The sequence below is a fragment of the Aerococcus sp. UBA6277 genome (assembly GCF_002440555.1).
Lineage (GTDB): Bacteria > Bacillota > Bacilli > Lactobacillales > Aerococcaceae > Aerococcus.
In genome coordinates, this window is the sequence record NZ_DJUR01000008.1 from 1 (window position 1) to 57,671 (window position 57,671).

The following is a 57,671-nucleotide window of genomic DNA, read 5'->3' on the forward strand; positions in this document are numbered from 1 at the left end:
AGTCCTATTTGACGAAGAGCCTCTTTTATATAAGGAGGTGGTGGTTTTGGATATGTTGGATGTTTCCATGCAACTGATTGGTAATGTTGGCTTTCCCATATTCGTGTCGATTTACTTGATGACGCGAACAGAGAAAAAGCTGGATGACCTAATCGCAGCCGTAGAGAAACTAGCACAATAGAAAAAGGCGTCTAGCCCATTCAATTTCGAATGGGGCTAGACACCTTTTTTAATGCATGTTACTCACTTAAATCCGGATTAATATCTAACAGAATTTCGTCAACTGCATTCGTTTCGTCAGCATCAACTACTTTAATATCATCAACAAGGCCCTCATTTGCATAAGGCGAGTCTTTTTGCCCGTCCCAAGCAGCCTTATGAATTTCAACAGCCACTTTTTCTGGAATAGATAATGCTTGAATATCCGCAATCTTTGCTTCGCGAACAGCTTTCATCGTTTTAAAGTGACGCAAGACCTTGGTCCGCGTCTTAGGACCCACGCCGTCAATACCGTCTAATTTAGAAGTAAAGGATTGTTTACTTCTTGTCTTACGGTGGAAGGTAATAGCAAACCGGTGGACCTCATCTTGAATTCGTTGTAAGAGATGGAAGGCCTGTGACCGAGGATCAAGAGGGATAATCGTTAGCGGGTCACCAAAAATTAGGTTGGCCGTCCTATGCTTATCATCCTTAACCATACCAGCCACTGGAATGTCTAACCCAAGCTCATCTTCCAAGACTTCCCTGGCAGCATTCACTTCAATTGCACCACCATCCATCAAGATTAAATCAGGGAAATCCCCACCTTCTTTCAGGAGTCGACCATACCGGCGACGGATAACTTCTTGGGTTGTCGCAAACTCATTAGATCCATCAACCGTTTTGATCTTGTACTTCCGGTACATAGATTTATTCGGACGCCCGTCCTCATAGGCCACCATCGCCGATACCGGGTTTGTCCCTTGGATATTTGAATGGTCAAAGCTTTCAATGACTTTCAAGTAAGGCAGGTTCAATGCTTCAGACAATTGGTCGACAGCACCAGTCGTTTTTTGTTCCTTCATAGCCAACAATCTAAATTTATCTAGATGGGCAATCTTGGCATTTCGTTCCGCCATCTGCAGCATCTTGTGCTTGTCGCCTCGTTTAGGTGTCGATACCTTCACCTCAACCGTATCCGCAATCAAGTCATTGTCCAAGTTACCCGGCACCAAAATTTCTTTAGGCTTCGTATGATTGGCTTCTTGGTAGAATTGGACGATGTAGGAAGTCAACTCCTCTTCAGGGTCAGAATACACTGGGAAAAGGGCCGAGTCTCGCTTAATAATAGAAAACTGCCGTAACAAGAATACCTGGATGGAAATCCAGCCTTTGTCAAAGTAAAAGGCGAAGACATCACGGTCGTTGTATTGCTTAGACATGATATTTTGCGGTTCGACAGTTTGTTCAATATAGTTGATTTGATCACGGTACTCAGCAGCCCGTTCAAACTGCAAGTCTTCAGAAGCAGCGGTCATTTTCTCTTTCAAATCATCTTTAATATTCTTCACATCACCATTTAGGAAACGGCGAATCCGTGCTTTCTGAGCCTCATATTCTTCAACCGGCACTTCATGGTCGCAAGGGCCAATACATTGTCCAAGGTGGTAATAGAAACATGCACGCTTCTCATTCTTCCCGCACTTACGCAAAGGATAAGTCTTCTGCAGCAAATCGAGGGTACCGGATGCCGCATAAATGTTCGGATAGGGACCAAAGTACTCGCCACCATCATCTTCCACCACAGACGTAATAATCATCTGCGGATCGCGCTCCTTGGTAATCTTGATATAAGGATACATAGTCCCATGCTTCAAGCGAATATTAAAGTGAGGCTGGTGTTTCTTAATCAGATTAATCTCCAGCAGCAAACTCTCTTTATCTGTTTGCGTGACAATATAGTCAAAATGGTCAATCTCACTCACAAGCTGAGCCGTCTTACCAGTATGGGTCGACTTGAAATAAGAACGGACACGATTTTTTAAATTCTTCGCCTTACCAATATAAATAATCTGGTCATCAGCATTCTTCATAATGTAGCAACCAGGCAAAGTTGGTACAAGGGTTAACAAATTCTCAATTAACTCACTAGCCATCCTTGGCCTCCTTTCGTCAATAATAGCGGCCCTAGCATTAGACCACAAAGTTTCGTAATTTAAATTTCAGGATAAGTATTTTTTCCTATTCAATCCAAAATTATACCACGCAGCAATGGTTTTTGGCAGTAATTTGAATGCTGGGGTGGAATAGTAGCTTAGAGTGGGTATATTTCACCTTTGTGTTATAAGGATTGGGCTTGATATGGTAAAATATACAACAAAGCTAGCAAGTACAGGGTGGCCCTTTTTCAAGAGGGCTACTTGTAGATAAAGTAAATTTCCTAGGCTGGGTGAGATTTGAGTTTGGGAAATAAAAACCAAGGAGGAATTATTATGGCAAAAAAATCAGCTTTCAACACTTTATTAGGCTTGGGTACCTTAGCGTTAGGTGCTGCTTATGTTAGGTGGCAAAATTATACTGTTGGAACGACAGATTACTTTGTCGAGAATCCTCGTTTCAAGGACAGTTTGAATGGCTTTACCATTGCCCACCTGTCTGACTTACACCTACCTGATCAAAATGTAGACTTGAATGATATTTTAGATCATGTCTATGAAATGCAACCGAATATCATTGCGATTACAGGAGATATTATCCAAACGGATGCGTCTAATATAGACGAAGCGACGCTGTTTACTTTCTTTAAAGCTTTAACAGATATCGCGCCAACTTTTGCGACTTTTGGTAACCATGACGCGGCGTCCTTACAATACAATCTTTTAATTCGGACTATGGGGGCAGCAGGAATTGTTCACTTAAATGACCGAGCCATTACCTATACTTATAAGGGTCAACCGCTGACCTTGATAGGCTTAGATGATAAAATGAACAAGTACTTCCTAACTGGGGATGCCTTGAGAACAGTGGATTTAACAGCTGAGCAAATGGCTCAACCCAAAATTCTATTGGCCCACCATCCTGAAGCCTTCTTGCGTTATCATGAAAATATCAATAAATCACCTGATTTGGTTTTATCAGGTCATGCCCATGGTGGTCAAATTCGTGTACCAGGAATCGGTGGTTTATTCGCGCCTAACCAAGGGAAATTACCCAAGTATACAGCAGGTGTTTTCTACTTACCAGGTAACCCTGACAAACAAATGGTGGTTTCACGAGGGATTGGGGCATCAAGCTTCCCAATTCGTTTAAACAACCGTCCAGAAGTGATTGCAGTCCATTTAACAACGGATATTGACCGGGCTGTTGACGGGTTGACTAAATCCATTGATTACATCACTGAGCAAGAGGGTGGGATAACCTTTCAGCAATTAGAATCCCAATACCTAGCCCGCAAAAAAGAACGTGCGCAAGCGCAAGGATACTTTTCGGTGAATCCGGAGGCTACTAGTAGCCCAGAAATTATTGAGGCCATTGATGAAGAAACAAACGCTGCTGCTTATACATTGCTACCAAATGAGGGTGAAGAAGACATGACAGATCCAAGAGAAAATCCTTTTGTAGACAACGATGACTTTGATGATGACGTAGTAGACCGCACAAGTATTGATGCACCAAAATACGAGGCTGACGAAGACAAAGTACCGCATAACCCAAGTATGAAGTCGTCTTATATCTTGTTGGACCCAGAGACAAATGAAAAAACAGTCGTAGATAAAAACGTAAATGCAGAGAAAATTTTCTCTGATAATTTAAATGAAGATGTATTTATTGTGAGGGACCCTAAGAAAAAGTAGGGGTTACATACTTACAAGAGAGGGCCTAACCATGGCCCTTGTCTTTTGTACAGGGTCTCAAAGCAATCGCAATTGTTAAATCAAATCAATAGATAAAGAAATAGAGGACAAAAATGACGGAAAATGATACACAAATGACTGATTTTGTAAGCCAATTACCTAATGGGCTTCAAGACAAATGGCAGTCAGCTGGCTTTGGCCAAGCAACTGACATCCAAACTGAGACCTTCCAACCCATGTATGATGCCCAAAGTGTGATTGCATCAGCACCAACAGGTTCAGGGAAAACCTTGGCTTATTTACTACCGGTCTTAAGCAGAATGTTGGCTGAAAGAGAGGCGTCTGAAGGTCAATACAATGGGGGCTTGAAACTGATTGTTTTAGTACCTTCACAAGAATTGGCTTCCCAAGTGGGGGACGTGGTCCAATCCTGGGCACGCGCTGTTGACTTTAAAGCTATGAAAATTATTGGTGGTGCCAATGTGAAACGACAAATCGAAAAGATTCGGGAAAGACCGGATATTATTGTCGGTACTTCAGGCCGGATGATTGAGTTGATTGATCAACGTAAATTGAAGGTTCATGAAGTGGATACCATTATTATTGATGAGGCAGATGCCTTGTTAGATGAAGAACATATCGGCCAAACCAAGCAATTAGTTAAAAAATTACCAGGTAGAGTACAAGTGGCTTTATTTTCAGCCACAGTGCCTGATACATTAGCTGGCTTAGCGAGTGATTTGTTGTCTGAACCAGTGGTTGAATTAGCGGCTGAAAAAATCGGTTCTGCCTTTGAAAAGCAAAGACAAGATGGCTATATCACTGTTCCTGTTCGTAAACGTGACGATATGTTACGGCGACTTGCCCAAGTTGAAGGGATGCAGGCTTTAGTCTTTGTTCGTACGGTAGCTGAAATTGAACAGTTGCAACAAAAATTACAGTTCAACCATATTCAAACGGCTTACTTGCATTCAAAGATGGCGGCGCAAAACCGTCAGCAAGCTATTGCCAAGTTCACAAAGGGTGTATACACTTATCTATTTACAACGGATGTGGCGGCTCGTGGTTTGGATATTGAAGACCTACCTCTGGTGATTCAGTATGATTTACCAGCGACGCCTGAACAATATACCCACCGGGCTGGGCGGACTGGCCGCATGGGGAAAGCTGGACTGGTCTTGACTTTCGTTAATGATCGTTCGCTTAGACATTTGAAGAAGCAGGTTGGTGAGGATATTCAGCTGACACCATTCTATACTTATGGGGGTCAATTGACGGACCAGGTACCGAGTGCGGGCCAGAACGACGAAGATCACCCCCTTTTACAGGAAGAAAAAGAGGAGGCGACTGTTAAGGCAAAAGCGCGGGTGAAAAAACCGAAACAAGCGAATAAAGCGACACCGGCTAAGGCGCGGAAGAAAAACCGTAAGCGGGATAATAAGAATAAAGGGGCTAGACGGCACAAGGGTTAATCTGGACTGGTCGAAAGCCTTGGAATTCGATACAATGAAGTAGTAATAATCGGTTATATATTGAATAGTAAATGAATGATTTTAGAGGAGTGAATGTACATAATGAGCAACCGTTATGCAGTAATTCTAGCAGCAGGTAAAGGGACTCGTATGAAGTCTAAATTGTATAAGGTGTTACACCCAGTTGCGGGTAAACCTATGGTAGACCACGTTTTGACTAGTGTGAATGATGCTGGGATTGATGAAGTGGTGACGATTGTTGGTCATGGTGCGGAAGCGGTCCAAGAGTTATTGGGCGACCGTACGGCTTATACAACGCAAACGGAGCAGTTGGGTACTGGTCATGCGGTACAACAAGCGGCGAGTGAATTGGCTGATAAAGAAGGTACGACTTTAGTCATTTGTGGTGATACGCCTTTATTTACAGCGGATACGATTGCGCGTTTGTTAGATGTGCATGAGAAAGCTGGCTTTAAAGCGACAATTTTAACTGCGCCTGCTGATGATCCGACTGGGTACGGTCGTATTGTCCGTGATAAAGAGGGACAAGTGGTGAAAATTGTTGAGCAAAAAGATGCTAATAATGCTGAAAAATTAATTACTGAAATTAACACAGGAACATATGTTTTTGATAATGCTTTATTATTCGACGCTTTAAATAAAGTCGGTAATGACAATGCGCAAGGTGAATACTACTTGCCAGATGTGATTGAAATCTTGAAGGAAGCTGGCGAGGCTGTTGGGGCCTTCCAAATGGATAACCTAGATGAGTCACTTGGGGTAAATGACCGTGTGGCTTTAGCGCAAGCTAACAAAACCATGTTTAAACGTATTAACGAATACCATATGCGCAATGGGGTAACGATTGTAGACCCGGATGCGGTTTATATCGAAGCGGGCGTTGAAATTGGCGCGGATACAGTGATTCAACCAAATGTATATCTTAAAGGGGACACTGTGATTGGTGAAGATTGCCATATTTACGAAGGGACAACAATCCGTGATTCTAAGATTGGTGACCGTGTGAAAGTCCGTGCTTCTGAAATTGAAGAAAGCCAAGTGAAGGATGGCGTGGATATTGGGCCAAATGCTCACTTACGTCCGGCATCTGTTATTGATGAAAATGCCCATATCGGAAACTTTGTGGAAATTAAAAAAGCACATATTGGTGCGGGCACTAAGGTCGGTCATTTAACTTATATTGGTGACGCAACTTTAGGCAAAAATATCAATGTTTCTTGTGGTGTGATTTTTGCAAACTACGACGGTGTCAACAAACACCATTCAACAATCGGGGACAACTCATTTATCGGATCTGACGTGACGATCATTTCACCTGTAAATGTTGAAGCCAATGCCTTCTTAGCAGCTGGTTCAACGATTACCAAAGATGTCCCAAGCAAGGCTTTAGGGATTGCCCGTTCACGTCAAGAAAATAAAGATGGTTTTTGGGATAGATTACCAATTGGTAAAAAAGACTAAGGTTGCAAACACTTTAACCAAATTCACATTTTTCGATTCGCTATTTAGCTAACAATCATCGTTCTTCTATGGTAGAATAGTTACGATAAGAGTGTCTGAGCATTCAGTATTGTGGAGGGAAAAAAATGTCAGAATCTATAGTCGATCATGGACTAAAAATCTTTTCATTGAGTTCAAACAAAGAACTTGCTGAAAAAATTGCAACTTCAATGGGCGTAGAGTTAGGTCATATGTCGGTATCACACTTTAGTGATGGTGAAATTAAAATTGCAATTGAGGAATCAATTCGTGGGGATAATGTTTATATTATCCAATCAACATCTGATCCAGTAAATGATAACTTGATGGAATTGTTAATCATGATTGATGCTTGTCGTCGAGCAAGCGCCAAAGCAATTAACGTAGTTATTCCTTACTTTGGTTACGCACGCCAAGACCGTAAGGCGCAGCCACGTGAACCAATCACAGCTAAGTTAGTAGCGCGTATGATGGAAAATGCTGGTGCAACCCGTATTCTTGCGTTAGACTTACATGCTGCACAAATTCAAGGTTTCTTTGAAGCACCTGTTGATCACCTTTACGGTGCGCCATTACTAGCTGAATACTTCTTAACCAATGAAAGATACACTGATTCAGACATCGTTGTTGTTTCACCTGACCATGGTGGGGTTACACGTGCACGTAAACTAGCTGAATTCTTAAAAGCACCGATTGCCATTATCGATAAGCGTCGACCTAAAGCAAACGTTGCTGAAGTGATGAATATTGTTGGGGACGTTGCCAACCGTCACGCCATCATCATCGATGACATGATTGACACAGCGGGTACCATTACCCTTGCAGCATCAGCAATCAAAGACGCGGGCGCATTATCTGTTGTGGCTTGTTGTACGCACCCAGTTTTATCTGGTCCAGCTATCCAACGCTTGGAAGATTCAGTATTAGATGAAGTTGTCGTTTCCGATTCAATCTACTTAACAGATGAAAAACGTATCGACAAAATCAAACAAGTAACAGTATCTGAATTAATCGCGGAAGCCATTGTACGTATCCACGAAAATCGTTCAGTATCACCATTATTCAACGAAAAATTCGAAGGCATGCACCACGTCATTGAATAAGCCCTTTGATGAATGAGTGATAGATAAATTGAAAAGAGCGGTCCTACCATTGCTGGCGGGACTGCTCTTTTATTGTCTTGGCAATTCCCGCACCTAGAAATCTTGGAGCGGTATGCTACAATGGTTTTATTGTAAATTATTCAGGTGCGGGAAAAGTCGTAGTCCCTTGTATTCACGCCAAGCCTTTGTCAAAAACATTATATATTGGAGGAAATTTATGTTTGGTAACTTTATGATCGGGTTTAATGCAGTCATGCCGATGTTAATCTATATGCTTTTTGGTCAGTTTTTTGCTCAAGCAGGGATGATTAAGCAAGAATCCTTCCAAGACTTTAATAAAGCCTTATTTAAAATTTTGCTACCAATCAACTTATTCACAAATATTTATAAGTCTGATTTCAAGCAATCATTCAATGGCTATGCCTTGACCTATATCCTTGTCATCGCTTTGACCCTATACTTTATTCTAGCCTTTATTATCCCAAGGGTATCCGGTGACAGGACTCGTTATGGGGTGATGCTACAGGGGTCAGTCAGAGCTAACGCCATCCTATTTGGTTTACCCTTAGGGACATCTCTATTGGGTGAAGAAAATATGGGTATGGTAACTATTACTTTAGCCATCATCGTGCCCTTTTGGAATATCATGTCGGTTATTGGTTTTTCCTTGTATTCAGAAGATAAAGTCTCTTTTAAACAGATGGGTAAAAGTATTATCACTAACCCAATGGTGATTGCCACGTTTATTGGTTTGATTGTTGTTTTACTGGGTCTACAATTTCCAGAAGCCATCAATACTTCTTTAACCAATATTAACCGTATGGTATCACCGCTTGCCTTAATGGTCATGGGTGGGACTTTCTCTTTTGCTAAATTGAAAGATGTCGATTTTGCCTTAATCTTTACGGTAACCAATAAATTGATTATTATTCCTCTAATTGGACTTACCCTCGGTGCTATTCTAGGATTTAGAGGGGATGCAATCATCTCTATTCTGATTGCCTTCGCTGGGCCAACGGCTGTATCGTCTTATGCTCAAGCCGTTGCGGCGGACGGAGACGGGGACTTAGCCAACCAAACAGTGGTGTTTACGACCATTTTTTCTATGATTACCTTGGTATTCTTGATTACATTGATGAAAACATTCGGTTTATTCTAATAAAACAGAAAGTAAAACCCCCTAAGTCGCGGAACTTAGGGGGTTTTATTATTAATACGCTTCTTGTAGTAGATTGAATTGGGCAATTAAAGGTCTAATTTTGCCCAAGCTGTTTCTAAGGTGTCGCGTAATTTAGTTGCTGACAAGTCCATTTGTTGTTGCTCGTGGTCGTTTAAGTCAGCTTCGATAACATTACGGATACCTTCACGGTTGATGATAGCTGGGGCACCAATGTAAACATCATTTTGTTTGTATTGGCCATCTAAGTAAACAGATACAGGTAGGATAGCATTTTCGTCATGTAAGATTGCTTTTAAGATGCGGACTAAAGATACACCAATTCCGTAGTAAGTTGCACCTTTTTTCTCGATAATCTTATACGCCTTATCACGTACGTTGTAGAATAAGTTCACTAAAGCTTCTTCGTCGATTGTTGAGGTTTGTGATAGCCATTCATAAATTGATTGGCCACCGATATTTGCGTGTGACCATACAGGGAACTCGGTGTCACCGTGTTCACCCATGATGTAGGCGTGGACGTTTCGTGCGTCAACATCTAATGTAGTAGCTAATTCTTGACGGAAACGGGCTGAGTCTAATGACGTACCAGAACCGATGACGCGGTTAGTAGGTAGGCCAGAGAATTTCCAAGTTGCGTAAGTTAAGATGTCTACTGGATTAGTAGCTACTAAGAAGATACCGTCAAAGCCTGAAGCCATAATTTGATCAACCATGCTCTTGAAGATACGCAAGTTTTTATCCACTAAGTCTAAACGTGTTTCACCAGGTTTTTGTGCAGCGCCGGCAGTAATCACGACAACATCAGCGTCAGCACAATCATCGTAAGTCGCCTTGTAGATTTTCTTAGGAGATGTGTAAGCTAGGGCGTCGATAAGGTCTAATACATCACCTTCAACGCGGTCTTCAGCTAAATCGATAATTCCTAATTCTCTACCAACACCTTGAATAACAGAAGCATATGCAAATGCAGATCCTACAGCACCATCACCAATTAAAATAACTTTTTGACCATTTTTTGACATAATAGATTCTCCTTAACTTTTTGTCTCTTATAGTGTACAAAGCAAACCATATGGTAAATGTTCCATTAACCCGTGCAAAGCTAGTGAACAATCAGTTTAAAAATTAGCTTGTTGATTAGTTAGTGAAATATTTAACATAATAATACCATTCTGTTTAAAAAAATCAATAGTTTTTTGCCATTATTTTTCAAGTTCTATACAATACATTGAATTTTATAACAGTTGTAAACGGATACAAACGCTTGTTATCAATGGTTTTTAAAAAATATTAAAAACTGTTACTTTTGTTGTTGAAATCTGTACTAATGAAAACGAGTAAATTCGGCATAACTTTGTGAAAAGTTACTTAAATACTTTGCGAACGAAACAATATTGTGTCGAATTATAGGCGATTTCTTGCAAAAAGGGGACGGTGATGATGGAGGCTGACCACTTTTGATTAGTCCTCCACCCCTATTATGGCAAAAATGTATCCGCTTTCCAACTGAGACCTATTCAGACCACAAAAATTGTCCACTATAACACGTGAACAAATTGAACTAGGGGTCAATATGCACAAGGGCCAGGCTTTTGCTTTTTAAGTCGAGGGGCTCTTTGTGGTATAATATATTTATCGAATATACAGGCGCTGTACGGGCTAACTCGCTAGGGGCGAGTGAACGTCCGTACAGGTTTTTGCGTATTAATAAGGATTTAGGCTACGAATTTAAAGTCTATTATCGAGATGAAGGCGGTTAATCCGCCAAAAGCTAGAAAATACGTATTCAAAAAAATTTAAATCAAGTATCTGAACAAATAAGCGACATAACAACAAGGAGACTTCAAGAATGAAATTAATCGTCGGATTGGGTAATCCAGGTAAAAAATATGAGGGCACACGCCACAATATCGGTTTTATTGTCTTAGATGAATGGGCTCACCAACATAATGAGACCTTCAACAAAACAGGCTTTAAAGGGGAATACTTTGAAACTTTTGTTAATGGAGAAAAAGTGATTTTCTTAAAACCAACTACCTTTATGAATAATTCTGGGGAAGCGGTTGGTGCTATGGCCAACTATTATTCAATTCCAGTAGAAGATATTTTAGTGGTTTATGATGATTTAGATATGGATCCAGGCCGGATTCGTTTACGTCAAAAGGGGTCTGCTGGTGGACATAACGGGGTAAAATCATTGATTGCCCACCTTGGCACAGACAAAATTCGCCGCATTAAATTAGGTATCGGCCATCCGGGTAAAGACGGGACCGTTGTCAACCACGTCCTATCTAGATTTCCAAAAGAAGACCATACGCCAATGCTTGCAGCTACGCGTGCAGCGGTTGAAGCCATTGACTACTGGTTGGCGGGTCATTCTTTTGAGGAAACCATGACCAACTACAACAATTAGCCGAGAAAAGGAGGGAGACCGCTTGGATTTACAAACATTTTTCTTGCAGGAATCTCAAAATGAGTCATTTAAACAACAAGCCAAATCAGGTCAGTCAGTCCTTTATCTAGGCCTTCAAGGGGCAAGTCGGGCTTATATGGCTAAGACCTTACTTAATTTGGCCAGTGAACAAAAGGTCGTCATCGTAACCAATAATCTATTGCAGGCAGACCACTTTTATAATGACCTGCAAGGTGACTTTTCTGATGACCAATTGCATCTTTTTAATGTACCAGAATCTGTGGCAGCTGACTGGGCAATTGCCAGTCCAGAAGCCTTGGCCGACCGGTTGACTGTTTTAAATTGGGCACGCGACCCGAAAACAACCGGTGTTTTAATCACACCTATGTTTGGGCTGAAGCGCCTGCTGACCCCAACTGAAATTTGGGATAATACGCGTTTATTAGTCAAGTTAGGGGACGAGTTAGAACCAGCTACCCTAGTTCAACGTCTGTTAAACCAGGGGTACCAACGAGCTGAAATTGTCATGACCCCAGGTGAAATGAGTCAGCGCGGCGATATCGTAGACTTTTATCCTATAAATGCCGAATATCCGATTCGAGTGTCTTTAGCTTTTGATGAGGTGGAGCGGGTCTCAACTTTTGATCCAAATACTCAAAAATCACTACAAGACCAACCAAATATCAATATCCAACCATCGCAAGAATTCATTGTCTTGCCTCAACAATTACAGGCCCAAGCTGATGCTTTCCAAAAATTGATGGCCAAGTCGTTGGCTAAGATTAAAGACGACGTGGTTAAAGATTTAGCGACTGCCGTTGTTAACGATGAAGTCCTCGCCTGGAAAAATGGTGAAACCACGGAAAACTCAAAATACTTCCACCGGTATATTTACCCAGAAACGACAACACTTCTTGATTACATTGGCGACCAGGCTTTCTTAATTTTGGACGACTATGCGCGTTTAATTCAAGAAGAGGCAACTTGGACTAGCAATACCGAAATGTACTTACAAACCATGGTTGAAATGGGACAGCTACCGGCTCAAGTCCAAGTATATGTAGACTTTAAAGAAGCTATTCAAGCTTTTAAAGGTCGTAAATTTTATTTTTCAGTTTGGCAGCAAGGACTAGGATCACTGAAATTCGACGGCCTTTACCAGTACCAAACAAGAATGATTACTCAGTTTTATGACCAAATGGACGCCCTGAAAATTGAGCTAGATGCTTGGATTCGTACAGGTCGAACAGTGGTTGTTATGTTAAAAGACAAGGATCGGGTGAAAGAAGTCCAAGCCATTTTGCGGGAAATAGACGTGATGGCTGAAGCAACGGACGAAGGAAATATCTTCGCCAACAAAGTTAATTTAATTGCAGGTGGACTATCTGGATCGATTGAATTTGTCCAAGAGCGCTTAGTCTTACTGGCTGAAGCGGATATCTTCCATACCCAGAAGAAACGACGTAAGGCTAAGAAACCACTGATTTCAAATGCGGAACGAATCAAAAACTACCAACAGTTAGAAGTTGGGGACTATGTGGTTCATGTTAACCACGGGATTGGTCGGTATACTGGGATTGAAACGATCGAGTTTGCTGGCACCCACCAAGACTACTTGACCATTGTCTTCGCCGATCAGGCAGCTATTCATGTGCCAATTGACCAGATCGATTTGGTTCAAAAATATGTGTCTGCTGAGGGGCGTGAGCCAAAATTAAATAAAATGGGCGGTAGCGAATGGGCGAAAACCAAGCAGAAGGTGTCCAGCAAGATTGAAGATATTGCGGATGAACTGATTGACTTATACGCCTCTCGTGAAGCCCAGAAAGGTTTCGCTTTTAGTCCAGATACTGCTGAACAGGCCGAATTTGAAAATGCCTTCCCGTATACAGAAACTGATGATCAAGTCCGGTCGATTGCTGAAATTAAGAAGGATATGGAAGAAGAGAAACCGATGGATCGATTACTTGTTGGAGATGTCGGTTTCGGGAAAACGGAAGTCGCTATGCGAGCTGTCTTTAAAGCCTTAATGGAAGGTAAACAAGTTGCTTTCTTAGTGCCAACGACTGTTTTAGCCCAACAACACTACGAAACCTTCACTGAACGGTTCGCAGACTGGCCTTTTGAAATTGGCTTGTTATCTAGATTTAGAAGCAAGGCCCAACAAAATGAAACCATTGCGGGCTTGAAAAAAGGGCAAGTGGATATTGTGATTGGTACCCACCGCGTCCTATCTAAAGATGTTGAATTCCTCGATTTAGGGCTGTTAGTGGTTGATGAGGAGCAACGGTTTGGGGTGAAGGCCAAGGAAAAATTGAAGGCCTTGAAAGCAAATGTGGATGTCTTGACCCTGACGGCGACACCGATTCCTCGTACCTTAAACATGTCTATGCTAGGGGTTCGGGACTTATCCGTTATTGAAACACCACCAGCTAACCGGTATCCCGTCCAGACTTTTGTAATGGAACAAAATTACGGGGCTGTCAAAGATGCCATTGAACGAGAAATTGCTCGAGATGGTCAAGTTTTCTATCTCTTTAATAACGTGGGCCAAATAGAAGAAAAAGCAGCCTTTATCAATGAGTTGGTCCCTGAAGCGAGGGTGGCCATTGCACACGGTCAAATGACTGTTGTCCAACTGGAAAATGTCATGATGGACTTTGTTCTTGGTGAGTTTGATGTATTAGTTACGACTACCATTATTGAAACAGGGGTCGACATTCCTAATGCCAACACCTTGCTGGTTGAAGGGGCCGATCGGATGGGTCTATCTACCCTTTATCAATTACGGGGTCGGGTTGGACGGTCAACTCGAATTGCCTATGCCTATTTCATGTACCGACCAGACAAGATGTTGTCTGAGGTATCTGAAAAACGCTTGATGGCCTTACGTGATTTCACGGAACTAGGGTCTGGTTTCAAGATTGCCATGCGTGACTTGTCCATTCGTGGGGCAGGTAACTTACTTGGAAAACAGCAACACGGATTTGTTAACTCAGTCGGTTTCGATCTCTATTCGCAAATGCTTCGTGAAGCAGTCCAACGTAAACGGGGCATTTTACCGGCTAAGAAAACTGAGCCAGTGGAAATATCACTATCTATTGATGCTTATATTCCACAGACCTATATCCAGGATGAGCGGCAAAAAGTGGAGATTTATAAACGGGTGCAAGCCATGACCAGTGTCGATGAAATGTGGGACTTGGATGATGAGTTGATGGATCGATATGGTGAACCACCAATTGAAACGCAACTTTTACTGCAAGTAGGTGCGATTAAAGCGGCGGCCGATAAGATTGGTGTGACAAGTATTAAACGCATTGCTGCCAACAACACCATAGAAGTCCTTTTCCACGAAAATCTTGAACAAAAAATTATGACTCAAGCTATCTTCAAGGCTTTAGAGGACAATCCTTTCCGCTTAGCGATTAAGCAAGTTGGCGCTGCCTTAATGATTAGCCTAGGTTTAAACAAGTTGTCTACTGAAGAATGGTTGGATTACTTACTGCAATTTACAACCAAGTTAGCTGATGACGAAAACGTGGTCCAAATGAAGGCGGACCAATTGGCCAAGGAAAAAGCTGACTACGAGAAAGCACAAGCCCTAAAAGCTGAACAAGAGGAGGCGGCGAGTAAAGCTGCTGTAGACGCTCAAGTGAAGGCTGCTGAAAATGAAGCGAATCAAACTAATTTAGGTCAAGAAAATGACCAAGCAGGTGACTAGAAGGTGAAAAATGACGATTCAAAGGCAAGCTCAACAGGCCAAGTGGCCATGCAAGGGGCTGTTGTTCTAACGCTCGCGGCCTTAGTAGCTAAAGTATTGTCTGCTATTTACCGGGTCCCTTTACAGAATATGGTCGGTAACGAAGGTTTCTATGTATACCAACAGGTCTACCCAATTTACGGAATAGGGATGACCTTCGCTTTAAATGGTTTACCATCCTTTATGGGGAAGCAGGTCGCACTACAAAATAACAACCGGCAAAGTAAATATTTGTTGAAGAGATACGCAGTCATTGTATCGGTCTTTGCGCTCGCTTGTTTTGCCTTAATTTATTTTGGGGCTGGTTGGATTGCGGCGATGATGGGTGACGGTTTACTGGCGCCTGTTATCAAAAGCGTGTCTTTTATGTTCCTCTTGATGCCAGGTTTACTCTTGTCCAGAGGTTTTATGCAGGGGCGTAATCTTATGACCCCAACCGCTATTTCGCAAGTTGCCGAGCAATTTGTCCGGGTGGCAGTTATTTTAACTGTCGCCTTCACCTTTAGCCGGATGCAGGGGACTGGCGCGAATCCTGATGTCTACCAGATGGGTTTTTGGACTATGCAATCAGCGTGGATTGCTGCCGCAGCCGCTTCTGTCGTCATGGCGTATTACTTATTAAATTACCGCGAGAAGGCCATGTATCAAGACTTCCTAGCCGGCCATTATGGGTTGGGTCAAACGAGTGAGACTGGTGATGATACAGGCTTATCTTGGACTAAGTTAACCAAAGAATTTGTCACAGAAGGCTTTGTGATCTGTTTCTTCTCAGCCTTATTGGTCTTTTATCAGCTAATTGACGCCTTTACCGTTTACGACCAATTGGTAGATAATGGAATTGCGACGGCGGTAGCCAAGGATATGAAGGGCATTTACGACCGCGGCCAGCCCATCGTCCAACTGGGTATGGTTGTGGCCACATCGCTTGCCACTTCATTCTTACCCACCCTTGCTTTAGTGAAAAAGGGTGACAGAAAGCAAGCTGACGAATTTGAAATCGTCAGTAGACAATACCTACGGGTGACACTCTTTTTCGCCACCCTCATTACAGGCGGTTTGATATCGATCATGCCCCAATTAAACCATTTCCTATTTGCTAGTTCTGCTGGCTCCGAGGTCTTAATGGTTTATGTAATGATGGTCATTTTCGCCAGTCTCATATTAGGGCAAAATAATATTCTCCAAGCCCAAGGACATTGGTATAAAGCAGGTATTGCCTTTGTGGTCGGCATGCTGGTTAAAGGGATGTCTACAGCGAGTTTAGTTGGTTTCCTAGATACGGCAGGTGCCGCCTGGGCGACTAATTTAGCTTTAGTGGCTATGAGTATTTACCTAGATTGGACCTTGCCTAAGGAAGTGCGTGTGTTGAAATGGAGGCGAGTAGCCTTTAAAGCAGGATTACTAGCTGTTTTAATGGTTGCGGTGAACTTTACCTTAGCTTATTTATGGCACCGAGTATTAGGGATAGCGCCGGAACGGTTGATGGAGGCCTTGTTGATGGGGGTTCAAATTCTTGTAGGTGTTTTGTTGATGGTGGTTTACTTACGGAAAGACCCGATATTAAGCCAAGTCGAATGGGAAACCTTGCCAAAAGGCGAGTTGATATGGCGGCTATTGCAAAGACAAAGCGTAGTGAAGTAGTGCACATTCCGGATATGGGAAAGGCGTCTCAAATACGGGGATGTTGTTTCCAATAAGGGTGTAATCATTTCGCCTAGAGAATCGGTAAAGTTTGTAAGGGTATTAATCCGTGAGCAAACAAGCAAATTCTTAGCTTATTGGTAAAGGCTAGGACCAAATCATGGTATACTAGCATTAAGATAATGATGAAAAAAGTTTTTTGTAGATTAATTTAGAGAAAAGTAAAAGAAACTAGCCAAATTTTCAAAAAAATATGTATAAAATAAAGGAGCAAGATTTTTGCGATTAGATAAATTTTTAAAAGTATCCAGAATTATTAAAAGAAGAAGTGTAGCTAAAGAGGTTGCGGACAAAGGTCGGATTACCATTAATGGTCGTCCAGCTAAGTCAGGTACAGATGTGAAAATCGGTGATGAATTGGTGATTACATTTGGAAATAAAGACCTGACTGTTCGCGTTGAAAACTTGAAGGAAACGACACGTAAAGATGAAGCCGAAAATATGTTTACCATAGTTGACGAAAGTTACCACGAGGATCAGGAAAAAGGTAGTCTCTAGTCTTGATTTATGATGGCGCTAGCTTTGAATTATTGTTATACTATTTTAAGTATATGATTGACGGATTCAAAACCACCATAGAAAGGGGTTTTTGCTATGCGGCCAGAAGATCATCCCGACCGTGAAAGCAAAAAAGTGACATCATTAGAAGAACACCGTAAAGCAAAAACCAAGAAGTGGTCACGAAAGCCAAAGACTACAGCTGATTGGATTACCCGACTTGTCGTTGGTATCTTCGCTGTTGTGACTTTGGGTTGTGTGTCGACTGCTTATGCAGCACACAAGGACCAAGAAGGTGTCGAAGAACAAATCGCTTTAACTGAAGATGAGATTGCTGGTGAACAAAAGGCAATTGATAGCTTAAGCCAACAAGCGACCTTGCTAAAAGATGATGAATACGTGGCTAAATTAGCGCGGTCACGTTACTACTTAAGTAAAGATGGGGAAATTATCTTCAGTGTACCTGAAGATAACGCCTCTAAACAAGCTGAGATATTAAATAAGGCTTATTTACAAAATCAAGAAAATAATGATGAATAAATTGTGCTGAAAAGGTAAACTAGAAATAGCTTTACTCGTCCGGTTAAAAATCCATTTACCGGATGCAGGAATTTCAAGGAGGATATTTGGGATACATGGCAATTGAAGTAGGAAATAAAGTTACCGGAAAAGTTACAGGGATTACAAAATTTGGTGCATTTGTTGATTTAGGAGAAGGCAAGAATGGTTTAGTCCACATCTCTGAAGTGGCTGAAGGCTACGTAAAAGATATCAACGATGTCTTATCTGTTGGAGATGAAGTAACTGTTTTAGTGACCAATGTAGCTGATGACGGTAAGATTGCATTGTCAATCCGTCGTTTAAACGCAGATGGCGCAAGCAAACCAGCGTCTTCTAATCGCGGAAACAACGATGGTGGCGGTCGCCGCGACCGTAGCAACCAAAACTTCCGTAAAGATGATAACCGCGACAATCGTGGTGGCTATCAAGGTAAACCAAAATCAAACAACCATTCAGGTGGTCGTTCAAACTTTGGTGGTGGGCATTCATTCAAGTCGAACGCTGGTAACAAAGCGGGAACTAATGACTTCGATAGCATGATGTCATCATTCTTAAAAGACTCTGATGACCGTTTAACTTCTTTAAAACGTAATACAGAAGGTAAACGTGGTGGCCGAGGTGGCCGTCGTTCTTAATAAGAAATGAGGGGTGTGTGACCACAAGGTACATAAACCCAAAACGAAGCGTAGACACATGTTGAGAGGTCTGTGGCAATTTGTCGCAGACCTCTTTGATGTTTAACGGTGATTAGGATAAATAGGGACACTTAATAAAGTACTCAGAGCATTTTTGCGTAAGCAAAAACTTAGGAAAGGAGCGGTATGTGATGGGAAAAAATGTATTAAAGATCGTAGAAGACTGGCTTGTGGCGACGAAAGACAAGTTGAAGTCGCAACTACCTACAGAATACGTGCCGATTGATGGGCACCCCCCCTTTCTATTGGCTGTGTCTGGTGGCGTCGATTCAATGGTTTTATTAGATTTATTCTATCGCTTAAGTCAAAGATCCTTAGTCACTTTTTCAGTAATCCATATCAACCACCAGCTTCGTCCTGAATCAACGGCTGAGCAGGATATGGTCATCAATTTTTGTGAGGCTCGTGATATTGCCATTCAAGTAGTGGCTTGGGACCACGATGACCCGCAAAATCCAAACCGGTCGGAATTGGCGGCACGCGAATTCCGTTATGCGGTCTTTGAGCGGATGATGGTCTTGACTAGGTCCCCATTCTTAGTGACTGCCCACCATCAAAATGATCAGGCGGAAACGGTCTTGATGCGGTTGGTCCATGGGGGGCGTTTAAAGAGTATTGCTGGCATTCATCCCTACCGTCCTATCCAATTGGACAAGGGCTTGCAGACGGGTTATGTACTCCGCCCGCTGTTGTCAGTGGATAAGGCTGATTTATATGACTATGCAGCGAAACGGCAGGTTTCTTTTAGTGAGGATGCGTCCAATTTTGATCTGTCTTATACCAGAAACAGGTTTAGACAGCAGTATCTGCCGGAATTGGAAGCGGAAGATGGCGCCCTTGTTGACCATCTGGGTGACTTTGCCTTGACTGCTCAAGCGACCAGCCGGTTTGCGGACGCTTATATGGACCAAATTTTAAGAGGTGTCTTGATGAAAAAAGATGACACCTGGCAAGTTGATTTGGCGGCCATATCGGACTATGACTTGTCTGAACAAGTCTTGTTGTGGCAACGAATATTCGACCAAACGAGGGTTGCTGACTTGGCCGCCTTTACGCAAGATGGCTTTAAGCGGATGGTGGCTTTCTTACAGAGCGAGAATGGTCAGGGTGAGTGGCGGTTGCCGGGAGGCTACCGCCTGGTCAAGGTGTATGATACGGCCTATATTCTGCCCGGTGGCCGGTCTGATTTCTTGGCGGGTGCTGGTGCCGCCGGTAAGAGGACTGAGCAAGTTTTAAGTTGGCAGGACTGGGTGGCAGTAGGCGACCGGGTCAAGGTTGGTTGGTTTGACGAAGACCAAGCGGATGTTTATTTGGACCAGGGGGCAGTCTTGTTGGCTGAGGTGGGTGCTGACGTTAGCTTGACGGTGCGCAATCGCCTTCCCGGAGATTTTATCCGACTGTCAAACGGACATCGACAAAAGCTGAATCGCTTTTTAATCAACGAAAAAGTCCCGTCTGGTATCCGAGACGATATTTTTGTATTAGCGGATAACCAGCAAGAGGTGTGGGGCCTCTTTTTCAATGGAGAGGTTTTATATGTAAACCGGAGTGGTACGGGGGCTAAAGTATTGGTAAATTTTTAGGGGTTTTTGACGTATTTGTTGGCGTTTAATGGTAAGATTGTTATAATACTTTTCGCTTATTGAATGTTTTTAGGGTGATTTTTCAGCGCTAAAGGGGCTAGATTTGGATGAGTAGTCTTAATTAATTGCTATTAAATTGGGTTATTTGCTAAAATAACCTAGAATTATGTGAAATGAAATGTGGAGGATTATAGGCATGCATAAAGATGTAGAGGAAATTTTAGTTTCGACTGAGGAAATTGCGGAACGTATTCAGATGTTAGGTGAGGAGTTAACGGCGGATTATCAAGATAAGAACCCGATTGTGGTTGGTATTTTGAAGGGGTCTGTCCTATTCATGTCTGACTTGATTCGTGCAATGGATGTTAAATTACAAATTGACTTTATGGATATTTCTAGTTACGGCGGTGGTGTTGAGTCATCAGGTCAGGTGAAAATTTTGAAGGATTTAGACGCGGATGTGTCTGGTCGTCACGTGATTATTGTTGAGGATATTGTGGATACTGGTAATACGCTAGCGAAAATCCATGATTTGTTCCAACACCGTAATGCAGCGAGTGTGAAGGTGGTTACTTTACTAAATAAACCTGAACGTCGTACTGCCAATGTTTCAGTGGATTATATTGGTTTTGAAATCCCTGACAAATTTGTAATTGGTTACGGTATGGACTTTGATGAAGAGTACCGACAATTGCCTTATATCGGTATTTTGAAGCCTAGTGTTTACGCACATTTATTCCATAATTAGTGAGTTAGTTTATTTATATCTATTTTTTACTATATTACTACAGGCTACTTTAAGAACAAGAATTAGAATGGGGAAAATGAATGCAACAAAAGAGACCTAACAGACCAAATAGAAACACCTTCATTAGAAGTGGTTTGCTATGGCTGATTATGTTCTTTGCTTTGATGGCATTAGTTAGATCATTAACGAGTGATTCTACTGGTGGTACCACTGAAGAGTTAACACAATCAGAATTTATTCAAACACTTTCTGATGGGGATGTAGAGCGTTTCTCTATCCAATCCAACGCCGGGGCTTACCAAATCCGCGGTGCTTACAAGGATTCGGGTGAGGAATCAAGTGCATCGTCATCGTCAACTAGTGATGGGATTCCAATTTTCCAAGATTTACAACAAAGCTCAGCTTCTGAGTTTGTGGTAAACGTTTTGCCTAATGACAACACGATTGCAACGATTACGGATGCAGCGAATGCGACCGGTACTGAAATGACTGCCTTAGAAGAAGACCAGTCTGGTATGTGGTTGAGCTTATTATTCACTGCTGTACCGATTATTTTCTTCGTTGTGATTATGTATATGATGTTCAGCCAAAGCCAAGGTGGCGGTCGAAACAACCCGATGTCTATGGGTAAATCGAAGGCTGTTGATCAATCGAAGAAAGAAGTAAAAGTGCGATTCTCTGATGTCGCTGGTGCGGATGAAGAGAAACAAGAGTTGGTTGAAGTGGTGGACTTCTTGAAAGATCCACGTAAATTCCAAGCTTTAGGTGCCCGCATTCCAAAAGGTGTGCTTTTAGAGGGTCCTCCAGGTACTGGTAAGACGTTACTTGCTAAAGCAGTTGCCGGTGAAGCTGGCGTGCCTTTCTACTCAATCTCAGGTTCTGAGTTTGTGGAAATGTTCGTTGGTGTCGGTGCTTCTCGTGTACGTGACTTATTCGAAAATGCTAAGAAGAGTTCTCCATCGATCATCTTTATTGATGAGATTGATGCTGTTGGTCGTCGTCGTGGTGTTGGTCCAGGATCAGGTCATGATGAACGTGAGCAAACATTGAACCAGTTGTTGGTTGAGATGGATGGTTTCTCTGAAAAAGATAATGTTATCGTGATTGCGGCAACTAACCGTTCTGACGTATTGGACCCAGCGTTACTGCGTCCAGGCCGTTTTGATAGACAGGTATTAGTTGGTCGTCCAGATGTTAAGGGACGTGAAGCAATCTTGAAAGTACATGCCCGTAATAAGCCGTTCGGCCCAGGTGTGGACTTGAAGGTATTAGCGCAACAAACGCCAGGATTTACTGGTGCTGAACTGGAAAACTTATTAAACGAGGCGGCTTTAGTGGCAGCTCGTGTAGATAAGAAACAAATTGACATGATTGATATTGATGAAGCGCAAGACCGCGTAATTGCTGGTCCGGCTAAGAAAGACCGCGTGATTTCTAAGGTTGAACGTCGCATGGTCGCTTACCACGAGGCTGGTCATACAATTGCTGGTTTAGTCCTAAGCGACGCCCGTGTAGTCCACAAGGTGACAATTGTACCGCGTGGTAAAGCTGGGGGTTATGCGATTATGCTTCCTCGTGAAGACCAAAACCTTTACACAACGAAAGACTTGCGTGAACAAGTGATTGGTTTGCTAGGTGGACGTGCTGCTGAACAATTAATCTTCAATACCCAAACTTCTGGGGCTTCTAACGACTTTGAACAAGCGACAGGTATTGTTCGTGCCATGATCACCGAATACGGTATGAGTGAATTACTTGGACCAATTTCGTACGAAGGTAACCACTCAATGCGTGGGGCAGATTCTGGTTATGCACAAAACAAATCTTACTCTGAACGCACAGCTGGTCAAATTGATGACGAAGTACGTAAATTCATGGACGAGTGCTTGGAAGAAGCAGAAAGTATCTTAGCTTCTCACCGTAATCAATTAGATGTGATTGCCGAGAAATTACTAGAACTTGAAACATTAGATGAACGCACAATTCGCGCCTTATTCGAAACTGGTGAAATGCCAGAACCATTAGATGGCGAACAAGAACGTGAATCAGAAGCTAAATCTTTTGAAGAAGTGAAAAAAGATTTACAACGTGGTGCTGAGCACCGTCAATACCGTAATGGTGAATGGTCTGAAGAAACGACTTCAGAAAATCAAACCGAAGCGGCTGATGATGTTAATGACGCTGATGACGACAACGACGATCATCAAGGTCCACAAGGGCGAAACGCACATATAGATCAAGACTAAGTAAGGGTGTGAGCGGACCCGATAAAGGTTTAAGAGCCTACTTTTCTTGAATCAATTCAAAACCTCCGATGATATTTTATCGGAGGTTTTTCAGTGCAATAATGAAATGACTTCCCTAGCGCCAATATACGGGATTGGTAAACCAATAATGATTGCGTTTCACAAAATCGTGCAGTATCTTTCAGATGTTATGCAGTTTTCCTAACGGTTCATTATTTAGCGGTTTGCTTTATACAATGCTGACTATTATATTTTCACTGTTCGCCAAATTAGGTTAGAATGGTAGTTGAAGCGCGACAAGCGAATAATGGGTGCCTGGCACCTAATAATGGAGTGAAATAAATGACAGATAAATTAATTAAGGCAGTGGCCTTTGATGGTGAAGTTCGTATTACAGCTGTAGATGCTACAGGTGTTGTCCAAGAGGCACAAAAGAAACATGATACATGGTCTGCTTCTACAGCAGCTCTAGGACGTACGTTAGTGGGTACGTTGATGATGGGGTCTGATATTAAAGATGACGCTAAAATCACCGTCCAAATTAATGGGAACGGCCCAGCTGGTAAGTTGGTGGCTGTTGCGGACGGTCAAGGAAATGTGAAAGGTTACGTTCAAGAGCCGCATATCAGCCTAGATCCAAACGATAAAGGCAAGATTGATGTACGCGGCGCGGTCGGAACGGAAGGTCTTTTTACCGTAACAAAAGATTTAGGTTTGAAAGAACCTTTCTCTGGTCAAGTGCCAATTGTTTCAGGTGAAATCGCTGAAGACTTCACTTACTACCTTGCTTATTCTGAGCAAACGCCTTCTGCAGTAGGTCTAGGTGTCTTGGTGGATACGGATGAAACAGTGATCAATGCTGGTGGTTGGATGATCCAATTAATGCCAGGGGTGACTGAACCGTCCATTGAAGCCGTTGAAAAGGCAGTTGCTGAAACACCGCAAGTAACTGAATTATTGTCAGATGGTGCGACAGCCAAAGACATGATTAACCGTTTGTTAGGTGAAGCAAATGTCAAATTCTTAGATGAACGTGATGTGCAATTTGCTTGTGACTGCAATAAAGACCGTTTTGCAGCTGGATTAGCGACTTTACCAAAAGAAGAAATCACAGCTATGATCGAAGAAGATAACGGGGCCGAAGTAGTATGTCAATTCTGTAATAAACGCTATCAATTCACAGCTGAAGATTTAAAAGGCATTGAAGACCAAGCTTAAGGGCAAGGTTTGTTATAATAGGCATAATCAACAAGGCTATGTAATCATTTTACAGAGAAAGGTTTGAGTTAGAAGATGGAAGTTACAAATTATATGAGTCAATTAATCGGAGAAACACCGTTACTGAAATTGCAACGATCAGTCCCATATAAAGCCGCCCAGGTATACGTCAAACTCGAAACAGCTAACCCAACCGGATCAATTTACGACCGAGTTGCCTTAAACATGATTGAAGTAGCGGAAATTGAAGGTCGCTTAAAAGCTGGCCAAGAAATTGTGGTCGCAACGACAGCCGAAGTTGCTGCCTCTTTCGCCTTACTAGGAGCGAGCAAGGGTTATGATACAAAGGCCTTTGTCCCAGATACATCCACGCACCATGACTTGACAGTCTTGCGTGCATACGGGGCTCAAGTGCAACTAGTAGCCGGCAAACAAGGTGTTGTAGATGCCTTGACCCAAGCGCGGGCTTACGCTGAAGCGGGCAACCACCTACTTATTGATGTTTACGATGATGAGGGCAATGCTGCTGTCCATGAAAAAACAACAGGACCAGAAATCATCGAAGCCTTAAACGGGGCGCCAGATGCCTTTGTATCAACTATTGCAACTGGTGGGACGATGACGGGTGTTGGAACAGCCCTTAGACAAGAAAATAAGGACATTCAACTTTACGCGGTAGAAGATAAGGATGCCAAATTCTTGTCAGGTGAAATGGCCAAGCCGAGTGTAGCTACGGGATTCAACCCAGGTTTATTGCCTTTGAATTTGGATAACACTTTATACGACGGTATCGTGGCTATTGATTTGGCCAAGGCCAAAGAAACTAGTCGCTTGTTAGCCATCAATGAAGGTTTATTGGTAGGGCCAGCGGGTGGTGCGGCAGTTGCAGCAGCGATTGCGGTGGCTAAAACCCTAGGCCGGAATAAAAAAGTAGTCGCTGTTATTCCAGATGACGGCAGACGATTTGTTGCTGAAGGTGCTTTCGACTTCAATATAAGCAATTAATAGAAGTAATTGAGTGAATAAACATTATTAAAAGTGAAAGAAGGCTTTTATGAAGGAAGCAGAAAATCATCTTGAGAAGCTACGTGGGACGGTTGAACCTGAGCAAATTCAACATTTGAGTAAAATGTTTAAGGCTTTGGGGGATCCGACAAGATTACGCATACTATATTTATTGGGTGAAGGCGAAATGATGGCCACTAAGATTTCTGAAGAATTAGGTTTGGAACAATCTGCAGTGTCCCACCAATTAAAGAAATTGTTTGAATTGCGACTAGTGAAGAAACGTAAGGAAAGAAATACGGTCATTTATAGCCAGGCAGACAGCCATGTCCTTCAAATTTTAACGGATGCCTTTACCCATATTAAAGAAGAGGATAACCATTAATTGAAAGCATAAGCAGTTCCTACCCGAATAAGGTTTTCTTTAACCTGAAAATTTGGTACAATGCTTGTGTTTTCGTATTTTCATAGAGAAACGACAGTTTATCCGAAAAAAACTGTTCTGATAGAAATTGTCGACAAGGGTCGCTTGCTTTTTTGGCAGAAAGTTGGCAATATAGATAAGTATCGAATTGACTAGAGGATAACGATAGATAAAGTAAGGAGTGTATATAGTGACTGAAGAAAATAATCAACATCAAGCTACTGATGCGACTGAAGGGTTGAACGACCAACTGCTTGTCCGTCGTGAAAAAATGGCTGAGTTAGAAGAGAGCGGTTATAACCCATTTGCTTCTGGGTTTGAACGTAACGCCGTAGCAGCTGATTTACACAAAAAATATGAAGCTTATGACAAAGAGCAATTAGCTGAAATGGATGACGTAGTAGCCATTGCCGGCCGTTTAGTGACGAAACGTGGTAAAGGTAAAGCTGGTTTTGGGAACATCCAAGACATGTCAGGGAACATTCAAATCTACGTGCGTCGTGACCACATCGATGAAGAGGATTACGACCACTTATGGAAGAAAGCTGACTTAGGAGATATCGTTGGTGTTGAGGGTACTTTAATGCGTACGAACACTGGTGAATTATCGGTTAAAGCGACGAAATTCGTCCACCTGACAAAAGCTTTACGTCCATTACCGGATAAATACCATGGTCTAACAGATGTAGAACAAATCTACCGTCACCGTTACCTAGATCTAATTGCCAACCGTGAATCATTCGACCGTTTCACAAAACGTTCGCAAATCATCCGTGAAGTTCGTCACTACTTAGACAGTAACGACTATCTAGAAGTTGAAACCCCTGTCTTACATAACATTGCTGGTGGTGCCTCAGCGCGTCCATTTATTACCCACCACAATGCCTTAGACATGGAATTATATCTACGTATCGCCTTAGAATTGCACCTAAAACGTCTAGTTGTTGGTGGTATGGAACGTGTGTATGAAATAGGTCGTGTATTCCGTAACGAAGGGATCGATACAACGCACAACCCTGAATTCACTATGCTTGAAGTTTATACAGCTTACAGCAAAATGACTGACGTGATGGACCTAGTTGAAGGTTTATTCCAATCAGTCGCTGAAAAAGTATTGGGTACAACAAGTATCACTTACGACGGTCAAGCAATCGAATTAGGTGGCAAATGGCGTCGTGTCCACATGGTAGATGCAGTTAAAGAAGCGAGTGGCGTTGATTTCTGGCAAGAAATGACAGATGAAGAAGCTCGCGCAATTGCCAAAGAACACCATGTACAAGTTGAAAACAACTTTACAGTTGGACATGTCATTAACGAATTCTTTGAAGAATTTGTTGAAGACACTTTAATTCAACCAACATTCGTTTACGGTCACCCAACAGCCATTTCGCCATTGGCACGTAAAAACGAGGATGACCCACGCTTTACTGACCGTTTTGAAGTATTCATTGTAGGTTCAGAATCTGGTAATGCCTTTACCGAGTTAACAGATCCAATTGACCAACGTGAACGTTTCGAAGCTCAAGTGAAAGAAAAAGCTGAGGGTAACGACGAAGCGCATCCACTAGATGAAGAATTCTTAGAAGCCTTAGAAACAGGTATGCCGCCTACAGGTGGGTTAGGAATTGGTATCGACCGTATGGTGATGCTATTAACAGACGCACAATCTATCCGTGACGTCTTACTATTCCCAACAATGAGAAACGTGGAATAGTAATTATAGAAAAGGCCGCCCTTTCCCTTGCTAGCCGGGGGAAAAGTGGTCTTTATTTTTTTGAGATTATTTGTTGACGCGACCTTACGAATGTGATAAATTATATAAGGTGCTTTTTGTATGCAGATTCCTGTATTTGTATCCAAATCGAACAGTCGTGCTGACTGGTACATTAGCACACAAACATTGAAAAACTGAAATCGTAGCTGTAAAGCGATTTTTATTTTTTCAAAAAAATTATGACACGCTTGGATGTGTGAGCATAAAGTATATACAAAAAATATCACCCATTAATGGGAAGGAGGAGCTTATAGTTATGCCAACTATTAACCAATTAGTACGCAAATCACGCCAAAGCTCAACTAAAAAATCTGGTTCTCCAGCTTTAGGCCGTGGTTACAACTCAATGAAACGTAAATCTACTTCTACAAACTCTCCTCAAAAACGTGGAGTTTGTACACGTGTAGGTACTATGACACCGAAAAAACCTAACTCAGCGTTACGTAAATATGCTCGTGTTCGTTTATCAAACATGATCGAGGTAACAGCTTACATCCCAGGTATCGGCCACAACTTACAAGAACATAGTGTTGTTCTTATCCGTGGTGGACGTGTGAAAGACTTACCAGGGGTTCGTTACCACATCGTTCGTGGTGCGTTAGATACTGCTGGAGTTAACGACCGTAAACAAAGCCGTTCTAAATACGGTACTAAAAAACCTAAATAATTAAAATTCGAAAGGAGGAGCACAAATGCCTCGTAAAGGACATATTGCAAAACGTGATGTATTACCAGATCCAATTTATAACTCAAAATTAGTTACTCGTTTAATCAACCGTATCATGGTTGATGGTAAACGTGGTAAAGCAGCTACTATTTTATATACTGCCTTCGACAACATTAAAGCTGAAACAGGTAACGATCCAATGGAGGTTTTCGAACAAGCAATCGAAAACATCGCACCAGTTTTAGAAGTTAAAGCTCGTCGTATTGGTGGTTCTAACTACCAAGTGCCAATCGAAGTTCGTCCAGAACGTCGTCAAACTTTGGCATTACGTTGGTTAGTAAACTACGCTCGCCTACGTGGTGAGAACACAATGGAACAACGCTTATCACACGAAATCATGGACGCTGCTAACAATACAGGTGCTTCAGTTCGTAAACGTGAAGAATCACACCGTATGGCAGAAGCTAACAAAGCCTTCGCACATTTCCGTTGGTAAGAGTTTTCTAAAAGTCGATAATTTATATTGTCGACTTTTCTCTAAAAACGTTATAATGATTGTGGAAACCAATTATTAAACGAATCAAAGAAAAAAGGAGTAAAGATAAGATGGCTAAAAGAGAATTTCCTCTTGAAAAGACTCGTAATATCGGTATCATGGCCCACATCGATGCTGGTAAAACGACGACTACTGAACGTATCTTGTTCTACACTGGTAAAATCCATAAAATCGGTGAAACTCACGATGGTGGGGCACAAATGGACTGGATGGAGCAAGAACAAGAACGTGGTATCACTATTACATCTGCTGCAACAACTGCACAATGGAAAGACCACCGTGTAAACATCATTGATACCCCAGGACACGTGGACTTCACTGTTGAAGTTGAACGTTCATTGCGTGTATTAGATGGTTCAGTAGCTTTACTAGATGCCCAATCAGGTGTAGAGCCTCAAACAGAAACTGTTTGGCGTCAAGCAGATACTTATAAAGTACCTCGTATTGTGTTTGTAAATAAAATGGATAAATTGGGTGCAGACTTCTTATACTCTGTAAACACTATTCACGAACGTTTACAAGCAAACGCTCAACCTATCCAATTACCAATTGGTTCTGAAGATGACTTCGAAGGTATCATTGACTTAGTGGAAATGAACGCTGAAGTTTACACCTCTGATGACGGTAGAGAATACGAAGAACGCGAAATTCCAGAAGAATACCGCGAATTAGCTGAAAAATGGCACACAAACCTAATTGAATCAATCGCTGATGTGAATGAAGATATTATGGAAAAATACCTTGAAGGTGAAGAAATTTCTAAAGAAGAGTTGAAAGCGGCTATCCGTACTGCAACTACTAACGTTGACTTCTTCCCTGTATTGTGTGGTTCAGCCTTCAAAAATAAAGGTGTTCAATTAATGCTTGATGCAGTTATCGACTACTTACCTGCACCAACAGACGTACCACCAATCCAAGGTCATGCATTTGATAATCCTGATGAAGTGATCGAAGTTCGTGCGAACGACGATGCACCTTTCTCAGCATTAGCGTTTAAAGTTATGACTGACCCATTCGTAGGTCGTTTAACTTTCTTCCGTGTATACTCTGGTACTGTTCAATCAGGTTCATACATCCAAAATGCTACTAAAGACAAACGTGAACGTTTAGGTCGTATCTTAATGATGCACGCTAACTCTCGTTCTGAAGTGGATGAAGTATTCTCTGGTGATATCGCTGCTGCCGTAGGTCTTAAAGATACTACAACAGGTGATACATTATGTGACGTTGACAACAAAGTTATCCTTGAGTCAATGGAATTCCCTGAGCCAGTTATCGAAGTTGCAATCGAACCAGAAACCAAAGCTGACCAAGACAAAATGTCTATCGCTTTAGGTAAATTAGCTGAAGAAGATCCAACTTTCCGTGCGTCAACTGACCACGAAACTGGTCAAACAATCATCGCTGGTATGGGTGAGCTTCACCTTGACATCATCGTTGACCGTTTGAAACGTGAATTCAATGTTTCTGCAACAGTAGGTGCGCCTCAAGTATCTTACCGTGAAACATTCACACAACAAACGCAAGTTCAAGGTAAATTCGTTCGTCAATCAGGTGGTAAAGGTCAATACGGTGACGTATGGATCGAATTCACACCTAACGAAGAAGGTGCTGGATTTGAATTTGAAAATGCAATCGTCGGTGGTGTGGTTCCTCGTGAATACATCCCTGCTGTTGAAGCTGGACTTAAAGATGCAATGGAAAACGGTGTATTAGCTGGCTTCCCATTAATCGATGTTAAAGCTAAACTTTACGATGGTTCTTACCATGATGTCGATTCATCTGAGACAGCCTTCAAAGTTGCTGCTTCATTAGCTTTACGTAACGCTATCAAGACAGCCAAACCTGCAATCCTTGAACCAATGATGCGTGTTGACATCCAAGTTCCAGAAGAATACTTAGGGGACGTTATGGGTCACGTGTCAGCTCGTCGTGGACGTATCGAAGGTCAAACACCACGTGGTAACGCGTTGATGATCAACTCACAAGTTCCGTTATCAGAAATGTTTGGTTACGCAACTACTTTACGTTCTGCAACTCAAGGACGTGGTACTTTCACAATGACATTCGATCATTACGAAGCTGTACCAAAATCTATTCAAGAAGACATTATCAAACAATATGGTAAAGGTTCAGAAGAATAATTTTTAAATTAAGACTTTGACCATAGGCTTACTCGTGGAAATCAAGTACTTACTAGGTTTTTCCCAGTGTAGATGCTTGATTTCTGAAGCGAGTTTGACTATAATGAACTTATTGAAAATCTATAAAATTTAGGTTTATATTTTCTATTCTTAGGAGGAATACATAAAATGGCAAAACAAACATATGAACGTACAAAACCCCATGTTAACGTTGGTACTTTAGGACACGTTGACCACGGTAAAACAACTTTATCAGCTGCAATCGCAACTGTATTAGCTAAGCACGGTTTCGGTGAAGCTCAAGACTACGCTTCAATCGATAACGCTCCAGAAGAGCAAGAACGTGGTATTACAATCAATACTTCACACATCGAGTACGAAACAGCTAACCGTCACTACGCGCATATCGATGCCCCAGGACATGCTGACTACGTTAAAAACATGATCACTGGTGCTGCTCAAATGGACGGTGCGATCTTAGTAGTATCTGCTGCTGATGGTCCAATGCCACAAACTCGTGAGCACATCCTTTTAGCTGGCCAAATCGGTGTTCCTGCATTCGTAGTATTCTTAAACAAAGTTGACCAAGTTGACGATGAAGAATTACTAGAATTAGTTGAAATGGAAGTTCGTGACTTATTATCTGAGTACAACTACCCAGGTGACGATCTACCTGTAGTTGCTGGTTCTGCTTTATTAGCATTACAAGGCGACGAAGCTCAAGAAGCTAAAATCATGGAATTAATGGAAGCTGTAGACTCTTACATTCCAGAACCAGAACGTGACAACGACAAACCATTCATGATGCCAGTTGAGGATGTATTCTCAATCACTGGTCGTGGTACTGTTGCCACAGGTCGTGTTGAACGTGGTGAAGTTCGTACAGGTGACGAAGTTGACATCGTTGGTATTGCTGAACAAATCGGTAAATCAGTTGTAACTGGTGTTGAAATGTTCCGTAAAAACTTAGACTACGCTCAAGCTGGTGACAACATCGGTGCATTATTACGTGGTGTTCAACGTGAAGACATCCAACGTGGTCAAGTATTGGCTGCTCCTGGTTCAATCACTCCACATACTAAATTTAAAGCGCAAGTTTACGTTTTATCTAAAGAAGAAGGTGGACGTCATACACCATTCTTAACTAACTACCGTCCACAATTCTACTTCCGTACTACTGACATCACTGGTGTTATCACTTTACCAGAAGACGTAGCTATGGTTATGCCTGGTGACAACGTTGATATGGACGTTGAATTGATTCACCCAGTTGCGATCGAAGATGGTACTAAATTCTCTATCCGTGAAGGTGGACGTACTGTAGGTGCGGGTACAATCACTACAATCGAAGCTTAATTAACACAATTAAACATTAAAAATTAAATTTGCAAATTGGAAAGGCGACCGGGTGACGACTCGGTCGTCTTTTTTTGCGCTTCTATAATAAATGGTTCTATAACTATAATAAATAGTGTTGGTGAGATTTCATGTTGAATCTCATTGACACTATTTTGTGTACGCCAAAAGGCCATGCTATCTTTCATGCGTGCAAAACAGTTACCTAACGAAATATCATGAATGATGTAAACAAATAACGAAATATTTTGCCGCAATATCTTTTTTTTGAACCAAGGGAGTATACTTATGGCAGCGAAATTTAAATGAAATTTGGTGTTTTATGCATAAAAAAATATTCGCTTATTTACTTTGTATTGGAAGTTTTATCCTTTTGGCTTTTATTTTATTTAACCAAATGATAAATTCACGGCGTTCTCCAACAGCCGTTTATTCATGGGATACGGTTCAGGTGGAAAACCCAGATGATACTGTGAGTACCTTAATTTCATTAGACATCGATGACATTTACCAATACGCTTCAGAAGCATACTTGAATGAACCCGTATATTTAGATAATATCATTGCTTTCATTCAAAAAACGGAACAGGCTAATAAATGGGTATATTTGTTAAATGACGAACCGGAATGGGCGATGGATCCTGACGCAAGGGAGCTTATTCAATATATCAACACTGTGGATGAATTGAACCAATCGTTACCCAAGGATCAGCAGATTAAAGGAATTGTTATTGATATTGAACCACAAAGCCTGCCAGAATTTGAGTCTAATCCAGACTTACTGATGAGGCATTTTACAGAAGGATTGACTGCAGCGCATCAAGTTGCTAATCAAAAAGGATTAGAGGTCATCGTATGTCTACCGTATTTTTTTGATACGGAAGGATTTAGCGATGAATTAGCGACCATTGTTCAAAGAGCCTCCGATCAAGTGGCCATCATGAACTATTATAGAGGCAAGGAAATCGACCATATAAGCAATGAAGCTAGCTTAAGTAAGCAATATCATAAACCCATTCAAACGATTTATGAGTTACAAGCACCAGGTCAATTTGATTTGGCGGAAATAAATACTTATCATCATTTATCTTTGGATGCTGTGGTAGAGAATTTTAATCAATTAAAGACGCACTTTAGCGACCAACAAGTTAATTTGGGTTTACATGAATACAAGAGTTTGGTGAAGCTGTTAGAGTAAAATGGGGAGAGGACATGAAGTATAATTTTATATATTTGTATTTAATTTTTATTGTTGTATTAAGTGTAGCGATGATGCTCATTGTGTTGTGCCATAGAATATATGTCCATTTTACAAAAGCAAGATTCGAAAAGAGAAAAGACCAATGGTGTGATTATTATGTTAGTGACAATTTTGTAGGCAATCAGGACGCTATTTATGAAAAGTTAAAACAGGTAAAACAATTAGTAGCTTTTGAAGCTGTTATCCAAGAACTGAAAAATATGGATAGTCAAGCAGACAAAGTTAGATTGAATGATTTTACATCTAGCATTTATCCAGTATGGGTGGCTTTAGGCAAAACCTACTTAAAGCGGCCACTTATCTATCAGGCTTATTTTACCTATATCTCTTGTTTATTGCCTTTTCATCAAGTAAACCACGATACCAAATCACTTGAAACAATTTTATTAAAAATAGTTGCGCAAGACTCAGCCTATTGTCAAAATTATGCCTTCAATACTTTAAACAAAATTGGTAACGCTGATACCGTTATTCAAGCATTAAAAGTTTTAAATAATTCAAAGGGTATACCATTGAATACGAAACTAATTTCAAGTAGTCTACTGTCTTTTACTGGTGATTTCGATTTTTTGAAAAAATCATTTCATCAGATAATGTTTTCAACACACATTACTGCGTTGCCCTCGATGATTTTGCTAAATTAATCGATTCTCCCGACTTTTCAAATATGTTGTTACCCTATCTAAAAAATAAAGACGAGAATGTTGATTTAACCTGTGCTATTTTACGTTATTATGCAAAAGTTCATGTAGATGAGGCATATCCATATATTTTAAAATGTGCAGATACCAGTGACGTGCAAGAATGGGCGTGTGCAGGAGTCGCTACCTCAACATTACCCCACTATCCAGGACCAGCAACTATTGATCAATTGAAGAAAAATATTTTTTCGAGAGAGTGGTATATTCGAAGAAATGGAAGTATCGCTTTAAGCGAATTAGCGGTTGCTCCAAGTGAGTTGAGTATCATATTTAATGGAGATGATCCGTATGCTAAGGAGCAATTAATCTATTATTATGACCAGAAAGGATTAAGTCAGGGATGTTAGGGAAGTGATTCAATATACGGAAATATTTTTCTTATATTATTTATTTTTTTTATGTGACCTATATTTCAGTTGGGAATATATTTGCAATGGTTAAAATTTACCGAAATCGACAACGCAGGTTGATGATGAATCAGTTAGACCACGAATATTACTATCCAATTTCTATTATCGTGCCAGCTTATAATGAGAGTGCGACCATTCTTTCGACAATCAATAACTTGTTGTACCAGGATTACAAAATTTTTGAAATAATTGTTGTCGATGATGGATCTACAGATGATACTGGGCAAAAAGTGATTGATGCATTTGATTTGTCACTTATAACCCATCCAATTTGTCTTCAAGTCCTTAGTAAACCTATACAAGCGGTTTATGGTCATAAAAATAGGACGCATTTCGATTAAATTGATTCGCAAAGAGAATGGGGGGAATAAGGCTGACTCTGTAAATGCTGGGATTAACGTTTCAGAGTATCCGTATATTGTGTCAATGGATGCCGATGAAATTTTACAAGCGGACGCCTTAAAGCATGCGATTAGACCTTTGTTTGAGGACGCGACTACGGTTGCTGTTGGTGGTTTATTAGGTGTTTCAAATGATGTTGTTTTTAAACATGCATATCCTGTGGAAACAAAAATCTCTAAAAGTTTGGTAGCAGCTATGCAGTCACTAGAGTATTCACGAGCCTTTATGGGCTCTCGCATTTTTAGCGATGTTTTTAATGGTAATTTAAATGTATCGGGTGGGTTTGGTCTCTTTAAAAAGGAAGCGCTTATTCGTGTGAATGGTTATGATGTGAATAGTGTGGCTGAAGACATGGACTTGGCTTTACGCTTACATCGGTATTATGTGGAGAATAAAATCCCTTATAATAATCGGTATGTTGCAAACGCAATCTGTTGGACGCAAGCGCCTTTTACTTTAAAAGACTTGGCGAAATAGCGGTCGAGATGGCATCGAGGATTAATACAAAGTATGTGGCAACACCGTACCATCATGTTAAATCCTAAATATGGTTTACTAGGTACCGTATCGTACTTATTCTATTTTCTATATGAATTGATGGCGCCATTTATTGAATTACTAGGTATCATCATTATTTCTTTATCATTCATGCTAGGCATATTAAATGTTTCTTCCGCGATAGCACTTGCGCTGTTATATTTTCTGTTTTGTGTTTTTCAAACGATGGTTTTCTACGTGGGCAGATATTTTATCCAAGACTATCAATTTTTCCGCGGGGATACCTTAAAAGCTTTTGGTATTACAATTCTAGATTCGATCTTCTATAGACCCTATCTACTATTTGTTCGTTTATATGCTGCGATTACTTATAGTACCCACTTGCATAGTTGGCATAAGATTGAACGAGAAGCATTCGATAAGACAAGCTAAATAAAGCTAGTGCATTTGTAAAGAGACAAGTAGCTTTAAGGAATAAGGATTTGTGCTTGCTTGTTGTCTTTTCATTTTTATACAGTATTCGTACATTCTAACCTAAATTAATATAGTAATGAAATTTCAGGAGACCAGATTTAAGGGACTTTTATTAGAATTCTATGAGTAGATTGTATATAAAATTGTGAAAAATGATAATTTTTTACATGATTTTGTTGACTTTGCATAGTCAATAGCGTAATCTTAGAAAAAACAAAGCAACCTTTAAATCAAGTCCTGTGAGGCTTTCAAGGGGTCAAGTGAAACCATGCGAATGGTTTGTTTACTATATCTTCAATTTACTTGTAGTGTCGTAAAGCGCTTAGCCCTCGGGCTAAGTGCTTTTTTTTATAGTGTAAATGTAAATGGTCATAATCGGTGTGTTCGTTGAAGGTGAGTGAAAAAATGGAAAAAATATTGTTGTTAGAAACTGGTGAAACATTTTATGGTGAAGCTTTTGGTGCTACGAAAGAGGTTATTGGCGAAGTAGTCTTTTCAACAGGAATGACAGGTTATCAAGAATCATTAACTGACCAGAGTTATAACGGTCAAATATTAACATTTACCTTTCCATTAATTGGAAACTATGGTGTAAATGCTGATGATTTTGAATCTGTAGACCCTACAGTGAAGGCTATCATTTGTCGTGAAGTTGCACGTTTCCCATCTAACTGGCGATCAAAAATGAGCTTGGATGAGTTCTTAGTGGAATATGATATACCAGGCATTAAACATATTGATACGCGTCAATTAACCAAAACAATCCGTAGTCACGGAACGATGAAAGCTAGTTTACTAAATGAGGGGACTGACATTGAAGCTGCGCTTGCGACACTTCGCGCGACAGACTTGCCTACAAACCAAGTAGCGCAAGTATCAACTAAAACGCGATATGTGAATCCAAATGCTGGTAAGAATGTGGTCGTAGTAGACTTTGGTTTGAAACATTCAATTTTACGTGAATTAAACAAACGTGAGTGTAATGTAACGGTGGTACCATATGATACAACTGCCCAAGAAATTTTACGTTTAGCTCCTGATGGCGTCATGTTAACCAACGGCCCTGGGGATCCAACGAGTATTCCAGAAGCTTTAGACATGATTAATGAAATTCAAGGTAAAATACCTTTGTTTGGTATCTGTCTTGGTCACCAATTGTTGTGTTTAGCGAATGGTGGCGAAACCTTCAAAATGAAATTCGGCCATCGTGGCTTTAACCACCCTGTACGTGAAATTGCTACTGGTCGTATTGATTTCACTTCTCAAAACCACGGTTATGCGGTAGATGCTGATTCATTAGTGCATACAGATTTAGAAATCACTCATATCGAGATCAACGATGAAACGGTAGAAGGTGTGCGCCACAAAACTTTACCTGCTTTTAGTGTGCAATATCATCCTGATGCAGCACCAGGACCACATGATGCAGACCACTTATTTGATCGTTTTATTGAATTAATGGATAACAACAAGAACTTGGAGGGGACTATTTAATGCCAAAACGTACTGATATTCACAAGATTATGGTTATCGGATCTGGTCCAATTATCATCGGACAGGCAGCAGAATTTGACTATGCTGGTACACAAGCATGCTTATCTTTACGTGAAGAAGGTTATGAAGTTGTATTAGTTAACTCCAATCCAGCAACTATCATGACTGACACGGAAATTGCTGACAAAGTGTATATTGAACCGATTACGCTAGAATTTGTATCACGCATCTTACGTAAAGAGCGTCCAGACGCGATTCTACCTACTTTAGGTGGCCAAACAGGTTTAAACATGGCGATTGAATTAGCCAATGATGGTATTTTAGATGAATTAGGTATCCAATTATTGGGTACAAAATTATCAGCTATCGATCAAGCTGAAGACCGTGACCTTTTCCGTAATCTAATGCGTGAATTGAATGAACCAGTTCCTGAGAGTGATATTGTACATACAGTTGACGAAGCACTAGCTTTCGCAGAACAGGCTGGTTATCCAGTAATTGTACGTCCTGCCTTTACCATGGGTGGAACAGGTGGGGGGATTTGTAATGACCCTGCTGAATTACGTGAAATTGTTGCTAAGGGCCTTAAATTATCGCCTGTAAACCAATGTTTGATTGAAATTTCAATCGCTGGTTACAAGGAAATCGAATACGAAGTAATGCGTGATAGCGCAGATAATGCTTTGGTTGTTTGTAACATGGAAAACTTTGACCCAGTTGGTATTCATACAGGAGATTCAATTGTTTTCGCACCGACCTTGACTCTAACAGACCACGAAAACCAAATGTTGCGCGATGCATCATTAAAGATTATCCGTGCCTTAGGTATTGAAGGTGGTTGCAATGTGCAATTAGCCTTAGATCCAAACAGCTTCAATTACTACGTTATTGAAGTAAACCCACGGGTGAGCCGTTCTTCAGCGCTTGCATCTAAAGCAACTGGTTATCCAATCGCCAAAATTGCAGCCAAAATCGCAGTAGGGTTAACACTTGATGAAATGATCAACCCTGTAACAGGTACAACCTTAGCCGAATTTGAACCAGCTTTGGACTATGTGGTTGCGAAGATTCCACGTTGGCCATTCGATAAATTCGAGAAAGGTGATCGTCAGTTAGGTACTCAAATGAAAGCCACTGGTGAAGTCATGGCTATTGGTACGAACCTTGAAGAAGCGCTGTTAAAAGCTGTCCGTTCACTAGAAATTGGTGCTGAACACATGGCAACAACTGCTAGTCGCGAAGCTGATGAAGTAACCTTAATTGATAAGATTACACGTGCACAAGATGACCGTATCTTCTACTTAGCTGAAGCTTTGCGCCGCGGATATACCATTGAACAATTGCATGACATGACAAAAATTAATCTCTATTTCCTAGATGTTTTAATGCACATTGTAGAATTAGAAAATACACTTGAAGCCAATAAAGAAGATGTTGCTGTCTTAAAAGAAGCAAAACGTTATGGTTTCTCTGATTTAGCCATCTCTAGACTATGGGAAAATGATTTAGCAGATGTACGTGACTTACGAGCTGCAAACGGCATTCGCCCAGTCTACAAAACCGTTGACACCTGTGCGGCCGAGTTTGAATCGAACACACCATACTACTATTCAACCTATAGTGCTGATAACGAAAGTATGCCTTCAGACAAAAAGACTGTTTTAGTATTAGGTTCAGGTCCCATCCGTATCGGTCAAGGGGTAGAATTTGACTACGCCACAGTTCACTCTGTTAAAGCGATCCAACAAGCTGGCTACGAAGCGATTATCATGAATAACAACCCAGAAACAGTTTCAACTGATTTCTCTATTTCGGATAAACTTTACTTCGAACCACTTACTTTAGAAGACGTACTACATGTCATCGACCTTGAACAACCGGAAGGGGTTATTGTACAATTTGGTGGTCAAACAGCGATAAATCTAGCTGAACCATTACATGCATTAGGTATTCCTATCTTAGGGACAACCGTAGAAGACTTAGATCGTGCTGAAGACCGTGACTTGTTCGAGCAAGCCTTAACAGACTTAGGAATCCCTCAACCAGAAGGTTTTACAGCAATGTCTGTAGAAGATGCTTTACAAATCCCAAGTAAGATTGGCTATCCAGTCTTAGTACGTCCAAGTTATGTCTTAGGTGGGCGTGGTATGGAAATCGTGGATAACGATGCCGACTTACGCAGCTATATGGAAGATGCCATGATTGCCTCTCCAGACCGTCCAATTTTGATTGACCATTATGTAGTGGGTACCGAAGTCGAAGTCGATGCAATTTGTGACGGTGAAAATGTCTTAATCCCAGGAATTATGGAACATATCGAACGTTCTGGGGTCCACTCAGGTGACTCTATGGCCGTTTATCCTTCACAAAGTCTATCTGATGAGGTGAAGGCGACCATCGTCGATTACACTGAACGTCTATCTTTTGGCTTAAATTGCTTGGGTATGATGAATATTCAATTCATTGTTCAAGATGGCCAAGTTTATGTGATTGAAGTAAATCCACGTGCCAGCCGTACAGTACCTTTCTTGAGTAAGGTAACGGGTATTCCAATGGCACAAGTAGCAACGCGTGCTATCCTTGGCGAAAGCATTATTGACCAAGGTTACCAACCAGGTCTTTACGCTGATGGCAACATGGTTCATGTAAAAGCACCAGTATTCTCATTCACTAAATTGAACCTAGTTGATCCGCAATTAGGACCAGAAATGAAATCAACTGGTGAAGTGATGGGTTCAGATATCAACCTTCAAAAAGCACTATACAAGGCCTTTGCAGGTAGCAACATCCACGTCAATGATTTCGGTAATGTCTTGTTCACAATTACCAAGGCTGACGTAGCAGAAAGTTTGGCATTGGCACAACGTTTCCATCAAATTGGCTTCAGTGTCATGGTAACGGGCGACATGCAAGCGGAATTTGAAGCTGCAGGTATTGATACTGTTGCAGTGACATCAAATGAAGTAACAGACGAAAAAGAAATTGAGCAAACATTAGTGAACTTGATTACCGAAGAACGTGCACAAATTATCATTAATACATGGGGTCGCGCGCGACACGACCAAAACTCGGGTCAATTAATTCGTAAAGCTGCCATCGAGCGTGGTGTGCCACTATTAACATCCATCGATACAGCAGAAGCAATTCTATACGTATTGGAAGACCGCGGTTTCCAAATCAATTCGTTAGTATAAACCGCCATCTGATTTGAAACTTTAGGCAAAATAAAAAGGTAGTCCGAAAGTACATGAAACTTTCGGGCTACCTTTTTTGTTATTGAAATGGATTATAGAAACGACCACCATTGGTAAAGAATAGATATATACCAATCGCTACAATGATGACTGTCACAAACAGGGCAAGGAAATCCCCACGCTTGAAGGGGCGTGCGCTATACCATGTACGTCGATTTTCTTTACCAAAACGACGCAATTCCATCGATTGGCTAATCACTTCAATGCGGGCGAGACTAGAAAATATCAAAGGCATGATAACCTGAGCCGAACGCTTAATGCGTTGGAAAAAGGGCGCCTTTTTTGACATTTCAATCCCGCGCGCTTGTTGGCTTTGACGAACAGCAAAGAATTGACTTTGGATATCCGGAATATAGCGTAAGGCTAAGGCCACAGCATAAGCAATACGGTAGGAAACCCCAATCCGGTTTAAGGAAGAAGCAAACTCACTAGGGTTTGTCGTTAAGATAAAAATTAAAGCCAGGGGTATGGTCGAGAAATATTTAACAAACAGATTAAACTCATAGAATAGTTGTTCCTGAGTGATGGTATAACGACCAATACCTTCAGCAATCACCGTACGTGATCCATAGAGTTGAACCCCGTATTCTGGTTCGAAAATATAGATCGTAATTAGGTTCAAAATAGAGAAGAAGAGGATAAAGTAAATGACTGTATTCACTTCAGACCATCGAATCTTGGAAAGCCAAAAGAGTACAAGCGATAAAATACCCAAGCCAATCAGAAATCTTGTATCGTAGGATGTCATGGCAATAACCGAAAGGGTCATAAAGGCAATTAACTTGGTTGCACCAGATAAACGGTGAAGTGGCGTGTCATGGGCAATGTAGCCTAATGTTTGGGCTTGTGTTTTAGCCATAGTCAGTCACGCTCCTTTCTATACCTGCTGTCGTTGGGTTAACTGCTGGAAGATTTCGTTCAAAGCGAATGAAGGTATCAATAAAGTTTGTCGGTGCGATATTAGGCAATGTCTTGGCTAACTGATAAATGCTAGTCGGTGCCAAATGTGCTTGCTTCATCAAATATTCATTAGAAAGAACGGCAGAAGGTTTATCATCTGCTAGAATTTTTCCATCATGTAGTACGATGGTTCGATTAGAGTATTCCTGCATCAAATGCATATCGTGGGTAATCATCAATATGGTGATTCCTTCGGTAGCATTCAATTCTTGAATAAATGTCATCATATCCGTGTAGTGTTTATAATCTTGTCCAGCCGTAGGTTCATCCAAAATCAAGAGCTTTGGATTTAAGACTAGAATGCTTGCAATCGTCGCACGTCTTTTTTGCCCATAAGATAGTGCCGAAATTGGCCAATTACGATAGGGATATAGACCACAAATGGTCAACGCATGACCCACACGTCCCTGTAAGGCCTCATCCATTGCATACTGGTACAAACCGCGATTGATTAAACCCGCAGCCACCTCATCCGCCAGGATATTCTTTGAAATCATCAAATTTGGATTCTGCATGACATAGCCTATATTATCTGCAATTTCCTTAATCGATAGATTTGCCGCATCTTGACCGAACAAGGTAATTGTCCCCGCATCAGGACGCTCAAAACCACACAGGAGCTTAGCGAGCGTTGATTTGCCAGCCCCATTCGTGCCGACCAACGAAATGAGTTCTCCATCGTAGATTGTCAGATGCATATCGGAAATCAGAGGCGCATCTTGATAGCGAAAAGCAACATCATCGAGTTGAACAATTGGGGTCTGTTGGACATCTTGGCTCGTTTCAACCTGACTATCATACCAAGTCGTTAACTCCTGCGCCACCTTAGGCGTTACTAGGTCAGGTGTAAAGGCACCAAGGCGTTGAAATTGATCCAAGGAGACCCCAGCATAAGCAAAAGCATCCAAATAGAGGGGTTGACGAACTCCAATTTGGTTCAACAAATCAGAACGTAGCAACGCGTCAACGGACATATCGCCCACCAAATGGCCGTCTTCAATCACGATGACGCGATCAATATCAGCAATCAGGGTTTCCTCCAGACGATGCTCGATTACAATCGTCGTTAATTGTTCAGACGCATTTAGCTGACCAATGAGTGCCATGGTTGCCAAGCCCGATCCTGGGTCTTGATTAGCTAATGGTTCATCAAATAGGACAATCGGTGATTCGTCAATTAAAACCCCACCAATAGATACCCGTTGTTTCTGCCCGCCTGACAAGGCTTGAGGTTTGGCATTTAATAAGTCATGAAGATCTAATGTAGTAGCCCAGGCATTTACCTTGTTTACCATTTCTCCTTGATCAACATAATCATTTTCTAAAGCAAAGGCTAGGTCTTCAGCTACTGTTAAGCCAACAAATTGACCATCGGTATCTTGCAAGACGGTACCAACTTGTAGTGAAAGGTCAAAAATTGAGTGTCCTTTAATTGATTGCCCGTTAATAAAAATATCACCTGTGAAATCACCGTCAAAGGTATTGGGGATTTGCCCATTAATCATTTTTCCGATAGTGGATTTCCCAGAACCTGAAGGTCCGATGATAAGTACTTTCTCACCAGGATAAATGGCAAATGACAAATCGTGTAGATTTAAGTCCGCTTGACTCGCATAGCGAAAAGATACATTTTTAAATTCAATAGCCGGTGTGACATTCAAGTCCACCGGCTCTGTTGTAAATACGTTATTCATAATAAAAACTACTTTCTATTATTGCTCTTTACGCAAACTTCCTGATTTCGTACGTGTAGAAGCATATCCTTTAAGTAACAATGTACCAATAATACCAACAGATAATGCGTTAACAAGTGCAGAAACACCACCTTGTAAGAAAACTTTGTTGGCAGGTTCAGAATAAATTAAAATGTCTAAGACTGGTGCAATGACAACCCAAGATAACACGTTCACGATAACTTGACCAATATTGAATTGAATTGCATTTTTCAGTGTAAAAATACCTTCGTTTACTTTTAAACGACGACCTACGATACCAAAACCATAACCAGCAAAACCAGATGTTAGTACCCATGACCACCACAAACCGTATGTTAATAGGTCTTTGATAGCGTGACCGATTAAACCAATGAATAGACCGGCAAATGGTCCAAAGATAGTAGCCATTAAAGCTAAGAATGGGTAAGTAGTTTCAATAGAGGTATTTGGCACACCAGTAGGGATTGATAGAAAGCGACCTAGAATAAAGAAGACAGCTGCCCCAATACCAATAGCCACTAAAGTTGTAATAGATGTTTGATTATTCTTCATAATGGATTCTCCTCATTTGTTTCTTTTATATAATAGCACTTGTGTATGCGTTCGGATACAAGCCTAGCAATTAAATTTTAGTAATTTCAATATTCCAATCCACACCAGTACCTACACCGTATGTCTCAGAGAAGTTTTGTTGGTTGATAGCTACACCTAAATTCAATAATGAGTTGATATAACCAACTGGTTCGCCAACGGGTACATCAGCGAATGAATGACCGAACAAGATATGGTTTTGATAATGTTTAATGCCGTTATGGTAAATCGTGACTGAAATGGTGTCACCGTTTTGGATGCCCGCTTCTTTTAACATTGTTGACGGGATATTCGTCCATAACGAACCGAATCGGATGTCTAGTATATCGATAGTTCCGTATATCGTGTTGTCGGCTAAACGCAAATCGCCAAGTTCGAAACTAGTCACCGTATCAATAGGGATGTCATTTTTCAATTCATCATAGTAAGATGCGTCTTGGGCTAATTTAGCGCCGTTATAAACGTAAACATCACGTCCATGGAAGGTGTGTGATTCTTCAGAATGGGGTAACCGGTTTTTAATCTCATCGATTTCCTTCACAGATTCTAAGCCGATGTGTTCAGCCAGGTGGGTTAAGGTGCCGTTGTCAGGCGTTACAATATAGTGACCTGAGTTGGTTTTCGCTACAACAGATTTACGTGCAGAACCTACACCAGGATCGACTACAGAAACGAAGACTGTATTTGCTGGCCAGTATTTAATGGTTTGTAATAGACGGTATGAAGCGGCGAAAATATCGTAAGTTGGAATCTCGTGGGTTAAATTAGCTATTATTAAAGCTGGGTCTACTGTGTAAGCCACCCCGTACATTGCTGCTACCGCACCGTCACCCAAACCAAAGTCAGTTTGTAAAACTAAGAAACCATTCGTCATAACTGTTTCCTCCAATGATATGAAATCCTTTTTATAGGCTAATCATACGCAATTTGTAGGCATTTAACAATCACTGTCAAAAAAATTTCGCAAGTTATAAGCTATCGCGTATGATAGGGAAAAATGTTTGTTCCAAGTGGTGTTATATGATTTTCGCACAGTCATTTGTTACAATAAACACCGCAAGCATAAATTTGCTATACTATAGAAGAAATCGGTATTTCGAAAAAGGCTGGTCTGGAATAGCTGACTATAAGCTAAAGGGGAGAAAATTATTACCCAACACATCAAATAGCTGATGATAATGAACAATGATTATATAGTTATTATATAGAAGAAAAATGAAAAGGAGGCAAGATTTAATGACGCAACAATTCGGCAAGCAAAGTTTAATAGAAGTATTGACTGCATATAAGGCAGATCCAAACCCGTTAACCACACTGGCTATGTTGACCACGATGGCGACCGCTAACTTATACGCTATCCAACAAGAAGGGACACCAGTCGATAAAAGTATCTGGTTAACCTACGATAAAGAAAAAGGCCAACGGGAGCTTGTGACTTTCACGGATAAAAATCAAGCTAGCCAATATGCATCTAAAGCAGATAATGTCTCGGTCCAGCAAGTAACTTTTAAGCAGATTGCCTTGATGGTTTTAGCCAAAGACAACCCCATTGATCGCTTTATCGTCAATCCTGATACCACCAAAGCAAAATTTAATCAAAATGTCATCGAAAAAGTATGGCAGTATGCGATAAAACATGTATAATATACCTGTTGAAAAATGACACAGTAGGGCGCGTTGCTAAGAAACGGCAACCGCCTTGTAAAATATTTCAAAATGATACACTAGGCAACGTTGGCAATAATGGTCAAAAAAAGGCCTTTCATAAAGAAATGGCGAGAAATAAGGATTTTTTTAAAAAAAAGACCAGAAAAAGCTTGCACTGCCTAGTTTAATTTTGTATACTAATTGGGTGCCGTTTTATACGGAACCACAGTATTTACGTGAAAACGTTGATACATCAATAAGCAGTGATGTATGAGGTTGCGACACACCCGGTAGCATTGCCATAAGGGTGGCCGGTAATTCATACGGAGCAAGTCAAATTTAAAATATGACGAGGAGGAAAAAGTCATGGCAAAACAAAAAATTCGTATTCGTTTAAAAGCTTACGAACACCGTGCATTAGATCAATCAGCAGCTAAAATTGTTGATACTGCACAACGTACAGGAGCAGAAGTATCAGGTCCAATTCCATTGCCTACTGAACGCTCATTATTCACAGTAATCCGTGCAACACACAAATACAAGGATTCACGTGAACAATTCGAAATGCGTACGCACAAACGTTTAATCGACATCGTTAACCCAACACCAAAAACTGTTGATGCGTTAATGAAATTAGATTTACCATCAGGCGTAGACATCGAAATTAAATTATAATTCCAGAATCATCGCAATAAATTAGTTAACCCAATTATTAAATAAAAAATTATACGGAGGTGTACTCATGACTAAAGGAATCTTAGGAAAAAAAGTAGGTATGACACAATTCTTTACAGAGACTGGTGAATTAGTACCAGTTACAGTTATCGAAGCACAACCAAACGTTGTTTTACAAGCTAAAACAAACGAAACTGATGGCTACGAAGCTATTCAAGTTGGTTTTGACGACAAACGTGAAGTGTTGGCAAACAAACCTCACAAAGGTCATGTAGCAAAAGCAGAAACTACTCCTAAGCGCTTCATTAAAGAATTCAAAGATGTTGAGCTAGGAGATTACGAAGTTGGATCAGAAATCAAGGTTGATATCTTCCAAGCAGGAGACATCGTTGATGTTACGGGTACTTCAAAAGGTAAAGGATTCCAAGGTGCTATCAAGCGTCATGGCCAATCACGTGGACCTATGTCACATGGTTCTCATTACCACCGCAGCCCAGGTTCAATGGGTATGGCGTCGGATGCTTCTAAAGTATTCAAAGGTAAAAACTTACCAGGACAAACTGGTGGTACGCAAATTACTATCCAAAACCTAGAAATCGTTAAAGTAGATGCAGAGCGCAACGTCATCTTAATCAAAGGTAACGTTCCAGGTGCTAAAAAATCTATGGTAACAATCAAATCTGCAGTTAAATCTGCTGAATAATACCAGGAAGGAGGAACAGTTTCATGGCAAACATTACATTATTTAAACAAGACGGTTCACAAGCTGGCGAAATTACATTAAACGATGAAATCTTCGCAATTGAACCAAATGAAAATGCAATCTACGATGTAGTTATTATGCAACAAGCTTCATTACGTCAAGGTACTCACAAAGTTAAAGGACGTTCAGAAGTTAGCGGTGGTGGACGTAAACCATGGCGTCAAAAAGGTACAGGTCGTGCTCGTCAAGGTTCAATCCGCTCTCCACAATGGGTAGGCGGTGGCCGTGCATTCGGACCAACACCTCGTTCATATGCTTACAAATTACCTCGTAAAGTTCGTCGTTTAGCTTTACGCTCTGCATTATCTAATAAGGTAGCAGAAAACAACTTCATCGTTGTTGATGAATTAGCATTCGAAACACCAAAAACTAAATTATTCCAAGAAGTGTTGAATAACTTACAAGTTGAAAATAAAGTTTTAGTTGTAATCAATAAAGACAACGACAACGCACAATTATCAGCTCGTAACTTACCAAACGTAAAAGTAGTTGATGAAAACAACGTTAACGTATTCGACTTAGTTAACTCTGAAAAAGTCATCATTACAAAAGCAGCACTTTCTAACGTAGAGGAGGTACTAGCATAATGTTGGCACACGACGTAATCATTCGCCCAATCATCACTGAAGAATCAATGTTGAAAATGGACGAAAACAAATACACTTTTGAAGTAGCTGTTAAAGCGAATAAAACAGAAGTTAAACAAGCAATCGAAGAATTGTTCAACGTAGACGTAAAAAACGTAAACATCATGAACGTTCGCGGTAAATTAAAACGTATGGGACGTTTTGCTGGTTATACACGTAAACGCCGTAAAGCAATCGTAACCATCGCTGAAGGTCAATCAATCGAAATCTTCGGAAACGAAGCAGAATAATTAAGATAGGAGGAAATTCACGTGGCGATAAAAACATATAAAGCAACGACTAACGGTCGTCGTAACATGTCAGGTTCAGATTTCTCAGAAATCACAAAAACAACTCCTGAAAAATCATTGTTAGAATCACAAAACAAACGTGCTGGTCGTAACAACAACGGTCGCATTACAGTTCGTCATCACGGTGGTGGACACAAACAAGCTTACCGTATCATCGATTTCAAACGTAATAAAGATAACGTTGAAGGTGTAGTGAAAGCTATTGAGTACGATCCAAACCGTTCAGCTAATATTGCATTAATCCACTATACAGATGGTATTAAAACTTACATCATCGCACCTAAAGGTTTACAAGTTGGTGCTCGTATTTCTTCTGGTGAAGCAGCAGATATCAAAGTGGGTAATGCATTACCATTGAAAAACATCCCAGTTGGTACTTTAGTACATAACATTGAAACTAAACCTGGTAAAGGTGGACAATTAGTTCGCTCTGCTGGTGCTAGCGCTCAAGTGTTAGGTAAAGAAGACAAATACGTATTGATCAAATTAACTTCTGGTGAAGTTCGTATGATCTTGGGTACTTGTCGTGCAACAATTGGTGTTGTTGGTAACGAACAACACAGCTTAATCAACGTAGGTAAAGCAGGACGCTCTCGTTGGGCTGGTAAACGTCCAACTGTTCGTGGTTCTGTAATGAACCCTAACGATCACCCTCACGGTGGTGGTGAAGGTAAAGCTCCAGTCGGACGTCCAAGTCCAATGACTCCATGGGGTAAACCTGCACGTGGTATTAAGACTCGTGATAAGAACGCACGTAGCAATAAATTAATTGTACGTCGTCGTAACTCTAAGTAATCACATTAAATAGGATAGCGAAGGGAGCCAAATAAATATGAGCCGTAGCTTGAAAAAAGGACCTTTTTGTGATGACCATTTAATGAAAAAAGTGGTTGCACAACAAGACGCACAAAAGAAACAAGTAATCAAAACATGGTCACGCCGTTCAACAATTTTCCCTAACTTTGTTGGGTTAACAATTGCTGTATACGATGGCCGCAAACATGTACCAGTTTTTATCCAAGAAGATATGGTAGGTCACAAATTAGGTGAATTCGTACCAACTCGTACATACAAAGGACATGGCGCTGACGACAAGACAACTCGTCGTTAATCTGAGAGGAGGAAATAAAGAATGGCAGAACAAATTACATCTGCAAAAGCAACTGCAAACACAGTTCGCGTTTCTGCTCGTAAAGCACGTTTAGTTGTTGACTTAATCCGCAACAAAACTGTCGGTGAAGCTATTGCAATCTTAAAAAACACTCCTCGTTCAGCATCTCCTGCTGTAGAGAAAGTGTTAATGTCTGCAATTGCAAACGCAGAACACAACTTTGGCTTAGAGCCAGCTAACTTAGTAGTAAGCGAAGCATTCGTAAACGAAGGACCAACGATGAAACGTTTCCGTCCACGTGCGAAAGGTTCAGCTTCTAGAATCAACAAACGTACAAGCCACATTACAGTGGTAGTAAAAACAGCAGAGGAGGCATAATTAATGGGACAAAAGATTAATCCTATCGGTATGCGTATCGGCGTCATCAAAGATTGGGACGCTCGTTGGTATGCAGAAAAAGACTTTGCAGATACTTTACACGAAGACTTACATATCCGCGAATACATCGCTGAAACATTAAAAGATGCTTCTGTATCTCAAGTTGAAATTGAACGTGCTGCAAACAAAGTGAACGTAAACATCCACACTGCTAAACCAGGTATGGTTATCGGTAAAGGTGGTTCTGAAGTTGACGCATTACGTAAAACTTTAAACAACCGTACAGGTAAAAAAGTACACATCAACATTGTAGAAATTAAAAAACCTGAATTAGACGCTAAATTAGTTGGTGAGTCAATCGCTCAACAATTAGAAAACCGTGTAGCTTTCCGTCGTGCGCAAAAACAAGCAATCCAACGCACAATGAAATCAGGAGCTAAAGGTATCAAAGTTCAAATCTCAGGTCGTTTGAATGGTGCCGACATGGCGCGTTCAGAAACTCAAGTAGAAGGAACAGTTCCATTGCATACATTGCGTGCGGACATCGACTACTCATGGGAAGAAGCCGACACTACTTACGGTAAGATCGGTATCAAAACATGGGTATGCCGTGGTGAAATCCTTCCAACAAAAAATATTCAAGGGGAGGCTTAAAACATGTTAGTACCTAAACGTGTAAAACACAGACGTGAATTCCGTGGTAAAATGCGTGGCGAAGCTAAAGGCGGAAAAGAAATTGCATACGGTGAATTCGGTTTGCAAGCATTAGATTCAGCATGGATCACTAACCGTCAAATTGAAGCATCTCGTATTGCCATGACACGTTACATGAAACGTGGTGGGAAAGTATGGATTAAAATCTTCCCACATAAATCTTATACAGCTAAAGCAATTGGTGTTCGTATGGGTTCTGGTAAAGGTGCTCCAGAAGGTTGGGTATCTCCAGTAAAACGCGGTAAAATCTTATTTGAAGTTGCCGGCGTTCCAGAAGAAGTAGCTAAAGAAGCATTGCGTTTAGCATCTCACAAATTACCTATTCGTACTAAAATCGTAAAACGTGAAATTGGTGGTGAATCTAATGACTAAATTTACAGATATTAAAGATCTTTCCACTGCTGAACTTACTGCTAAAGAACAAGAATATCGTCAAGAATTATTCAACTTACGATTCCAATTGGCAACTGGTCAATTAGAAAACACAGCTCGTATTAAAGCTGTTCGTAAAGATATCGCGCGTGTTAAAACTGCGTTACGTAATCAAGAAGCGTAAGAAAATTCAGTAAAGGAGGAAACCTGTCCATGGAAGAACGTAATAACCGTAAAGTGTTACAAGGCCGTGTTGTTTCTGACAAAATGGAGAAAACAATCACAGTCCAAGTTGATACTTTCAAATTCCATCCAACATATGGTAAACGTATCAAATATTCTAAGAAATACAAAGCACATGATGAAAACAATTCAGCAAAAATGGGTGACATCGTCCGCATCGCGGAAACTCGTCCATTATCAAAAGACAAATACTTCCGTCTTGTTGAAATCGTTGAAGAATCAATCATTATCTAATAACAACTGGAAGGAGGTACTCTATAAATGATTCAATCAGAAACTCGTTTAAAAGTAGCAGATAACTCAGGCGCACGTGAAGTCCTAACAATTAAAGTATTAGGCGGATCTGGCCGTAAAACTGCAAACATTGGTGATGTTATCGTGGCAACTGTTAAAAATGCAACACCAGGTGGAGTTGTCAAAAAAGGTGATGTAGTTAAAGCAGTTATCGTTCGTACTAAGAGCGGCGTTCGTCGTCCAGATGGTTCATACATCAAATTCGACGAAAATGCATGTGTAATTATTCGTGACGATAAATCTCCTCGTGGAACACGTATCTTTGGTCCAGTTGCACGTGAATTACGTGACAACAACTATATGCGTATTATTTCATTAGCTCCAGAAGTAATCTAAAATCTGAAGAAAATAAGGAGGTGCCCGTTTAAATGAAAGTAAAAGCAAATGACACAGTTATCGTTATTGCCGGTAAAGACAAAGGCAAACAAGGTCGTGTAAAACAAGCTTTGCCAAAAGCTGACAAAGTTGTTGTTGAAGGTGTTAACATCGTTAAAAAACATCAACGTCCAACTCAAATGAACCCCCAAGGCGGTATCATCGAAGTTGAAGCACCTATTCATGTATCTAACGTTCAACTAGTAGACCCTAAAACAGGCGAAGCGACACGTGTAGGTTACCAAGAACAAGATGGTAAACGTGTTCGCGTAGCGAAAAAATCAGGCGAAGTAATCGCTGAAGCAGTATCAGGAGAGGAGGACGCTGAATAATGGCTAATCGTTTACAAGAAAAATATAAAAATGAAGTAGTACCATCAATGATTGAAAAATTTAACTATAGCTCAATCATGCAAGCACCTAAATTAGATAAAATCGTTATCAACATGGGTGTTGGTGATGCAGTATCTAACGCGAAAAACTTAGAAAACGCTGTTGAAGAATTAACATTAATCGCTGGTCAAAAACCAGTTATTACAACTGCTAAGAAATCAATCGCTGGTTTCCGTTTACGTGAAGGTATGCCAATCGGTACTAAAGTTACTTTACGTGGCGAACGTATGTATGAATTCTTCGACAAATTAGTAACAGTTTCACTACCTCGTGTACGTGACTTCCGTGGTATCAGCAACCGCTCATTCGATGGACGTGGTAACTACACATTAGGTATCCGTGAACAATTGATCTTCCCAGAAATCGACTTTGATAAAGTATCTAAAGTACGTGGTATGGACATCGTAATTGTTACAACTGCTGATTCAGACGAAGAATCATTAGAATTATTAACTCAACTAGGAATGCCATTCCAAAAATAATAAAGTCTTGAAGGAGGCGTGAGTAATTTGGCAAAAAAATCAATGATCGAAAAGAACAAGAAACCAGCTAAATATTCTACTCAAGAATATACTCGTTGTGAACGTTGTGGACGCCCACATTCAGTTTACCGTAAATTTAAATTATGCCGTATTTGCCTTCGTGAACTTGCCTATAAAGGGGAAATTCCTGGAGTCAAAAAAGCAAGCTGGTAAATTTCTGGTAATTAAGTAAAGGAGGGTGTACTCGTAATGGTCATGACTGATCCAATTGCGGACTTTTTAACTCGTATTCGTAACGCCAACATGGTGCGCCACGAATCATTCGAAAGTCCATCATCAAAAATCAAAGAAAATATTGCTGCTATCCTTAAAGAAGAAGGATATATCAAAGATTACGAAATCATCGAAGATGATAAACAAAACGTTATCCGTGTATTCATGAAATACACAAGCGATAACCAACGAGTAATCACAAACTTAAAACGTATCTCTAAACCAGGTTTACGTGTATACGCGAAAAGTGATCAAATTCCTAAAGTTTTAAACGGCTTAGGTACTGCATTAGTTTCAACATCTGAAGGTGTTATCACTGATAAAGCAGCTCGTGCTAAAAACATCGGTGGCGAAGTTTTAGCTTACGTTTGGTAATAAATAACAAAAATTAAAAAACAAAATTGAAAGGCAGGTGCAGTCTAGAATGAGTCGTATTGGTAATAAAATTATCGAGATTCCTAGTAACGTAACCGTAGAAAAAGCTGGTTCAACTATCACTGTTAAAGGCCCTAAAGGCGAATTATCACGTGAGTTCAACCCTGTAATTGATATTCAAATCGGGGAGAAAGAAATTACTTTCACTCGTCCGAATGACCACAAAGAAGTACGTTCTATCCACGGAACTACTCGTGCATTAGTAAACAACATGGTTGTTGGTGTTTCTGAAGGATTCGAGAAGAAACTTGAAATGACTGGTGTTGGTTACCGTGCACAATTAGCAGGTAACAAATTAACTATCAATGTTGGTTTATCTCACCCTGTTGAGTTCGTAGCACCAGAAGGCATCGAAATCGAAGTGCCAACTAACACTACAATCAACATCAAAGGTATCAACAAAGAAGTTGTTGGTGAATTAGCAGCGAATATCCGTTCAACTCGTTTACCAGAACCATACAAAGGTAAAGGTATTCACTACGTTGGCGAATACATTCGTCGTAAAGAAGGTAAAACTGGTAAATAATTGTAATTCTTTACAATTATTTCCTTTTACTTGTATCCAAATTATTTATAAAATAAGGATGATGAGGTCATCCTTACAAATCTAACAAAGAGGTGACTATTTTGATCAGCAAACCAGATAAAAATAAATTACGTCAAAAACGCCACGCGCGTGTTCGTCGCAACATTTCTGGAACAGCAGAGTGCCCACGCTTGAACGTATTCCGTTCTAACAAACACATCTACGCTCAATTAATTGATGACGTAGCGGGTGTTACTGTAGCGAGTGCCTCTACAAACGAAGAAACATTATCAGCCGCAACTAAAACCGAGAGTGCAGCATTAGTTGGTAAAGCTATCGCTGAACGCGGTGTAGCAGCAGGCGTTAAAGTTGTAAAATTTGACCGTGGTGGCTACCAATATCACGGACGTGTACAAGCTTTAGCAGATGCAGCTCGTGAAAACGGCTTAGAATTTTAGGAAAAGGAGGAAGCCAAGAACATGACAAACACATTTCAAGAATTAAACATTAACGAAAACGACCTTGAAGAACGCGTTGTTGCCATTAACCGTGTTGCTAAAACCGTTAAAGGTGGACGTCGTATGAACTTCGGTGCCGTTGTTGTTGTCGGTGATAGAAATGGCCATGTTGGTCTAGGTACTGGTAAAGCTGCCGAAGTACCGGAAGCAATCCGCAAAGCGGTTGAAGATGGTAAGAAAAACTTAATTACTATACCTCGTGCAGGATCAACTGTTCCTCATGAAGTTATCGGTAAATTTAACGGTGGACACGTATTACTTAAACCAGCTCAAGCCGGTTCAGGTATTGCTGCTGGTGGTCCAGTTCGTGCCGTAGTCGAATTAGGTGGTATCTCAGATATTACTTCTAAATCACTAGGTTCTAACTCGCCAATCAACATCGTACGTGCTACTTTAGAAGCGATTAAATCATTAAAATCTCCAGAAGATGTAGCTGCATTACGCGGTAAATCTGTGGAAGAATTATTAGGTTAAGGAGGAAATTCGAATGACTGAAGTAAAAATTACTTTAAAACGCAGTTTAATTGGACGTCCTCAAGACCAAATTAAAACAGCTCAAGCATTAGGTTTAACAAAAGTTGGTAAAACAGTTGTTAAAACTCGTAACGAAGCAATCAACGGTATGATTACTAAAATTGCTCACTTAGTAGTTGTTGAAGAAGCATAATCTAGAATAGGAGGTGCCTAACAGGATGAAATTACATGAATTACAACCTTCAGAAGGATCTCGTCACACACGTCACCGTGTAGGTCGTGGTGCAAGTTCTGGTTGGGGTAAACTATCAAAACGTGGACAAAAAGGTCAAAAAGCTCGTTCAGGTGGTGGTGTACGTTTAGGTTTCGAAGGTGGACAAACTCCATTGTTCCGTCGTATTCCAAAACGTGGTTTTACAAACATCAACCGTAAAGAATATGCGATCATCAATCTTGATGACTTAAACGTATTTGAAGATGGTGCTGTTGTAGCCGCTGCTGACTTAATCGAAGCAGGCTTAGTTAAAAAAGAAAAATCTGGTATCAAAGTTTTAGGTAATGGTGAATTAGAACGCAAACTAACCGTTAAAGCAGCTAAATTCTCAGCATCAGCTAAAGAAGCTATTGAGGCCGCTGGGGGTTCAATCGAGGTGATCTAATGTTTCAAATACTGAAAAATGGATTTCAGGATAAGGATATTAGAAGCCGCGTGGCATTCACAGCAATCATGTTGATTGTATTCCGTATCGGGGCTAGCATAACTGTCCCGGGCGTGAATGCTGCAGGAATTCAAGGGTTAGCTGAATCTGGTTTATTCAGCCTACTAAACACTCTTGGTGGGGGAGCACTTTCGAGCTACTCCATCTTTTCATTGGGTGTTTCACCGTATATAACCGCATCAATTATTATTCAACTATTGCAGATGGAGATTATACCTTCATTTACAGAGTGGTCTAAACAGGGTGAAGTTGGTCGTCGTAAGTTAAATCGATGGACTAGATACTTTGCAGTAGCAATTGGCTTTTTTCAAGCTTTAGCTATTTCAATAGGATTTAATTCATTGTCATCGCTAGGATTAATTGATAATCCAGGTTTTGTAACTTACTTATTGATTGCTTTATTCATGACTGCTGGATCTATGTTTGTTGTCTGGATTGGTGAGCAAATCACTGAATATGGAATTGGTAATGGTACTTCAATCATTATCTTTGCTGGTATTCTAGCGCAAATCCCTTCAGAGTTAACGACTTACTATCAAAGTAACATTGTAGATGCTACTAGCAGTGAATTAAATCAACAAATGATTTATGCAGGACTATTTGTTCTTGTATTTATCCTATTAATTATGTTCGTCATTTTCATGAGTCAAGCGGAACGTCAAATCCCCGTACGTTATTCCAAACGTGCGAATTCGGCATCGCAAAAGTCTCATTTACCATTAAAGATTAACTCAGCAGGTGTTATTCCCGTTATCTTCGCGTCATCATTGATAATGGTGCCACAAACGGTACTCGGATTATTTGCCGCTGATTATAGTGATGTTTCTTGGTATCAAGTATTGTCAACAATCTTTAATTTGGAAAAACCAGCGGGTATCGCTATTTACGCAATTGTCATTATTTTGTTCACATTCTTCTATGCGCATATTCAGATTAACCCTGAACGTGCTGCAGAAAACTTGCAAAAAGCTGGTGGTTATATTCCAAGTATCCGTCCAGGTTTAGCAACTAAAGAATATTTACAAAAAATGTTAAATCGTTTAAGTACAGTTGGCTCACTATTCTTGATGGGTGTAGCAGTTCTACCTTTACTAGGGGCATACTTCTTTGATATGCCACAATCAATTGCTTTAGGGGGTACAAGCTTACTAATCGTTGTTGGTGTTGCTTTAGACACAGCAAAACAAATTGAAGGACGTACAATTAAACGTCAATACGTTGGCTTTATTCATGATAAAAAAGACTAATGCGTAACGTGCTTGGGGAGGATAATTATGAATATTATTTTAATGGGCTTGCCTGGTGCCGGTAAAGGTACTCAAGCAGCTAAAATCGTTGAAGATTACAATTTTCCACATATTTCTACTGGAGATATGTTTAGATCAGCAATCGCTGAAGGAACTGAATTAGGAAAAAAAGCTAAATCATTCATGGATGATGGGGCATTAGTTCCTGATGAAGTAACGAATGGTATTGTTGAAGAAAGACTTCAAAAAGAAGATACACAAGCTGGCTTTATGTTAGACGGTTTTCCAAGAACTGAAGCGCAAGCTAAAGAACTTGGCGGTATCATGACTCGCTTAGATCGCGACATTGATGCAGTTATCTACTTAGATGTGCCAGTAGAAACGTTGAAAGAACGTTTATCAGGACGAATCATTTGTCGTAACTGTGGCGCAACATACCACAAAGTTTTGAACAAACCAAAAGTAGACGGCGTATGCGATGTTTGCGGAAGCCATGATTTCTACCAACGTGAAGACGATAAACCTGAAGTTGTTGAAAACAGATTAAGAGTTAATCAAGAACAACAACAACCAATTTTAGACTTCTATGAAGGTGAAGGTAAGCTTTATCGCATTCCTGGTGATATCGGTATTGACAATGTTTACGCTGAGATCCAAAAGATTTTAGATAAATAATATTTGTTGCTTTAAGTCGCTAATTATGGTAAGATATTCGGGTTGACTGAACATTTCGTATTTCTATCCTATAATCAATTAGTGATTAAACGAAACAACCACCATTAGGAGGAAAAACTTTGTCAAAAGAAGATATGATCGAAATTGAAGGTACTGTGACTGAAACATTACCTAATGCTATGTTTAAGGTCCAATTGGAAAATGGTTATGAAGTTATGGCG

62 protein-coding genes (1 of these 62 running past the window's edge) are annotated in these 57,671 nt (G+C 40.7%); 56 read left to right on the top strand and 6 right to left on the bottom strand.

Annotation, left to right across the window (positions count from 1 at the left end):
• A partial coding sequence (locus tag B2V22_RS01355; protein WP_290489983.1) for a YvrJ family protein occupies positions 1 to 181 on the top strand: 181 nt, incomplete at its 5' end.
• A 58-nt stretch (positions 182 to 239) separates the two neighbouring features.
• Here the strand turns inward: B2V22_RS01355 and uvrC are convergent.
• Complete coding sequence (gene uvrC, locus B2V22_RS01360; RefSeq protein ID WP_290489984.1) at positions 240 to 2,135, bottom strand: excinuclease ABC subunit UvrC; 1,896 nt, start codon at positions 2,133 to 2,135, stop codon at positions 240 to 242.
• Between the two features lie 336 nt (positions 2,136 to 2,471).
• Here uvrC and B2V22_RS01365 point away from each other — a divergent pair, with 336 nt between their 5' ends.
• The 5 genes from B2V22_RS01365 to B2V22_RS01385 all read left to right on the top strand — a co-directional run bounded on the left by B2V22_RS01365 (position 2,472) and on the right by B2V22_RS01385 (position 9,067).
• Positions 2,472 to 3,833 (top strand): metallophosphoesterase, encoded by a 1,362-nt coding sequence (locus B2V22_RS01365; protein ID WP_290489985.1) that lies wholly within the window; start codon positions 2,472 to 2,474, stop codon positions 3,831 to 3,833.
• A 113-nt stretch (positions 3,834 to 3,946) separates the two neighbouring features.
• A complete protein-coding gene (locus tag B2V22_RS01370) occupies positions 3,947 to 5,305 on the top strand; it encodes a DEAD/DEAH box helicase (RefSeq protein WP_290489986.1) in 1,359 nt (452 codons plus the stop codon).
• Between the two features lie 102 nt (positions 5,306 to 5,407).
• The gene (gene glmU / locus B2V22_RS01375) at positions 5,408 to 6,787 is read left to right on the top strand and encodes a bifunctional UDP-N-acetylglucosamine diphosphorylase/glucosamine-1-phosphate N-acetyltransferase GlmU (protein ID WP_290489987.1); all 1,380 of its coding nucleotides are present in this window, start codon (positions 5,408 to 5,410) and stop codon (positions 6,785 to 6,787) included.
• Between the two features lie 125 nt (positions 6,788 to 6,912).
• Positions 6,913 to 7,908 carry a ribose-phosphate diphosphokinase gene (locus tag B2V22_RS01380; RefSeq protein ID WP_290489988.1) on the top strand — a complete coding sequence of 332 codons (996 nt, stop codon included), beginning with the start codon at positions 6,913 to 6,915 and terminating at the stop codon, positions 7,906 to 7,908.
• Between the two features lie 217 nt (positions 7,909 to 8,125).
• Positions 8,126 to 9,067, top strand: coding sequence for an AEC family transporter (locus tag B2V22_RS01385; protein ID WP_290489989.1), 942 nt, complete (start codon positions 8,126 to 8,128; stop codon positions 9,065 to 9,067).
• 86 nt (positions 9,068 to 9,153) lie between these two features.
• Here B2V22_RS01385 and B2V22_RS01390 read toward each other — a convergent pair whose 3' ends face one another.
• Complete coding sequence (locus B2V22_RS01390; RefSeq protein ID WP_290489990.1) at positions 9,154 to 10,110, bottom strand: L-lactate dehydrogenase; 957 nt, start codon at positions 10,108 to 10,110, stop codon at positions 9,154 to 9,156.
• Positions 10,111 to 10,937: 827 nt separating this feature from the next.
• On the opposite strand from B2V22_RS01390, the gene pth reads away from it, so the two are divergent.
• The 25 genes from pth (at position 10,938) to carB (ending at position 40,874) form a co-directional block, all read left to right on the top strand.
• Positions 10,938 to 11,501 (top strand): aminoacyl-tRNA hydrolase, encoded by a 564-nt coding sequence (pth, locus tag B2V22_RS01395; RefSeq protein ID WP_290489991.1) that lies wholly within the window; start codon positions 10,938 to 10,940, stop codon positions 11,499 to 11,501.
• A 22-nt stretch (positions 11,502 to 11,523) separates the two neighbouring features.
• Positions 11,524 to 15,225 (top strand): transcription-repair coupling factor, encoded by a 3,702-nt coding sequence (gene mfd, locus B2V22_RS01400; protein WP_290489992.1) that lies wholly within the window; start codon positions 11,524 to 11,526, stop codon positions 15,223 to 15,225.
• Between the two features lie 3 nt (positions 15,226 to 15,228).
• A complete protein-coding gene (locus tag B2V22_RS01405; protein ID WP_290489993.1) occupies positions 15,229 to 16,905 on the top strand; it encodes a putative polysaccharide biosynthesis protein in 1,677 nt (558 codons plus the stop codon).
• Positions 16,906 to 17,184: 279 nt separating this feature from the next.
• Complete coding sequence (locus B2V22_RS01410; RefSeq protein ID WP_290489994.1) at positions 17,185 to 17,463, top strand: RNA-binding S4 domain-containing protein; 279 nt, start codon at positions 17,185 to 17,187, stop codon at positions 17,461 to 17,463.
• 96 nt (positions 17,464 to 17,559) lie between these two features.
• Positions 17,560 to 18,003: an FtsB family cell division protein gene (locus B2V22_RS01415; protein ID WP_290489995.1), complete on the top strand. Its 444-nt coding sequence runs from the start codon at positions 17,560 to 17,562 to the stop codon at positions 18,001 to 18,003.
• A gap of 95 nt (positions 18,004 to 18,098) precedes the next feature.
• Positions 18,099 to 18,659, top strand: coding sequence for a S1 domain-containing RNA-binding protein (locus tag B2V22_RS01420; protein WP_290489996.1), 561 nt, complete (start codon positions 18,099 to 18,101; stop codon positions 18,657 to 18,659).
• Between the two features lie 191 nt (positions 18,660 to 18,850).
• Entirely contained in the window at positions 18,851 to 20,302 is a 1,452-nt protein-coding gene (gene tilS / locus B2V22_RS01425; RefSeq protein WP_290489997.1) for a tRNA lysidine(34) synthetase TilS, read from the top strand.
• A gap of 196 nt (positions 20,303 to 20,498) precedes the next feature.
• Entirely contained in the window at positions 20,499 to 21,050 is a 552-nt protein-coding gene (hpt, locus tag B2V22_RS01430; protein ID WP_290489998.1) for a hypoxanthine phosphoribosyltransferase, read from the top strand.
• Between the two features lie 80 nt (positions 21,051 to 21,130).
• Positions 21,131 to 23,296 carry an ATP-dependent zinc metalloprotease FtsH gene (ftsH, locus tag B2V22_RS01435; RefSeq protein WP_290489999.1) on the top strand — a complete coding sequence of 722 codons (2,166 nt, stop codon included), beginning with the start codon at positions 21,131 to 21,133 and terminating at the stop codon, positions 23,294 to 23,296.
• Positions 23,297 to 23,638: 342 nt separating this feature from the next.
• The gene (hslO, locus tag B2V22_RS01440) at positions 23,639 to 24,514 is read left to right on the top strand and encodes an Hsp33 family molecular chaperone HslO (protein ID WP_290490000.1); all 876 of its coding nucleotides are present in this window, start codon (positions 23,639 to 23,641) and stop codon (positions 24,512 to 24,514) included.
• Between the two features lie 75 nt (positions 24,515 to 24,589).
• Complete coding sequence (locus tag B2V22_RS01445) at positions 24,590 to 25,519, top strand: PLP-dependent cysteine synthase family protein (protein ID WP_290490001.1); 930 nt, start codon at positions 24,590 to 24,592, stop codon at positions 25,517 to 25,519.
• 49 nt (positions 25,520 to 25,568) lie between these two features.
• The gene (locus tag B2V22_RS01450; protein ID WP_290490002.1) at positions 25,569 to 25,904 is read left to right on the top strand and encodes an ArsR/SmtB family transcription factor; all 336 of its coding nucleotides are present in this window, start codon (positions 25,569 to 25,571) and stop codon (positions 25,902 to 25,904) included.
• A gap of 229 nt (positions 25,905 to 26,133) precedes the next feature.
• Complete coding sequence (gene lysS, locus B2V22_RS01455) at positions 26,134 to 27,657, top strand: lysine--tRNA ligase (RefSeq protein WP_290490003.1); 1,524 nt, start codon at positions 26,134 to 26,136, stop codon at positions 27,655 to 27,657.
• 316 nt (positions 27,658 to 27,973) lie between these two features.
• Positions 27,974 to 28,384, top strand: a complete 411-nt coding sequence (rpsL, locus tag B2V22_RS01460) for a 30S ribosomal protein S12 (RefSeq protein WP_059135282.1) — start codon at positions 27,974 to 27,976, stop codon at positions 28,382 to 28,384.
• Between the two features lie 25 nt (positions 28,385 to 28,409).
• Complete coding sequence (gene rpsG / locus B2V22_RS01465) at positions 28,410 to 28,880, top strand: 30S ribosomal protein S7 (protein WP_016896550.1); 471 nt, start codon at positions 28,410 to 28,412, stop codon at positions 28,878 to 28,880.
• 110 nt (positions 28,881 to 28,990) lie between these two features.
• Positions 28,991 to 31,084, top strand: coding sequence for an elongation factor G (gene fusA, locus B2V22_RS01470; RefSeq protein WP_290490004.1), 2,094 nt, complete (start codon positions 28,991 to 28,993; stop codon positions 31,082 to 31,084).
• Between the two features lie 168 nt (positions 31,085 to 31,252).
• Positions 31,253 to 32,440, top strand: coding sequence for an elongation factor Tu (tuf, locus tag B2V22_RS01475; protein ID WP_016896552.1), 1,188 nt, complete (start codon positions 31,253 to 31,255; stop codon positions 32,438 to 32,440).
• 373 nt (positions 32,441 to 32,813) lie between these two features.
• The gene (locus B2V22_RS01480) at positions 32,814 to 33,638 is read left to right on the top strand and encodes a hypothetical protein (protein WP_290490005.1); all 825 of its coding nucleotides are present in this window, start codon (positions 32,814 to 32,816) and stop codon (positions 33,636 to 33,638) included.
• Positions 33,639 to 33,652: 14 nt separating this feature from the next.
• Positions 33,653 to 34,345 (top strand): hypothetical protein, encoded by a 693-nt coding sequence (locus B2V22_RS01485; RefSeq protein WP_290490006.1) that lies wholly within the window; start codon positions 33,653 to 33,655, stop codon positions 34,343 to 34,345.
• A 23-nt stretch (positions 34,346 to 34,368) separates the two neighbouring features.
• Positions 34,369 to 34,749, top strand: coding sequence for a hypothetical protein (locus B2V22_RS01490; RefSeq protein ID WP_290490007.1), 381 nt, complete (start codon positions 34,369 to 34,371; stop codon positions 34,747 to 34,749).
• A gap of 122 nt (positions 34,750 to 34,871) precedes the next feature.
• Positions 34,872 to 35,153, top strand: coding sequence for a glycosyltransferase (locus tag B2V22_RS01495; protein WP_290490008.1), 282 nt, complete (start codon positions 34,872 to 34,874; stop codon positions 35,151 to 35,153).
• 1 nt (position 35,154) lies between these two features.
• Complete coding sequence (locus B2V22_RS01500) at positions 35,155 to 35,691, top strand: glycosyltransferase family 2 protein (RefSeq protein WP_290490009.1); 537 nt, start codon at positions 35,155 to 35,157, stop codon at positions 35,689 to 35,691.
• Between the two features lie 33 nt (positions 35,692 to 35,724).
• The gene (locus B2V22_RS01505) at positions 35,725 to 36,144 is read left to right on the top strand and encodes a hypothetical protein (protein ID WP_149256023.1); all 420 of its coding nucleotides are present in this window, start codon (positions 35,725 to 35,727) and stop codon (positions 36,142 to 36,144) included.
• Positions 36,145 to 36,591: 447 nt separating this feature from the next.
• Positions 36,592 to 37,680, top strand: a complete 1,089-nt coding sequence (locus B2V22_RS01510; RefSeq protein ID WP_290490010.1) for a carbamoyl phosphate synthase small subunit — start codon at positions 36,592 to 36,594, stop codon at positions 37,678 to 37,680.
• Positions 37,680 to 40,874 (top strand): carbamoyl-phosphate synthase large subunit, encoded by a 3,195-nt coding sequence (carB, locus tag B2V22_RS01515; RefSeq protein ID WP_290490011.1) that lies wholly within the window; start codon positions 37,680 to 37,682, stop codon positions 40,872 to 40,874. Before B2V22_RS01510 ends, carB begins: the two co-directional genes overlap by 1 nt.
• Positions 40,875 to 40,953: 79 nt before the next feature.
• Here carB and B2V22_RS01520 read toward each other — a convergent pair whose 3' ends face one another.
• The 4 genes from B2V22_RS01520 to B2V22_RS01535 form a co-directional block, all read right to left on the bottom strand.
• Entirely contained in the window at positions 40,954 to 41,793 is an 840-nt protein-coding gene (locus B2V22_RS01520; RefSeq protein ID WP_290490012.1) for an energy-coupling factor transporter transmembrane component T family protein, read from the bottom strand.
• Entirely contained in the window at positions 41,786 to 43,588 is a 1,803-nt protein-coding gene (locus tag B2V22_RS01525; protein ID WP_290490013.1) for an ABC transporter ATP-binding protein, read from the bottom strand. The genes B2V22_RS01520 and B2V22_RS01525 overlap by 8 nt, the downstream gene beginning before the upstream one ends.
• A gap of 18 nt (positions 43,589 to 43,606) precedes the next feature.
• Entirely contained in the window at positions 43,607 to 44,161 is a 555-nt protein-coding gene (locus B2V22_RS01530; RefSeq protein ID WP_290490014.1) for an ECF-type riboflavin transporter substrate-binding protein, read from the bottom strand.
• A 70-nt stretch (positions 44,162 to 44,231) separates the two neighbouring features.
• Positions 44,232 to 45,074: an SAM hydrolase/SAM-dependent halogenase family protein gene (locus B2V22_RS01535; RefSeq protein ID WP_290490015.1), complete on the bottom strand. Its 843-nt coding sequence runs from the start codon at positions 45,072 to 45,074 to the stop codon at positions 44,232 to 44,234.
• Positions 45,075 to 45,436: 362 nt separating this feature from the next.
• Here B2V22_RS01535 and B2V22_RS01540 point away from each other — a divergent pair, with 362 nt between their 5' ends.
• From B2V22_RS01540 to infA, 25 genes are all read left to right on the top strand, one after another.
• Complete coding sequence (locus B2V22_RS01540) at positions 45,437 to 45,844, top strand: SseB family protein (protein WP_290490016.1); 408 nt, start codon at positions 45,437 to 45,439, stop codon at positions 45,842 to 45,844.
• Positions 45,845 to 46,213: 369 nt separating this feature from the next.
• Positions 46,214 to 46,522 carry a 30S ribosomal protein S10 gene (rpsJ, locus tag B2V22_RS01545; protein ID WP_016896561.1) on the top strand — a complete coding sequence of 103 codons (309 nt, stop codon included), beginning with the start codon at positions 46,214 to 46,216 and terminating at the stop codon, positions 46,520 to 46,522.
• A gap of 67 nt (positions 46,523 to 46,589) precedes the next feature.
• Positions 46,590 to 47,225: a 50S ribosomal protein L3 gene (gene rplC / locus B2V22_RS01550; protein ID WP_083068057.1), complete on the top strand. Its 636-nt coding sequence runs from the start codon at positions 46,590 to 46,592 to the stop codon at positions 47,223 to 47,225.
• A gap of 23 nt (positions 47,226 to 47,248) precedes the next feature.
• The gene (rplD, locus tag B2V22_RS01555; RefSeq protein ID WP_259799851.1) at positions 47,249 to 47,872 is read left to right on the top strand and encodes a 50S ribosomal protein L4; all 624 of its coding nucleotides are present in this window, start codon (positions 47,249 to 47,251) and stop codon (positions 47,870 to 47,872) included.
• Positions 47,872 to 48,162: a 50S ribosomal protein L23 gene (gene rplW / locus B2V22_RS01560; protein WP_004262545.1), complete on the top strand. Its 291-nt coding sequence runs from the start codon at positions 47,872 to 47,874 to the stop codon at positions 48,160 to 48,162. The genes rplD and rplW overlap by 1 nt, the downstream gene beginning before the upstream one ends.
• Positions 48,163 to 48,183: 21 nt before the next feature.
• The gene (gene rplB, locus B2V22_RS01565) at positions 48,184 to 49,017 is read left to right on the top strand and encodes a 50S ribosomal protein L2 (RefSeq protein WP_290490017.1); all 834 of its coding nucleotides are present in this window, start codon (positions 48,184 to 48,186) and stop codon (positions 49,015 to 49,017) included.
• 37 nt (positions 49,018 to 49,054) lie between these two features.
• Positions 49,055 to 49,333, top strand: a complete 279-nt coding sequence (gene rpsS, locus B2V22_RS01570; protein WP_016896564.1) for a 30S ribosomal protein S19 — start codon at positions 49,055 to 49,057, stop codon at positions 49,331 to 49,333.
• A 21-nt stretch (positions 49,334 to 49,354) separates the two neighbouring features.
• Positions 49,355 to 49,711: a 50S ribosomal protein L22 gene (gene rplV, locus B2V22_RS01575; protein WP_004262560.1), complete on the top strand. Its 357-nt coding sequence runs from the start codon at positions 49,355 to 49,357 to the stop codon at positions 49,709 to 49,711.
• Positions 49,712 to 49,714: 3 nt separating this feature from the next.
• Positions 49,715 to 50,365 (top strand): 30S ribosomal protein S3, encoded by a 651-nt coding sequence (gene rpsC, locus B2V22_RS01580; RefSeq protein WP_004262563.1) that lies wholly within the window; start codon positions 49,715 to 49,717, stop codon positions 50,363 to 50,365.
• Between the two features lie 3 nt (positions 50,366 to 50,368).
• Positions 50,369 to 50,797 (top strand): 50S ribosomal protein L16, encoded by a 429-nt coding sequence (gene rplP / locus B2V22_RS01585; RefSeq protein WP_004262566.1) that lies wholly within the window; start codon positions 50,369 to 50,371, stop codon positions 50,795 to 50,797.
• Complete coding sequence (gene rpmC, locus B2V22_RS01590; protein ID WP_004262569.1) at positions 50,790 to 50,981, top strand: 50S ribosomal protein L29; 192 nt, start codon at positions 50,790 to 50,792, stop codon at positions 50,979 to 50,981. Before rplP ends, rpmC begins: the two co-directional genes overlap by 8 nt.
• Positions 50,982 to 51,010: 29 nt before the next feature.
• Complete coding sequence (gene rpsQ, locus B2V22_RS01595) at positions 51,011 to 51,274, top strand: 30S ribosomal protein S17 (protein ID WP_004262572.1); 264 nt, start codon at positions 51,011 to 51,013, stop codon at positions 51,272 to 51,274.
• A 27-nt stretch (positions 51,275 to 51,301) separates the two neighbouring features.
• The gene (gene rplN / locus B2V22_RS01600; RefSeq protein WP_004262575.1) at positions 51,302 to 51,670 is read left to right on the top strand and encodes a 50S ribosomal protein L14; all 369 of its coding nucleotides are present in this window, start codon (positions 51,302 to 51,304) and stop codon (positions 51,668 to 51,670) included.
• A 32-nt stretch (positions 51,671 to 51,702) separates the two neighbouring features.
• Positions 51,703 to 52,041, top strand: a complete 339-nt coding sequence (rplX, locus tag B2V22_RS01605) for a 50S ribosomal protein L24 (protein ID WP_004262586.1) — start codon at positions 51,703 to 51,705, stop codon at positions 52,039 to 52,041.
• A complete protein-coding gene (gene rplE / locus B2V22_RS01610) occupies positions 52,041 to 52,583 on the top strand; it encodes a 50S ribosomal protein L5 (protein ID WP_290490018.1) in 543 nt (180 codons plus the stop codon). The genes rplX and rplE overlap by 1 nt, the downstream gene beginning before the upstream one ends.
• A gap of 27 nt (positions 52,584 to 52,610) precedes the next feature.
• Positions 52,611 to 52,796 (top strand): type Z 30S ribosomal protein S14, encoded by a 186-nt coding sequence (locus B2V22_RS01615; protein ID WP_004262592.1) that lies wholly within the window; start codon positions 52,611 to 52,613, stop codon positions 52,794 to 52,796.
• 36 nt (positions 52,797 to 52,832) lie between these two features.
• The gene (gene rpsH / locus B2V22_RS01620; protein ID WP_026465792.1) at positions 52,833 to 53,231 is read left to right on the top strand and encodes a 30S ribosomal protein S8; all 399 of its coding nucleotides are present in this window, start codon (positions 52,833 to 52,835) and stop codon (positions 53,229 to 53,231) included.
• A gap of 49 nt (positions 53,232 to 53,280) precedes the next feature.
• Complete coding sequence (gene rplF / locus B2V22_RS01625; protein WP_290490019.1) at positions 53,281 to 53,817, top strand: 50S ribosomal protein L6; 537 nt, start codon at positions 53,281 to 53,283, stop codon at positions 53,815 to 53,817.
• Between the two features lie 92 nt (positions 53,818 to 53,909).
• Entirely contained in the window at positions 53,910 to 54,275 is a 366-nt protein-coding gene (rplR, locus tag B2V22_RS01630) for a 50S ribosomal protein L18 (protein ID WP_016896568.1), read from the top strand.
• Positions 54,276 to 54,296: 21 nt separating this feature from the next.
• Positions 54,297 to 54,809, top strand: coding sequence for a 30S ribosomal protein S5 (rpsE, locus tag B2V22_RS01635; protein WP_290490020.1), 513 nt, complete (start codon positions 54,297 to 54,299; stop codon positions 54,807 to 54,809).
• Between the two features lie 13 nt (positions 54,810 to 54,822).
• On the top strand, positions 54,823 to 55,002 hold the full coding sequence (gene rpmD, locus B2V22_RS01640; RefSeq protein WP_004262600.1) for a 50S ribosomal protein L30: 180 nt from the start codon (positions 54,823 to 54,825) through the stop codon (positions 55,000 to 55,002).
• A 25-nt stretch (positions 55,003 to 55,027) separates the two neighbouring features.
• Positions 55,028 to 55,468, top strand: a complete 441-nt coding sequence (gene rplO / locus B2V22_RS01645; protein ID WP_004262601.1) for a 50S ribosomal protein L15 — start codon at positions 55,028 to 55,030, stop codon at positions 55,466 to 55,468.
• Entirely contained in the window at positions 55,468 to 56,775 is a 1,308-nt protein-coding gene (secY, locus tag B2V22_RS01650) for a preprotein translocase subunit SecY (RefSeq protein ID WP_290490021.1), read from the top strand. The genes rplO and secY overlap by 1 nt, the downstream gene beginning before the upstream one ends.
• Positions 56,776 to 56,802: 27 nt before the next feature.
• The gene (locus B2V22_RS01655) at positions 56,803 to 57,450 is read left to right on the top strand and encodes an adenylate kinase (RefSeq protein WP_290490022.1); all 648 of its coding nucleotides are present in this window, start codon (positions 56,803 to 56,805) and stop codon (positions 57,448 to 57,450) included.
• A gap of 119 nt (positions 57,451 to 57,569) precedes the next feature.
• Positions 57,570 to 57,671 carry the beginning of a translation initiation factor IF-1 gene (gene infA, locus B2V22_RS01660; protein ID WP_290490023.1) on the top strand. The gene runs 117 nt beyond the window's last position, so only the first 102 of its 219 coding nucleotides appear in the window; the start codon lies at positions 57,570 to 57,572; its stop codon lies beyond the right edge, outside the window.

Excerpts from the sequence above, each read along its gene's own strand:
- uvrC (WP_290489984.1), bottom strand. The coding sequence starts at position 2,135 with ATGGCTAGTGAGTTAATTGAGAATTTGTTAACCCTTGTACCAACTTTG.
- B2V22_RS01365 (WP_290489985.1), top strand. The coding sequence starts at position 2,472 with ATGGCAAAAAAATCAGCTTTCAACACTTTATTAGGCTTGGGTACCTTA.
- B2V22_RS01370 (WP_290489986.1), top strand. The coding sequence starts at position 3,947 with ATGACGGAAAATGATACACAAATGACTGATTTTGTAAGCCAATTACCT.
- glmU (WP_290489987.1), top strand. The coding sequence starts at position 5,408 with ATGAGCAACCGTTATGCAGTAATTCTAGCAGCAGGTAAAGGGACTCGT.
- B2V22_RS01380 (WP_290489988.1), top strand. The coding sequence starts at position 6,913 with ATGTCAGAATCTATAGTCGATCATGGACTAAAAATCTTTTCATTGAGT.
- B2V22_RS01385 (WP_290489989.1), top strand. The coding sequence starts at position 8,126 with ATGTTTGGTAACTTTATGATCGGGTTTAATGCAGTCATGCCGATGTTA.
- B2V22_RS01390 (WP_290489990.1), bottom strand. The coding sequence starts at position 10,110 with ATGTCAAAAAATGGTCAAAAAGTTATTTTAATTGGTGATGGTGCTGTA.
- pth (WP_290489991.1), top strand. The coding sequence starts at position 10,938 with ATGAAATTAATCGTCGGATTGGGTAATCCAGGTAAAAAATATGAGGGC.
- B2V22_RS01415 (WP_290489995.1), top strand. The coding sequence starts at position 17,560 with ATGCGGCCAGAAGATCATCCCGACCGTGAAAGCAAAAAAGTGACATCA.
- B2V22_RS01420 (WP_290489996.1), top strand. The coding sequence starts at position 18,099 with ATGGCAATTGAAGTAGGAAATAAAGTTACCGGAAAAGTTACAGGGATT.
- tilS (WP_290489997.1), top strand. The coding sequence starts at position 18,851 with ATGGGAAAAAATGTATTAAAGATCGTAGAAGACTGGCTTGTGGCGACG.
- hpt (WP_290489998.1), top strand. The coding sequence starts at position 20,499 with ATGCATAAAGATGTAGAGGAAATTTTAGTTTCGACTGAGGAAATTGCG.
- ftsH (WP_290489999.1), top strand. The coding sequence starts at position 21,131 with ATGCAACAAAAGAGACCTAACAGACCAAATAGAAACACCTTCATTAGA.
- hslO (WP_290490000.1), top strand. The coding sequence starts at position 23,639 with ATGACAGATAAATTAATTAAGGCAGTGGCCTTTGATGGTGAAGTTCGT.
- B2V22_RS01445 (WP_290490001.1), top strand. The coding sequence starts at position 24,590 with ATGGAAGTTACAAATTATATGAGTCAATTAATCGGAGAAACACCGTTA.
- B2V22_RS01450 (WP_290490002.1), top strand. The coding sequence starts at position 25,569 with ATGAAGGAAGCAGAAAATCATCTTGAGAAGCTACGTGGGACGGTTGAA.
- rpsL (WP_059135282.1), top strand. The coding sequence starts at position 27,974 with ATGCCAACTATTAACCAATTAGTACGCAAATCACGCCAAAGCTCAACT.
- rpsG (WP_016896550.1), top strand. The coding sequence starts at position 28,410 with ATGCCTCGTAAAGGACATATTGCAAAACGTGATGTATTACCAGATCCA.
- fusA (WP_290490004.1), top strand. The coding sequence starts at position 28,991 with ATGGCTAAAAGAGAATTTCCTCTTGAAAAGACTCGTAATATCGGTATC.
- tuf (WP_016896552.1), top strand. The coding sequence starts at position 31,253 with ATGGCAAAACAAACATATGAACGTACAAAACCCCATGTTAACGTTGGT.
- B2V22_RS01485 (WP_290490006.1), top strand. The coding sequence starts at position 33,653 with ATGAAGTATAATTTTATATATTTGTATTTAATTTTTATTGTTGTATTA.
- B2V22_RS01490 (WP_290490007.1), top strand. The coding sequence starts at position 34,369 with ATGTTGTTACCCTATCTAAAAAATAAAGACGAGAATGTTGATTTAACC.
- B2V22_RS01495 (WP_290490008.1), top strand. The coding sequence starts at position 34,872 with ATGATGAATCAGTTAGACCACGAATATTACTATCCAATTTCTATTATC.
- B2V22_RS01505 (WP_149256023.1), top strand. The coding sequence starts at position 35,725 with ATGTGGCAACACCGTACCATCATGTTAAATCCTAAATATGGTTTACTA.
- B2V22_RS01510 (WP_290490010.1), top strand. The coding sequence starts at position 36,592 with ATGGAAAAAATATTGTTGTTAGAAACTGGTGAAACATTTTATGGTGAA.
- carB (WP_290490011.1), top strand. The coding sequence starts at position 37,680 with ATGCCAAAACGTACTGATATTCACAAGATTATGGTTATCGGATCTGGT.
- B2V22_RS01520 (WP_290490012.1), bottom strand. The coding sequence starts at position 41,793 with ATGGCTAAAACACAAGCCCAAACATTAGGCTACATTGCCCATGACACG.
- B2V22_RS01525 (WP_290490013.1), bottom strand. The coding sequence starts at position 43,588 with ATGAATAACGTATTTACAACAGAGCCGGTGGACTTGAATGTCACACCG.
- B2V22_RS01530 (WP_290490014.1), bottom strand. The coding sequence starts at position 44,161 with ATGAAGAATAATCAAACATCTATTACAACTTTAGTGGCTATTGGTATT.
- B2V22_RS01535 (WP_290490015.1), bottom strand. The coding sequence starts at position 45,074 with ATGACGAATGGTTTCTTAGTTTTACAAACTGACTTTGGTTTGGGTGAC.
- B2V22_RS01540 (WP_290490016.1), top strand. The coding sequence starts at position 45,437 with ATGACGCAACAATTCGGCAAGCAAAGTTTAATAGAAGTATTGACTGCA.
- rpsJ (WP_016896561.1), top strand. The coding sequence starts at position 46,214 with ATGGCAAAACAAAAAATTCGTATTCGTTTAAAAGCTTACGAACACCGT.
- rplC (WP_083068057.1), top strand. The coding sequence starts at position 46,590 with ATGACTAAAGGAATCTTAGGAAAAAAAGTAGGTATGACACAATTCTTT.
- rplD (WP_259799851.1), top strand. The coding sequence starts at position 47,249 with ATGGCAAACATTACATTATTTAAACAAGACGGTTCACAAGCTGGCGAA.
- rplW (WP_004262545.1), top strand. The coding sequence starts at position 47,872 with ATGTTGGCACACGACGTAATCATTCGCCCAATCATCACTGAAGAATCA.
- rpsS (WP_016896564.1), top strand. The coding sequence starts at position 49,055 with ATGAGCCGTAGCTTGAAAAAAGGACCTTTTTGTGATGACCATTTAATG.
- rplV (WP_004262560.1), top strand. The coding sequence starts at position 49,355 with ATGGCAGAACAAATTACATCTGCAAAAGCAACTGCAAACACAGTTCGC.
- rpsC (WP_004262563.1), top strand. The coding sequence starts at position 49,715 with ATGGGACAAAAGATTAATCCTATCGGTATGCGTATCGGCGTCATCAAA.
- rplP (WP_004262566.1), top strand. The coding sequence starts at position 50,369 with ATGTTAGTACCTAAACGTGTAAAACACAGACGTGAATTCCGTGGTAAA.
- rpmC (WP_004262569.1), top strand. The coding sequence starts at position 50,790 with ATGACTAAATTTACAGATATTAAAGATCTTTCCACTGCTGAACTTACT.
- rpsQ (WP_004262572.1), top strand. The coding sequence starts at position 51,011 with ATGGAAGAACGTAATAACCGTAAAGTGTTACAAGGCCGTGTTGTTTCT.
- rplN (WP_004262575.1), top strand. The coding sequence starts at position 51,302 with ATGATTCAATCAGAAACTCGTTTAAAAGTAGCAGATAACTCAGGCGCA.
- rplX (WP_004262586.1), top strand. The coding sequence starts at position 51,703 with ATGAAAGTAAAAGCAAATGACACAGTTATCGTTATTGCCGGTAAAGAC.
- rplE (WP_290490018.1), top strand. The coding sequence starts at position 52,041 with ATGGCTAATCGTTTACAAGAAAAATATAAAAATGAAGTAGTACCATCA.
- rpsH (WP_026465792.1), top strand. The coding sequence starts at position 52,833 with ATGGTCATGACTGATCCAATTGCGGACTTTTTAACTCGTATTCGTAAC.
- rplF (WP_290490019.1), top strand. The coding sequence starts at position 53,281 with ATGAGTCGTATTGGTAATAAAATTATCGAGATTCCTAGTAACGTAACC.
- rpsE (WP_290490020.1), top strand. The coding sequence starts at position 54,297 with ATGACAAACACATTTCAAGAATTAAACATTAACGAAAACGACCTTGAA.
- rpmD (WP_004262600.1), top strand. The coding sequence starts at position 54,823 with ATGACTGAAGTAAAAATTACTTTAAAACGCAGTTTAATTGGACGTCCT.
- rplO (WP_004262601.1), top strand. The coding sequence starts at position 55,028 with ATGAAATTACATGAATTACAACCTTCAGAAGGATCTCGTCACACACGT.
- secY (WP_290490021.1), top strand. The coding sequence starts at position 55,468 with ATGTTTCAAATACTGAAAAATGGATTTCAGGATAAGGATATTAGAAGC.
- B2V22_RS01655 (WP_290490022.1), top strand. The coding sequence starts at position 56,803 with ATGAATATTATTTTAATGGGCTTGCCTGGTGCCGGTAAAGGTACTCAA.